This window comes from Pseudoxanthomonas winnipegensis, assembly GCF_004283755.1.
Lineage (GTDB): Bacteria > Pseudomonadota > Gammaproteobacteria > Xanthomonadales > Xanthomonadaceae > Pseudoxanthomonas_A > Pseudoxanthomonas_A winnipegensis.
This window is the reverse complement of sequence record NZ_SHMH01000007.1, coordinates 170124-224525: the sequence shown is the minus strand read 5'-3', so window position 1 is coordinate 224525 and position 54402 is coordinate 170124. Positions and strand designations below refer to the sequence as shown.

At 69.4% G+C, this 54402-nt stretch carries 56 protein-coding genes and 2 pseudogenes (2 of these 58 running past the window's edge); 16 read left to right on the top strand and 42 right to left on the bottom strand.

Annotated features, from left to right (window positions below):
* Together EAT51_RS14935 and EAT51_RS14930 are read right to left on the bottom strand one after the other, a co-directional pair.
* Positions 1–2022, bottom strand: partial view of a carbon starvation CstA family protein gene (locus EAT51_RS14935; RefSeq protein ID WP_130521056.1) — the 5' portion only. It extends 51 nt beyond the left edge of the window; only the first 2022 of its 2073 coding nucleotides appear in the window; it begins with the start codon at positions 2020–2022; its stop codon lies off the left edge, out of view.
* Between the two features lie 121 nt (positions 2023–2143).
* A complete protein-coding gene (locus tag EAT51_RS14930) occupies positions 2144–3184 on the bottom strand; it encodes a magnesium and cobalt transport protein CorA (RefSeq protein ID WP_228257952.1) in 1041 nt (346 codons plus the stop codon).
* Positions 3185–3313: 129 nt separating this feature from the next.
* On the opposite strand from EAT51_RS14930, the gene EAT51_RS14925 reads away from it, so the two are divergent.
* The 3 genes and pseudogenes from EAT51_RS14925 to EAT51_RS20920 all read left to right on the top strand — a co-directional run.
* The gene (locus EAT51_RS14925) at positions 3314–3679 is read left to right on the top strand and encodes a PadR family transcriptional regulator (RefSeq protein WP_130521052.1); all 366 of its coding nucleotides are present in this window, start codon (positions 3314–3316) and stop codon (positions 3677–3679) included.
* Positions 3676–4500: pseudogene (locus EAT51_RS14920) on the top strand (sensor domain-containing protein); the annotation flags it as partial. The gene EAT51_RS14925 and the pseudogene EAT51_RS14920, both read left to right, overlap by 4 nt.
* A pseudogene (locus tag EAT51_RS20920) lies at positions 4477–4581 on the top strand (sensor domain-containing protein); the annotation flags it as partial. The pseudogenes EAT51_RS14920 and EAT51_RS20920, both read left to right, overlap by 24 nt.
* A gap of 83 nt (positions 4582–4664) precedes the next feature.
* On the opposite strand, the gene EAT51_RS14915 reads toward EAT51_RS20920, so the two are convergent.
* Together EAT51_RS14915 and EAT51_RS14910 are read right to left on the bottom strand one after the other, a co-directional pair.
* A complete protein-coding gene (locus tag EAT51_RS14915; protein ID WP_130535915.1) occupies positions 4665–5906 on the bottom strand; it encodes a polyhydroxyalkanoate depolymerase in 1242 nt (413 codons plus the stop codon).
* A gap of 91 nt (positions 5907–5997) precedes the next feature.
* Positions 5998–6591: a class I SAM-dependent DNA methyltransferase gene (locus EAT51_RS14910; RefSeq protein ID WP_130522993.1), complete on the bottom strand. Its 594-nt coding sequence runs from the start codon at positions 6589–6591 to the stop codon at positions 5998–6000.
* A 72-nt stretch (positions 6592–6663) separates the two neighbouring features.
* Here EAT51_RS14910 and EAT51_RS14905 point away from each other — a divergent pair, with 72 nt between their 5' ends.
* Together EAT51_RS14905 and EAT51_RS14900 are read left to right on the top strand one after the other, a co-directional pair.
* A complete protein-coding gene (locus EAT51_RS14905) occupies positions 6664–7116 on the top strand; it encodes a CopD family protein (protein WP_130521047.1) in 453 nt (150 codons plus the stop codon).
* 101 nt (positions 7117–7217) lie between these two features.
* Positions 7218–9212, top strand: a complete 1995-nt coding sequence (locus tag EAT51_RS14900) for a M1 family metallopeptidase (RefSeq protein ID WP_130521045.1) — start codon at positions 7218–7220, stop codon at positions 9210–9212.
* 60 nt (positions 9213–9272) lie between these two features.
* On the opposite strand, the gene EAT51_RS14895 is transcribed toward EAT51_RS14900, so the two are convergent.
* The 4 genes from EAT51_RS14895 to EAT51_RS20325 all read right to left on the bottom strand — a co-directional run bounded on the left by EAT51_RS14895 (position 9273) and on the right by EAT51_RS20325 (position 11792).
* Complete coding sequence (locus EAT51_RS14895; RefSeq protein ID WP_130521043.1) at positions 9273–9683, bottom strand: DUF6326 family protein; 411 nt, start codon at positions 9681–9683, stop codon at positions 9273–9275.
* A complete protein-coding gene (locus tag EAT51_RS14890; protein WP_130554054.1) occupies positions 9680–10387 on the bottom strand; it encodes a DUF4386 domain-containing protein in 708 nt (235 codons plus the stop codon). The genes EAT51_RS14895 and EAT51_RS14890 overlap by 4 nt, the downstream gene beginning before the upstream one ends.
* A 126-nt stretch (positions 10388–10513) precedes the next feature.
* Positions 10514–11149: a hypothetical protein gene (locus EAT51_RS14885; protein ID WP_130521040.1), complete on the bottom strand. Its 636-nt coding sequence runs from the start codon at positions 11147–11149 to the stop codon at positions 10514–10516.
* Positions 11150–11621: 472 nt separating this feature from the next.
* Entirely contained in the window at positions 11622–11792 is a 171-nt protein-coding gene (locus EAT51_RS20325) for a hypothetical protein (protein ID WP_165394473.1), read from the bottom strand.
* 289 nt (positions 11793–12081) lie between these two features.
* Between EAT51_RS20325 and mqo the strand changes: the two genes are divergently transcribed.
* Positions 12082–13791, top strand: coding sequence for a malate dehydrogenase (quinone) (mqo, locus tag EAT51_RS14880; protein WP_130554053.1), 1710 nt, complete (start codon positions 12082–12084; stop codon positions 13789–13791).
* Between the two features lie 100 nt (positions 13792–13891).
* Here mqo and EAT51_RS14875 read toward each other — a convergent pair whose 3' ends face one another.
* The 21 genes from EAT51_RS14875 to EAT51_RS14775 form a co-directional block, all read right to left on the bottom strand.
* A complete protein-coding gene (locus tag EAT51_RS14875) occupies positions 13892–14371 on the bottom strand; it encodes a low molecular weight protein-tyrosine-phosphatase (RefSeq protein ID WP_130554052.1) in 480 nt (159 codons plus the stop codon).
* Between the two features lie 105 nt (positions 14372–14476).
* Entirely contained in the window at positions 14477–14938 is a 462-nt protein-coding gene (locus EAT51_RS14870) for an RES family NAD+ phosphorylase (RefSeq protein WP_130554051.1), read from the bottom strand.
* A complete protein-coding gene (gene parS / locus EAT51_RS14865) occupies positions 14938–15372 on the bottom strand; it encodes a type II RES/Xre toxin-antitoxin system antitoxin (RefSeq protein WP_205953628.1) in 435 nt (144 codons plus the stop codon). Before parS ends, EAT51_RS14870 begins: the two co-directional genes overlap by 1 nt.
* A gap of 157 nt (positions 15373–15529) precedes the next feature.
* Positions 15530–18550: a ligand-binding sensor domain-containing diguanylate cyclase gene (locus EAT51_RS14860; protein ID WP_130521020.1), complete on the bottom strand. Its 3021-nt coding sequence runs from the start codon at positions 18548–18550 to the stop codon at positions 15530–15532.
* A gap of 99 nt (positions 18551–18649) precedes the next feature.
* Positions 18650–19201, bottom strand: coding sequence for a peroxiredoxin (locus EAT51_RS14855; RefSeq protein WP_205953632.1), 552 nt, complete (start codon positions 19199–19201; stop codon positions 18650–18652).
* A gap of 74 nt (positions 19202–19275) precedes the next feature.
* A complete protein-coding gene (locus EAT51_RS14850) occupies positions 19276–20004 on the bottom strand; it encodes a tetratricopeptide repeat protein (protein WP_130521016.1) in 729 nt (242 codons plus the stop codon).
* Between the two features lie 75 nt (positions 20005–20079).
* Positions 20080–20862, bottom strand: a complete 783-nt coding sequence (locus EAT51_RS14845; RefSeq protein WP_130521014.1) for a carboxylesterase family protein — start codon at positions 20860–20862, stop codon at positions 20080–20082.
* A gap of 75 nt (positions 20863–20937) precedes the next feature.
* On the bottom strand, positions 20938–21558 hold the full coding sequence (locus EAT51_RS14840) for a DUF1294 domain-containing protein (protein ID WP_130521012.1): 621 nt from the start codon (positions 21556–21558) through the stop codon (positions 20938–20940).
* Positions 21559–21570: 12 nt separating this feature from the next.
* Positions 21571–22929, bottom strand: a complete 1359-nt coding sequence (gene mgtE / locus EAT51_RS14835) for a magnesium transporter (RefSeq protein ID WP_130521010.1) — start codon at positions 22927–22929, stop codon at positions 21571–21573.
* 145 nt (positions 22930–23074) lie between these two features.
* Positions 23075–24805 carry a phosphoenolpyruvate--protein phosphotransferase gene (gene ptsP / locus EAT51_RS14830; protein WP_130521008.1) on the bottom strand — a complete coding sequence of 577 codons (1731 nt, stop codon included), beginning with the start codon at positions 24803–24805 and terminating at the stop codon, positions 23075–23077.
* Positions 24805–25074: an HPr family phosphocarrier protein gene (locus tag EAT51_RS14825; protein ID WP_130521006.1), complete on the bottom strand. Its 270-nt coding sequence runs from the start codon at positions 25072–25074 to the stop codon at positions 24805–24807. The genes ptsP and EAT51_RS14825 overlap by 1 nt, the downstream gene beginning before the upstream one ends.
* Positions 25067–25459 carry a PTS sugar transporter subunit IIA gene (locus tag EAT51_RS14820; protein ID WP_130521004.1) on the bottom strand — a complete coding sequence of 131 codons (393 nt, stop codon included), beginning with the start codon at positions 25457–25459 and terminating at the stop codon, positions 25067–25069. The genes EAT51_RS14825 and EAT51_RS14820 overlap by 8 nt, the downstream gene beginning before the upstream one ends.
* Before the next feature lie 102 nt (positions 25460–25561).
* Entirely contained in the window at positions 25562–26473 is a 912-nt protein-coding gene (rapZ, locus tag EAT51_RS14815) for an RNase adapter RapZ (RefSeq protein ID WP_130521002.1), read from the bottom strand.
* Positions 26470–27420, bottom strand: a complete 951-nt coding sequence (gene hprK, locus EAT51_RS14810) for an HPr(Ser) kinase/phosphatase (RefSeq protein WP_130521000.1) — start codon at positions 27418–27420, stop codon at positions 26470–26472. The genes rapZ and hprK overlap by 4 nt, the downstream gene beginning before the upstream one ends.
* A 145-nt stretch (positions 27421–27565) precedes the next feature.
* Positions 27566–27880: a ribosome hibernation-promoting factor, HPF/YfiA family gene (hpf, locus tag EAT51_RS14805; protein WP_130520998.1), complete on the bottom strand. Its 315-nt coding sequence runs from the start codon at positions 27878–27880 to the stop codon at positions 27566–27568.
* Between the two features lie 166 nt (positions 27881–28046).
* Entirely contained in the window at positions 28047–29489 is a 1443-nt protein-coding gene (locus EAT51_RS14800; RefSeq protein WP_130520996.1) for an RNA polymerase factor sigma-54, read from the bottom strand.
* Positions 29490–29543: 54 nt separating this feature from the next.
* Positions 29544–30263, bottom strand: a complete 720-nt coding sequence (lptB, locus tag EAT51_RS14795; protein ID WP_130561785.1) for an LPS export ABC transporter ATP-binding protein — start codon at positions 30261–30263, stop codon at positions 29544–29546.
* Positions 30263–30817, bottom strand: a complete 555-nt coding sequence (gene lptA, locus EAT51_RS14790; RefSeq protein ID WP_130520992.1) for a lipopolysaccharide transport periplasmic protein LptA — start codon at positions 30815–30817, stop codon at positions 30263–30265. The genes lptB and lptA overlap by 1 nt, the downstream gene beginning before the upstream one ends.
* Complete coding sequence (lptC, locus tag EAT51_RS14785; RefSeq protein WP_130520990.1) at positions 30795–31355, bottom strand: LPS export ABC transporter periplasmic protein LptC; 561 nt, start codon at positions 31353–31355, stop codon at positions 30795–30797. Before lptC ends, lptA begins: the two co-directional genes overlap by 23 nt.
* On the bottom strand, positions 31352–31903 hold the full coding sequence (locus EAT51_RS14780) for a KdsC family phosphatase (protein WP_228257951.1): 552 nt from the start codon (positions 31901–31903) through the stop codon (positions 31352–31354). Before EAT51_RS14780 ends, lptC begins: the two co-directional genes overlap by 4 nt.
* 42 nt (positions 31904–31945) lie before the next feature.
* Positions 31946–32953 carry a KpsF/GutQ family sugar-phosphate isomerase gene (locus EAT51_RS14775; RefSeq protein WP_130520986.1) on the bottom strand — a complete coding sequence of 336 codons (1008 nt, stop codon included), beginning with the start codon at positions 32951–32953 and terminating at the stop codon, positions 31946–31948.
* A gap of 53 nt (positions 32954–33006) precedes the next feature.
* On the opposite strand from EAT51_RS14775, the gene EAT51_RS14770 reads away from it, so the two are divergent.
* From EAT51_RS14770 to EAT51_RS14760, 3 genes are read left to right on the top strand one after another with little or no spacing between them, the layout of a single operon-like run.
* Positions 33007–33237 carry a BolA family protein gene (locus EAT51_RS14770; protein WP_130520984.1) on the top strand — a complete coding sequence of 77 codons (231 nt, stop codon included), beginning with the start codon at positions 33007–33009 and terminating at the stop codon, positions 33235–33237.
* Between the two features lie 37 nt (positions 33238–33274).
* Entirely contained in the window at positions 33275–34546 is a 1272-nt protein-coding gene (gene murA, locus EAT51_RS14765) for a UDP-N-acetylglucosamine 1-carboxyvinyltransferase (protein WP_130520982.1), read from the top strand.
* The gene (locus EAT51_RS14760) at positions 34543–34881 is read left to right on the top strand and encodes a hypothetical protein (RefSeq protein ID WP_130520979.1); all 339 of its coding nucleotides are present in this window, start codon (positions 34543–34545) and stop codon (positions 34879–34881) included. The genes murA and EAT51_RS14760 overlap by 4 nt, the downstream gene beginning before the upstream one ends.
* Positions 34882–35125: 244 nt before the next feature.
* On the opposite strand, the gene EAT51_RS14755 is transcribed toward EAT51_RS14760, so the two are convergent.
* Genes EAT51_RS14755 through purM form a run of 4 tightly spaced genes read right to left on the bottom strand, consistent with a single transcriptional unit; the run spans position 35126 to position 38378 of the window.
* Positions 35126–35818 carry a DUF3108 domain-containing protein gene (locus EAT51_RS14755; protein ID WP_130520977.1) on the bottom strand — a complete coding sequence of 231 codons (693 nt, stop codon included), beginning with the start codon at positions 35816–35818 and terminating at the stop codon, positions 35126–35128.
* A 1-nt stretch (position 35819) separates the two neighbouring features.
* Complete coding sequence (locus EAT51_RS14750; RefSeq protein WP_130520975.1) at positions 35820–36632, bottom strand: DUF3108 domain-containing protein; 813 nt, start codon at positions 36630–36632, stop codon at positions 35820–35822.
* Positions 36629–37303, bottom strand: a complete 675-nt coding sequence (purN, locus tag EAT51_RS14745) for a phosphoribosylglycinamide formyltransferase (protein ID WP_130520974.1) — start codon at positions 37301–37303, stop codon at positions 36629–36631. The genes EAT51_RS14750 and purN overlap by 4 nt, the downstream gene beginning before the upstream one ends.
* A gap of 40 nt (positions 37304–37343) precedes the next feature.
* The gene (gene purM, locus EAT51_RS14740; RefSeq protein WP_130561803.1) at positions 37344–38378 is read right to left on the bottom strand and encodes a phosphoribosylformylglycinamidine cyclo-ligase; all 1035 of its coding nucleotides are present in this window, start codon (positions 38376–38378) and stop codon (positions 37344–37346) included.
* A 177-nt stretch (positions 38379–38555) separates the two neighbouring features.
* Between purM and EAT51_RS14735 the strand changes: the two genes are divergently transcribed.
* Genes EAT51_RS14735 through hda form a run of 3 tightly spaced genes read left to right on the top strand, consistent with a single transcriptional unit; the run spans position 38556 to position 41516 of the window.
* Entirely contained in the window at positions 38556–39629 is a 1074-nt protein-coding gene (locus EAT51_RS14735; protein ID WP_130520972.1) for a DUF2066 domain-containing protein, read from the top strand.
* A gap of 34 nt (positions 39630–39663) precedes the next feature.
* A complete protein-coding gene (locus tag EAT51_RS14730; protein WP_425599582.1) occupies positions 39664–40824 on the top strand; it encodes an AI-2E family transporter in 1161 nt (386 codons plus the stop codon).
* Entirely contained in the window at positions 40821–41516 is a 696-nt protein-coding gene (gene hda / locus EAT51_RS14725) for a DnaA regulatory inactivator Hda (protein WP_130520968.1), read from the top strand. Before EAT51_RS14730 ends, hda begins: the two co-directional genes overlap by 4 nt.
* A 214-nt stretch (positions 41517–41730) precedes the next feature.
* On the opposite strand, the gene murU is transcribed toward hda, so the two are convergent.
* Positions 41731–42489, bottom strand: a complete 759-nt coding sequence (gene murU, locus EAT51_RS14720) for an N-acetylmuramate alpha-1-phosphate uridylyltransferase MurU (RefSeq protein ID WP_130561783.1) — start codon at positions 42487–42489, stop codon at positions 41731–41733.
* Positions 42486–43511: an aminoglycoside phosphotransferase family protein gene (locus EAT51_RS14715; RefSeq protein WP_130561782.1), complete on the bottom strand. Its 1026-nt coding sequence runs from the start codon at positions 43509–43511 to the stop codon at positions 42486–42488. Before EAT51_RS14715 ends, murU begins: the two co-directional genes overlap by 4 nt.
* A 75-nt stretch (positions 43512–43586) precedes the next feature.
* Between EAT51_RS14715 and EAT51_RS14710 the strand changes: the two genes are divergently transcribed.
* Positions 43587–44990, top strand: coding sequence for a mannose-1-phosphate guanylyltransferase/mannose-6-phosphate isomerase (locus EAT51_RS14710; RefSeq protein WP_130561781.1), 1404 nt, complete (start codon positions 43587–43589; stop codon positions 44988–44990).
* A 179-nt stretch (positions 44991–45169) separates the two neighbouring features.
* Complete coding sequence (locus EAT51_RS14705) at positions 45170–46534, top strand: MFS transporter (protein WP_130520960.1); 1365 nt, start codon at positions 45170–45172, stop codon at positions 46532–46534.
* A gap of 78 nt (positions 46535–46612) precedes the next feature.
* Here EAT51_RS14705 and EAT51_RS14700 read toward each other — a convergent pair whose 3' ends face one another.
* A complete protein-coding gene (locus tag EAT51_RS14700; RefSeq protein WP_130520958.1) occupies positions 46613–46879 on the bottom strand; it encodes a GlsB/YeaQ/YmgE family stress response membrane protein in 267 nt (88 codons plus the stop codon).
* A 109-nt stretch (positions 46880–46988) separates the two neighbouring features.
* Positions 46989–48479 carry a M20 family metallopeptidase gene (locus tag EAT51_RS14695; protein WP_130561780.1) on the bottom strand — a complete coding sequence of 497 codons (1491 nt, stop codon included), beginning with the start codon at positions 48477–48479 and terminating at the stop codon, positions 46989–46991.
* A gap of 231 nt (positions 48480–48710) precedes the next feature.
* Between EAT51_RS14695 and EAT51_RS14690 the strand changes: the two genes are divergently transcribed.
* Positions 48711–49049, top strand: coding sequence for a ComEA family DNA-binding protein (locus tag EAT51_RS14690; protein WP_130522970.1), 339 nt, complete (start codon positions 48711–48713; stop codon positions 49047–49049).
* 285 nt (positions 49050–49334) lie between these two features.
* Positions 49335–49940: a HutD/Ves family protein gene (locus EAT51_RS14685; protein ID WP_130561779.1), complete on the top strand. Its 606-nt coding sequence runs from the start codon at positions 49335–49337 to the stop codon at positions 49938–49940.
* On the opposite strand, the gene EAT51_RS14680 is transcribed toward EAT51_RS14685, so the two are convergent.
* The 5 genes from EAT51_RS14680 to EAT51_RS14660 all read right to left on the bottom strand — a co-directional run.
* A complete protein-coding gene (locus EAT51_RS14680; protein WP_130561778.1) occupies positions 49934–51559 on the bottom strand; it encodes a sulfite reductase subunit alpha in 1626 nt (541 codons plus the stop codon). The genes EAT51_RS14685 and EAT51_RS14680 overlap by 7 nt on opposite strands.
* Positions 51556–52527, bottom strand: coding sequence for an FAD:protein FMN transferase (locus EAT51_RS14675; protein ID WP_130520948.1), 972 nt, complete (start codon positions 52525–52527; stop codon positions 51556–51558). Before EAT51_RS14675 ends, EAT51_RS14680 begins: the two co-directional genes overlap by 4 nt.
* A gap of 63 nt (positions 52528–52590) precedes the next feature.
* Entirely contained in the window at positions 52591–53403 is an 813-nt protein-coding gene (locus EAT51_RS14670) for a DUF4198 domain-containing protein (RefSeq protein ID WP_130520946.1), read from the bottom strand.
* A gap of 47 nt (positions 53404–53450) precedes the next feature.
* On the bottom strand, positions 53451–53978 hold the full coding sequence (locus tag EAT51_RS14665) for a DUF2271 domain-containing protein (RefSeq protein WP_130520944.1): 528 nt from the start codon (positions 53976–53978) through the stop codon (positions 53451–53453).
* Between the two features lie 25 nt (positions 53979–54003).
* On the bottom strand, positions 54004–54402 hold the 3' portion of the coding sequence (locus tag EAT51_RS14660) for a PepSY-associated TM helix domain-containing protein (RefSeq protein ID WP_130520942.1). The gene runs 237 nt beyond the window's last position; only the last 399 of its 636 coding nucleotides appear in the window; its start codon lies beyond the right edge, outside the window; it ends in the stop codon at positions 54004–54006.

The window sequence follows — 54402 nt, the reverse complement described above, 5'->3', positions numbered from 1 at the left end:
ATCGCTGCGCTGCGGGTTGCGGCGCGCAACCAAGATCGCCTTGATCGAATACACCAGCACCATCGCCACCACCAGCAGGAACAGCGTGGTCAGCGCCGTGTTGACGTAGGCGTTGACCACCACCTTGTGCATCTCGGCCATCGACTTGGCCGGCGCCAGCACCTCACCGCGGCCGATCGCATCCTGGAACTTGTGCGCCTGCGCCAGGAAGCCCTGGCCCGGGTTGCTGTCGAACAGCTTGATCAGCCCGGCCGTGGTGGTGCACGCCAGCAGCCACAGCGCCGGGATGCCGCAGACCCAGGCATAGCGGTCGCGCTTGAGCTTGAACAGCACCACCGTGCCGAGCAGCAGCGCGATGCCGGCCAGCATCTGGTTGGAGATGCCGAACAGCGGCCACAGCGTCTTGATGCCGCCGAACGGATCGGTCACGCCCGAATGCAGCAGATAGCCCCACAGCGCCACGCAGCCGGCGGTGGCGATGATGTTGGCGGTCCACGACTCGGTGCGCTTCATCGCCGGGACGAAGTTGCCGATCAGGTCCTGCAGCATGAAGCGGCCCGAGCGCGTGCCCGCGTCGACCGCGGTCAGGATGAACAACGCCTCGAACAGGATCGCGAAGTGGTACCAGAAGCCCATCGAGTCGCCGGTGGGCAGCACCGCGTGCAGGATCTGGGCGATGCCCACCGCCAGCGTCGGCGCGCCGCCGGCGCGGTTGAGGATGGTGCTCTCGCCGATGTCCTTGGCCGTGGCGGTGAGCACGTCGGGGGTGATGACGAAGCCCATCTCGCTGACCTTGGCGGCCACGGCCACCACGTCGGTGCCGACCACGGCCGGCGGCGCGTTCATGGCGAAGTACACGCCCGGGTCGATGATGCAGGCCGCCACCAGCGCCATGATCGCCACGAAGGACTCCATCAGCATGCCGCCGTAGCCGATGTAGGGCATGTGCGCCTCATTGGCCAGCAGCTTGGGCGTGGTGCCCGAGGAGATCAACGCATGGAAGCCCGACACCGCGCCGCAGGCGATGGTGATGAACAGGAACGGGAACAGCCCGCCGGTCCAGACCGGGCCCTTGCCGGTGTGCGCGTACTCGGTCAGCGCCGGCATCTTCAGGTCGGGCATCACGATCAGGATGCCGATGGCCAGGGCGATGATGGTGCCGATCTTGAGGAAGGTGGACAGGTAGTCGCGCGGGGCCAGCAGCAGCCACACCGGCAGCACCGAGGCGACGAAGCCGTAGCCGATCATCATCCAGGTGATCTGCACCTTGGTGAAGGTCAGCGCCGGGCCCCAGCTCGGGTCGGCGGCGACCTTGCCGCCCAGCCAGATCGCCGCCAGCAGCAGCACCAGGCCGACCACCGAGATCTCGCCGATCTTGCCCGGCCGGATGTAGCGCATGTACAGGCCCATCAGGATCGCGATGGGCATGGTGGCGAACACGGTGAAGGTGCCCCACGGGCTCTCGGCCAGGGCGTTGACCACCACCATGGCCAGCACGCCCAGGATGATGATCATGATCAGGAAGGCGCCGAACAGGGCGATGGTGCCGGGAATCTGGCCCATCTCCTCGCGCACCAGATCACCCAGCGAACGTGCGTCGCGCCGGCTGGAAATGAACAGCACCATGAAGTCCTGCACCGCGCCGGCGAAGACCACGCCCAGCACCAGCCACAGCAGGCCGGGCAGGTAGCCCATCTGCGCGGCCAGCACCGGGCCGACCAGCGGGCCGGCGCCGGCGATGGCGGCGAAGTGGTGGCCGAACAGCACATGCTTGTTGGTCGGCACGTAGTCCAGACCATCGTTGCGCAGCACCGCCGGCGTAGCCCGCGTGGGATCCAGCCGCATCACCTTGTTGGCGATGAACAACGCGTAGTAGCGGTAGGCGACCAGATACAGCGAGACGGCCGCCACCACGATCCACAACGCGTTGACGGTTTCCCCGCGCCGCAGCGCCACCGTCCCCAGACAGAACGCGCCCAGGAGCGCGAGCAGCGCCCAGGCGACCTTGGATAGCCCCTTCATGAAATGTCCCCGGCTGTAATGTGGCAGACAGGGTTCAACAAGCCCCGGCGGGGGTCAATCATCCATTGTGCTGGTGACGGCTCCTACTTTGGTCTAGTAGCCGCCCGCGCGGCGGCGCCGCTCAGAGCCAGCGCGCCCGCTTGAACAGCACGTACAGCACGCCGCATGTCACCGCGACCGCGCCGATCAGCACCCAGTAGCCGAAGCGCGCGTGCAGCTCGGGCATGCCTTCGAAGTTCATGCCGTACCAGCTGGTCATCAGGGTCGGGGCCGCCAGCAGCGCGGCCCAGGCGCCCAGCCGCTTGACCGTCTCGCCCTGGCCCAGGGTCACCAGCGACAGGTTGACGCTGAGCGCGGTGCCGAGCATCTCGCGCAGGGTGTCGATGCCGTCGTTGACGCGCAGCGCGTGGTCGTGGACATCGCGCATGTACAGGCGGATCTCCTCGGGCACCAGCGGGTTCTGGGTGCGCACCAACTGGGCCAGGACGTCCTGCAGCGGCCCGACCGCCACGCGCATCAGGGTCAGTTCGCGCTTGAGGTCGTACAGCCGGCGCACCACCGCGCCGCGGTAGGTCTCGGAGAAGATGTCGCGTTCCAGGGTGAACAGCGTGCCGCGCGACTCCTCGATGATCGGCAGGTAGTTGTCGACGATGAAGTCCAGCACGGTGTACAGGCAGTAGGCCGGGCCGAGCTTGAGCAACTCCGGCTCGCGCTCGATGCGCTGGCGCGCCGGGGTGTAGGACAGCGAGGCGCCGTGGCGCACGGTGATCAGATAGCGCTGGCCGAGGAAGGCCTGGGTCTCGCCGTAGCGGATGCGTTCGTCGATGACCTGCACGGTGTGCATGGCCATGAACAGCGAGTGGCCGTAGGTCTCCAGCTTGGGCCGCTGGTGCGCCTTGCCGGCGTCCTCGACGGCCAGCGGGTGCAGGCAGAACTCCTCCTGCAGCTTCAGCAGGACGTGTTCCTCGGGCTCGTACAGGCCGACCCAGACGAACGAGCCGTCGTCGCGGGCCAGCACGTCGCTGATCTCGTCCAGGGTCAGGTTGGTGCGCGTGCCTTGCCGGTCGTAGGCGGCGCAGGTGATCACACAGGCCGGGTTGCCAGGGGCCGAAGGCGGTTGCGGGACGGGGGGCAGGGAGTCGGTATGCGGGAGCAGGGTCATGCGCGGCATCCTGCGCCCGGGCGGCTGAAGGCGGCAACACGATCCGCCGCGGGCATGACCACCGGCACATCCACTAGTCCCAAGTTCACACTAGTGTTGTGTTCAACCTAGTGCCCGCACGCCGCGTCCATGGTCGATGTCGACAGCCAACTGAAGAAGTTCCAGAAGGAGCTCAGCGCCGGCACCGTCTCGCTCGCGCTGCTGGCGGTGCTGGCCCAGGCCGAGGAGCCGCTGTACGGCTATCTGATCGCCAAGCGCATGGAGCAGCTGGGCCAGGGCGTGCTGGCCGGCAAGCAGAGCGCGCTGTATCCGGTGCTGCGCAATCTGGAGGCCGCCGGCCTGCTGGAGAGCGAGGTCGAGCCGTCGGCGTCCGGCCCGCCGCGCCGCTACTACCGCATCACCGCCGCGGGCCGACAGGTCCTGGCGCAATGGGCCGCCGCCTGGCGCGCCACCCGAGATTCCGTTGATCTTGTCCTCAAGGGGACCACCGCATGAACGCACAAGGTTTGCCCACCACCATCCCCGAGTACCTGGACCAGCTGCGTGCGGCACTGAAGGGCGCCGACCCGGCCATGATCCAGGACGCGCTCTACGACGCCGAGGAGTATCTGCGCGCCGAGCTGGCCGAGCAGCCCGGCAGGAGCGAGGCCGAGGTGATCGCCTCGGTCGCCGGCAGCTACGGCGCGCCGGAGGAGGTGGCCGACATCTATCGCCAGACCGAGGTCACGGTGAGCCGCGCGCTGCGCCCGCCGCCGCCGCCGCCGCGTCGCTCCTGGCTGGGGCGCTTCTTCGGCGTGGCCGCCGATCCGCGCACCTACGGCGCGCTGTTCTACATGCTGCTGTCGATGGCCACCGGCGTCTTCTACTTCAGCTGGGTGGTGACCGGCGCCAGCCTGTCGGTCGGTCTGCTGATCCTGATCATCGGCATCCCGATCCTGCTGCTGTTCCTGATGTCGGTGCGCCTGCTGTCGCTGGTCGAGGGACGCATCGTCGAAGTCCTGCTCGGCGTGCGCATGCCGCGGCGCCCGCTCTATACCCAGCGCGACAAGTCCTGGTTCAAGCGTCTGGGGGAGTTGTTCACCGATGCGGGCACCTGGACGGCGATGCTCTACCTGCTGTTGATGCTGCCGCTGGGCATCGCCTACTTCACGCTGATCGTCGCGCTGGGGTCCACCGCGTTCGCCTGCCTGCTCTCGCCGCTGAGCCTGCTGAGCGGCAGCCAGTACGTGGTCTGGGCGAACGGCGAGACCGTGCTGGACACCGGCCCGTGGATCGTGATCGTCGTGTCGGTGGCCGGATTCCTGCTGCTGTTCCTGACCCTGCATCTGGCGCGCTGGATCGGGCGTTTCCACGGCTGGCTCGCCAAGCACCTGCTGGTGCGCACGCCGGTGGTGTGAGAGACGACGAGTGAGCGAAGCGAGGAGTGAGTGGAGAGGCGGTGCTTTTGCTCACTCCTCACTCCTCTCCACTCACTTCTGCCTCAGTTGTACTTGGCGATGAAGGCCTTGACGTCGGGATAGACCGACTCGCGCCAGCGGCGGCCGCTGAAGATGCCGTAATGGCCGGCGCCTTCGACGGTGATGTGCTTGCGCCTGGCCTTGGGAATGCCGGTGCACAGTCCGTGCGCGGCCTTGGTCTGGCCGAGGCCGGCGATGTCGTCCAGTTCGCCCTCGATGCTCAGCAGCGCGGTGCCGGTGATCGCCGACGGATCGACCTTGACGCCGTCGATCGTCCACAGCCCGCGCGGCAGCAGGAACTCCTGGAAGACCACGCGGATGGTGTCCAGGTAGAACTCGGCCGGCATGTCCAGCACCGCGTTGTATTCGTCGTAGAAGCGGCGGTGGGCGTCGGCGTCTTCCAGGTCGCCCTTGACCAGGTCGGCGTAGAAGTCCCAGTGCGACTGGAAGTGGCGGCTGGGATTCATGGCGATGAAGCCGGCGTGCTGCAGGAAGCCCGGATAGACCGCGCGGCCGTGGCCGGGGTAGTTCACCGGCACGGTATGGATGACGTTGTGCTCGAACCAGGACAGCGGGTTGCGCGTGGCCAGGTCGTTGACCTGGGTCGGGCTGACGCGCGCGTCGATCGGCCCGCCCATCATCACCAGCGAGCGCGGCGTGGTCTCGCCCGCGCTGGCCATCAGCGACACCGCGGCCAGCACCGGCACCGTGGGCTGGCACACGCTCATCACGTGCAGCTTGTCGGCGCCGATATGGCGGATGAATTCCTGGATGTAGGCGACATAGTCCTCCAGGCCGAAACCGCCTTGCTCGGCCGGCACCAGGCGCGCGTCGATCCATTCGGTCACATAGACCTTGTGGTCGCGCAGCAGGGTGCGCACGGTGTCGCGCAGCAGCGTGGCGTGGTGGCCGGACAGGGGCGCGACCACCAGCACGGCGGGCTGGGCCTTGAGCCCGGCGATCACCGCCTGATCGTCGGTGAAGCGCTTGAAGCGCAGCAGCCGGCAGAACGGCTTGGCGATGATCTCCTGCTCGATCACCGGCAGGGTGTGGCCATCGACCTCGACCTCGCCGATGTCCCAGTCGGGCTTCTCGTAATCCTTGCCCAGCCGATGCATCAGCTCGTTGTAGGCCGAGATGCGCTCGGCGCCCGGCAGGGCCGAGAGCCAGCTGTTGGGATCGGAAAAAATGCGCGAGCTGGCGTCGGCCAGGTGGACCCATGGGGCCATCCACTGACGGCCCATTTCATGCCACTGGTAAAGCATCATAGGAACAAAACCGTGCTGGATCAGGCGGTTGCCGCGGCGCAGGATAGCCCAACGGCGGGCGCGCCACATGAAAGCGCCGTGGACCGGCTCAGGGGCTGGCTTCCAGCGCCGCCGCCTCGGCGGCCAGAGCCGGGCCGAGCCAGCAGTGCGAGCCGGCCGCGCGCAGCCCGGCGCGCCTGAACTGGCGCCGGTACCACGCTGCCGGCCGCGCCTGGAAGCCGACGTGGTCGCCCTCGAACGCGTCCTCCGCGGCGAAGGTCTCCAGGAACGCCACCCCGCCGCACAGCTCGGCCAGGCCGGGCAGGCCGCGGCGCAGTTCGGCGTCGGGCAGGTAGTGCAGCACGTCCGAACACACCAGCAGATCCACCGGCGCGCACGGGCGCAGCCACTGGAAATCGCCGAAGGCGGCCAGGTGCAGGTTGCGGCGCGCGCCGAAGCGGCGCACGGCGTAGTCGCTGCTGTCGAAGCCCAGGTACTGCGCCTTGGGCCGCAGCTTGCGCAGCGGCGCGCGCCAGGCGCCTTCGCCGCAGCCGATGTCCAGCACGGTGCGGATGGGGCGTTCGAGCCAGTACTCGGCGCAGCTGACCGCCAGGGCGACCTTGCGCGCCAGCCGCGCGCTGCCGCCGATGTCGCCGCCGCGATACCAGTGCTGGAAATAGGCGGCGTCGTAGCGCTTGTCCAAGATGCGGGCCTGGGAAGGGATGAGCGACAATGATCGCCTCTTCGCAGCTGCGCGCGCCACGGAGCCGATTCGATGCAGGCTTATTTCTGGGTCAAGACCCTCCATGTGGTGTTCGTGGTGGCGTGGATGGCGGCGGTGTTCTACCTGCCGCGCATCCTGGTCAACCTGGCCGAAAGCGCCGGCCAGCCCGAGGTGCAGGCGCGGCTGGTGCTGATGGGACGGCGGCTGTATCGCTTCGGGCACATGATGTTCGGCATCGCGCTGGTGCTGGGCCTGGTGCTGTGGCTGGGCTACCGCTTCATCCCGGACTTCCCGACCATGGTCGGTCCGGGCAGCGGCTGGCTGCACGCCAAGCTGGCGCTGGTGGTGCTGGTGCTGGCGCACTACGTGGTGTCCGGGCGCTGGCTCAAGCGCGTGGCGCGCGGCGGCGCGCTGCCCTCGGGTCGGGCGCTGCGCTGGTTCAACGAGCTGCCCGTGCTGGGGCTGGTGGTGATCGTCTACCTGGTGCTGGCCAAACCGTTCTAGACCATCCGCGGCGGGCCGCGCCCAGGACCAATGGCCCATGACCTGACCGGACTGCAAGGTAGGATTCGAAGTCCCCCTCTCCGCCCGGATCCCGCCACGCCATGACCGCGTCCCGTCGCCGTGGGCTGCACGCCCTGGTCCTGCTGTCCTCCCTGCTGGCCTGCGTGGCCGCGCAGGCCGCCGAGCCCGCCGCCCAGGACACCGGCTTCAAGCCGCTGGAGGCTTTCGCCCCGCTGCAGCTGCCCACGCCGGCCACGGCCGTGCGCGGCGGCGCCGGCAAGCCCGGCCCGCTGTTCTGGCAGAACCGCGCCGATTACGCGCTCAAGGCCAGCATCGACCCGGCCAGCCACACGCTGAGCGGCGAGGCGACCATCACCTACAGCAACCACAGCCCCGACGCGCTGGACGTGCTGTGGCTGCAGCTGGACCAGAACATCTACCGCGCCGATTCGCGCGCGGCCAGCACCCGCACCGCGCGTCCCGGCCGCACCTCGCCCGGCAGCGACGGCATGACCATCGCCAGCGTCGAGGTCGAGCAGGGCGGCAAGCGCGTGCCGGTGCGGTATCTGGTCGACGACACGCGCATGCGCGTGGACCTGCCGACCGACCTGGCCGCCAGGACCGGCGTGCTCAAGCTGCATATCGCCTACCGCTACGTGGTGCCGGGCGAGTGGGGTGGACGCACCGCGGTCACCCCGACCAAGAACGGCGACATCTTCGAGATCGCCCAGTGGTATCCGCGCATGGCCGTCTACGACGACCTGCGTGGCTGGGACACGCAGCCGTATCTGGGCTCGGAGTTCTACCTGGAGTACGGCGATTTCGACTACGCCGTGACCGTGCCGTGGAACTACATCGTCGCCGGCTCCGGCGCGCTGACCAATGCCGATGAGGTCCTGACCGCCACCCAGCGCGCGCGGCTCAAGCAGGCGCAGGCCAGCGACAAGACGGTGATGATCCGCACCCCCGAGGAGGTCACCGACCCGGCCAGCCGGCCCGTGCGCAGCGGCACCCAGACCTGGCGCTTCCACATGGACCATACCCGCGACGTGGCCTTCGCCGCCTCGCCGGCGTTCGTCTGGGACGCCGCGCGGATCAACCTGCCGGCCGGCAAGCAGGCGCTGGCCATGTCGGTCTACCCGGTGGAAGGCGCGGCCAACTGGGTGCGTTCGACCGAATACGTCAAGGGCGCCATCGAGCACTTCTCGGACAAGTGGTACGCCTATCCGTGGCCGGTGGCGGTCAACCTGGGCGGCCACGGCGCCGGCATGGAATATCCCGGCATCGTGTTCGACGGCTACGAGGACAAGGACGACAAGCTGTTCTGGATCACCGCGCACGAGCTGGGCCACGGCTGGTTCCCGATGATCGTCGGCTCCAACGAGCGCCGCCATGCCTTCATGGACGAAGGCTTCAACACCTTCATCGACGTCTACGCCTCCGACGCCTTCAACCACGGCGAGTACGCGCCCAAGCGCGACGGCGAATACGCGCCCAAGGGCGGCAACCCGGTCGATGAGATCCTGCCGGTGCTGGCCGACAAGGACGCGCCCACGCTGATGGACCTGGCCGATGCGACCAGCGAGAAGTACCGCCATCCGGTGACCTATTTCAAGGGCGCGCTGGGTCTGGTGCTGCTGCGCGAGCAGATCCTGGGACCGGCGCGCTTCGATCCGGCGTTCCGCAAGTACATCGCCACCTGGGCCTACAAGCACCCCTCGCCGTCGGACTTCTTCCGTTTCATGGAAAGCGAGGCCGGCGAGGACCTGTCGTGGTGGTGGCGCGGCTGGTACTTCAACAACTGGCAGCTGGACCTGGGCATCAGCGCGGCCAGGTACGTCGATGGCGATGCGGCCAAGGGCCTGGCGGTGACGCTGGAGAACCGGCAGAAGCTGGTGATGCCGGCCACGCTGCGCATCGACTACACCGATGGCACGCATGAGGATCGGCGCGTGCCGGTGGAGACCTGGATCCAGCGCGCCGCGCCGCAACTGCTGCTGGCCACGCGCAAGCCGGTGTCCAAGGTGACGATCGACCCCGACCACGTGCTGCCCGACGCCGACCGCGCCAACAACAGCGCCGTCCCCGGCGCCTGAGGCCGCCTGGATCACGGACCGGCCCGGGCGATGCCCGCGCCGGTCCGTGCGGCCGGTTGGTCAGGCCCTCGCGCGCGGCCAGCGCAGGGCGATGACGGCGATGCTCAGCGACAGGACGATCTCGATCCCGCCCAGCACCAGGTAATACGGCCGCGCGCCGGGCAGGGTGAGCAGCATGATCGCGGTGTAGGCCATGCCCAGCAGCACGTTGAGCCAGCGGCACAGGCGCGCCGGCAGCAGCAGCGCGCCGAGCACCATCAGCGCCGGCACCGCCATCATCAGGCAGACCCCGACCAGCGAGCCCTCGCTGTAGGCGCCGACCGGGCCTTCGCCGGCGAGCATGCCCTTGAGCTTGTCCGGCGTGTATAGGCCGAAGTAGTCGCCATACAGATAGCAGAACATCAGCGCGCCCCAGGCCGCCGACAGGCGCTGGCGCACGGGGACGGGCGTGTCTTGCAGAAGGGAGCTCATTCCAGCGTGTCCGTCAGGGTGGAGGCGACCGGTCGCATGCCGAACAGCAGCAGCCACAGGCACAGGCCGATCTCGCCGAACGCCGCCGGCAGGGTCGTGTAGTTCGACAAGGCGCCCTGGTCGTAGCCCGGTACCAGCAGCGCGCCGAACACGTTGCACACATAGCCAAGACCGCCCAGGATCAGCGCGGCGCCCAGCACGCGCGGCAATTGCCGCGAGCGATAGACCAGCAGCCCCAGCGGCAGCAGCCACAGGCCCCAGAACAGGGTCGCCATGAAGATCGCGTTCCGGTAGGCCGTCATCGAATGCAGGGCCAGGGCCTCGCGCAGGTTGCTCGACACCGCGTCCAGGCCCGGATCGGTCAGCGCGGTCAGCGCATCCAGTCGATGGGCGGCGGCGATCAGGGCGATCGGCACCGCGATCACCGCCAGCACCACCATCGCGGCGGCCAGGGTGCGCTGCACGTGGCGCAGCAGGCGGTAGAGCAGGAACGGCAGCGCCAGGAAGGCCAACTGCTCCAGTACGAAGGACGCGATGCCGGCCTGGAACAGCCGCTGCCGCGCCACGATATGTTCGAGCATGCCGCTGGGGTCGCCCACGGCGCGCAGCTGGCCCGGCACATAGGCCAGGCTGAATATGCCGGTGAGTACCACGACCAGGTATACCGCCCCGGTCCAGCGCGCGATCGATCCTTGGGTTGCCACCGGCGGTCCCGCGCCTGCGCGCGCATTGAGAGTGAGTGCAAGCTACCGCCCCTGTCCTGTCGGCAGTGACTGCCGGAAGTCATGCGCGGGCAGGCGGAGGCCTTCGGCGGCGTGCGGCGGTGCGCTTCAGCGGTGCGCGCAGGTGCGCTGGCCGAACATGCCGCTGGCGAAGTAGGCCAGCAGCTCGGCGTCCTGGCTGCCCGGCGCGGCGCTGTCGAACATGGCGCGCGCGGCGTCGGCCAGCTGCGCCGCTTCGTCGGCGCCGACCTTCTCGATGGTGTCCCACAACACGGCCTGCTGCTCGTCCACGGCCGCCGCGGCGCTGAGCAGCAGCGGCGAGGCGTCATCGGGCAGCGGCTGGCGGGTCGGGTCGGGCAGCAGCGCGGTCAGTTCCAGCGCGTAGCGCAGGCTGCGCAGGGCGATGGCGGCCAGCGAGGCGTCGATACATGGCGTCAGCCCGTCCGGTAGCGCGTGCAGCGGCGTCGGGGCGCGGCCCGCCATCAGCGCCAGGCGCACCGGATCGGGCGCGTCTTCGACGGTACCGGCCACGTGCAGCGGCCAGCCGCGCAGCGCGGCGCGCGCCAGGTCCACGCGCTGCGCCTCGGTCAATGCGGCGACCGAGCCGGCCAGGCTGGCCAGATGCAGGTTGGTGCGCGCATGCGCCGCGGCATGCCTGTCGGCGGCGTCGCCCGGTGGCAGCAACTGCTGGGTCTCCCACAGGCTGCGCGCGTAGTGGAGGACGCAATGGGCGAGCTGATTCATCGAGGACTTCGAGCGGACGGCGAACGCCGAGGAACGGCGCAGACGCCGGCAGGGGCGCGCATTCTAGGCGATGACGGCATGCCGCTGGCTGAGTAGGCGAGTTTGGGGATCAGTTGTTGCTGGGGCAGCGCCGTAGGCGGGTAATTGATCGCAGTCGATTGCCCGCACAAGCAGTGACATCCGTGGGAGCCGCCATGGCGCCTTCTGTAGAGCGGAGCTTGCTCCGCTGGAGCTTTCCCCACGAATCGACCGAAGAGCAGCGGAGTTCCCAAAAGGGGATTGCCACAAGCTCCGCTCTACATGCAGGCCTCTGAGATTTAAGGAGACAGTTGCTCCCACCAAGGACGATGAGCTCAGCAGGCCTACAACACATAGCTCAGCAAGCCCACCAAGAGAGATGAGCTCAGCTGGCTTATCGGGAGAGATCAGCTCAGCGGGGAAGAAGCGCTCGATGGTGGTGCAGCTTCGGTAGTCAGCCGCGCTTGCGCAGCGGCGTGTTGCCGAGTTTTTCGACCCGGCCGCCGGCGCGTTCGAAGGCGTCCAGGCGGTCCTGCAGTTGGCGTTGCGCGGCGCGCTTGTCCTCGCGCGGGCGGGAGAATTCGATATCCGGCGGCATGGCCTTGGAGCTACGCAGTGTCGTCATAAGCATCTCGTGGAACGTGCTGCATCAATGACAGCGGCCTCGTCAGCCGTCTGTGAAGGCCGCGCGTCGAGGCCGGTTGCCTTACATGGACGACCCGCGGGCACCCAAAGCGAGGTTCAAGACGGGATCGCATCCCGCCCAACGGGACAGGAAGACCCTTTGACGCAGTATCGTCCCGAGCGCTGTGGTTTGATATCCGCGCGATACAGGATGTGGCGTGCAATGACGTTTTTGCGTCACGCCCTCCCGCTCAGTCGTACTCGTCTCCCCCCGCGATCCCCCATACGTGATGAAAAAATTCCTCAAATTCCTTCTCGGCGCCGTCCTGCTGTTGCTGGTGGTCGGCGTCGTCTTCCTGTTCTGGCCCATCAAGAACGTGGCCGGCCCCAAGCCCGACAGCGACCAGTCGGTCGATGTGGTCCTGGTCGGCGGCGGCATCATGAGCGTCACCCTGGCCACCTATCTGCAGGAACTAGAGCCGGACTGGAACGTGCAGCTGTTCGAACGTCTGGACGGCGTGGCGCTGGAGAGCTCCAACGGCTGGAACAACGCCGGCACCGGACACTCGGCCTTCGCCGAGCTCAACTACACCCCGGAGCTGCCCGACGGCTCCATCGAGACCAAGCGCGCGGTCGGCATCGCCGAGCAGTTCGAGGTCTCGCGCGAGTTCTGGTCGCACCAAGTGCGCGAGGGCCGGCTGGGAACCCCGTCGGACTTCATCAATCCCACCCCGCACATGAGCTTCGTCTGGGGCAATGACCGCATCGAGTACCTGCGCAAGCGCCACGACGCGCTGGTCAAGAATCCGCTGTTCTACGGCATGCAGTACTCGACCGATCCTGCGCAGATCAAGGCCTGGGCACCGCTGGTGATGGAAGGCCGCGATCCGGCGCAGAAGGTGGCCGCCACCTACATGCCGCTGGGCACCGATGTGAACTTCGGCGTGATCACCAACCAGCTCACCGCGGCCCTGCAGAAGAACCCGCACTTCCACCTCAACCTGCAAAACGAGGTGCAGGGCCTGCACCAGAACCAGGACAAGACCTGGAACGTCACCGTGCGGGACCTCAAGTCCGACCAGCTGCGCACGGTCCGCTCGCGCTTCGTGTTCATCGGTGCCGGCGGTGCGGCGCTGAAGCTGCTGCAGATGTCGGGCATCCCCGAGGCGAAGAACTATGCCGGCTTCCCGGTGGGCGGCCAGTTCCTGGCCTTCCAGGCGCCGGCCATCGCCGGCCGCCACGACGTCAAGGTCTATGGCATGGCCGATACCGGCTCGCCGCCGATGTCGGTGCCGCACATCGACGCGCGCAAGCTGGACGGCAAGCCGGTCGTGCTGTTCGGGCCGTTTGCGCTGTACAGCACCAAGTTCCTCAAGGCCGGCTCGCAGTGGGACCTGTATTCCTCGGTCAACCAGCACAACGTGGGCGGCATGCTCAAGGTGGGCGAGGAGAACCTGGACCTGGTCAAGTACCTGCTGCAGCAGGCCGAGCTGACCGACGCCGATCGCCAGGCCGAACTGGTCAAGTACTACCCCAGCGCCAAGCGCGAGGACTGGAAGCTGGTCACCGCCGGCCAGCGCGTGCAAGTGATCAAGCGCGACCCGGCGACCGGCAAGACCAGCCTGCAGTTCGGCACCGAGATCGTCACCGACCAGGACGACACCATCGCCGCGCTGCTGGGCGCCTCGCCGGGCGCGTCCACCTCGCCGCCGATCATGCTCAAGCTGATGGCCCAGGCCTTCCCCAAGCAGATGGAAGCCGGCTGGAAGCAGAAGCTGGAGCAGATCGTGCCCAGCTACGGCCAGGAGCTCAACAAGAGCGCGGCGCTGACCAACCGGATCCGGCGCATGACCAGCGAGACGCTGCACCTGCCCTACATCGAGGTGCCGGACAACGCCGGCCTACAGCCCGCCCCGGCCGCCGAGCCGGCGGTGCAGCCGCAGCCCGAAGTGCCGGTCAAGACCGAGGACAAGACCAACAAGGCGATGCAGGCGCTGTAAGCCTGCGATCCCGATCGCCCCGCCAAGCGGCCGGTCCGCGACGACGCAACGCCAAGCCCGCGGCCCCGTGCCGCGGGCTTTTTGTTGCGAGCGATCCGCCTCAGTCGCGCTCCAGCGTCCAGCTGCGTAGCAGGCCGTCCACGCCGGCCTCGATCATGTCGAAGGCCTTCACGAAATCCTGGGGTCCGCCGTACCAGGGATCGGGGACATCGATCGCGCGCTGGCCTGGCGCGTACTCCATCAGCAGGCCGATCCGGGCGCGCGCATCGGGCGGGGCCAGGCGCTCGATGGCGCGCACATGCTGGGCGGTCATGCCCAGGATCAGGTCGAAATGGCGGTAGTCGCGCGCCTCGATCAGCCGGGCCCGATGCGGCGGCATGGGCACGCCGCGCCGCTGCAGCTCCTGCAGGGCACGGCGGTCGGGCGGATTGCCGACTTCCTCGTCGGTGACCGCCGCGCTGTCGGTGTCCACCTCGATGCCCTGCGCCGCCGCCTTGCGCAGCAGCAGCGCCTGCGCGGTGGGCGAGCGGCAGATGTTGCCGGTGCAGACGAACAGCACCGAGGGGTTGGTCTCTGACATGGCGACGGATTGCCGGAAAGGGGACGACATCCTAGAGCGTGCGATGGGCTTTGCGATGCGACGCATTGGTCGGCGAAGGCAACTTCGGCCTACGACCGCGCCGGCTCAGAACAGCCGGATATCCAATTCGAACGGCTCGATGGAAAGGAGCCTGATCCCCGCCGTCTGCGGATGGCGATGGTTGATCAGCACGTTCCGGTCCGGCGCACCGTCCAGGGGCACGATCGCCGATGGGACGCGCAGCAGCGGTGCCGTCCTGGCCTCATGCCAGCGATCGCCATACTGCTGGGTCAGCGTTTCGTCCAGGCGCCATCCTGGCTGCAGGGAGGTCACCTCGATCGTTTCCATTGCGAGGTCATCTGGAACCTCGTAGCGCACCATGACCTGCGGCGGCATCAGCTCGGGGTCCTGGATGTGGACCAGCTTCTCCAGCACGCACAGGGACGGAGAAGTGGCGCAGTAGGTGAGCGCATGCCCGACGGTATTCCAGCGGCCGTCGTACAGCAGCCCATAACCCCCATCGAAGACCTGGGCGAAGTCCTCGCCGGACAAACGCCACAGCAGCATCAGGCGGCGGCGCCCCAGGCGATCCTGGCCAGCACGGCTTCCACGAGCCGGGCGCCGGCCTCGGTCTGTGCGACATCGAGCGGGGTCTCATGGCTCAGCACCCCCAAGGGCTTGCGCAGCCAGAGATGCGCCTTCTGCGTGTCCTTGAAGGTGTCTTCGGCCAGGGTCTGGACGCGGAGCAGCCGCACCGCGCGGTCCGATTCTTCCACGGTCAGCGGCTGCGCCTTCTCTGCCCGGTGGCGTCGCGTGCGCTGCGGGATGACGAAGCGTTCGATTTCCTGCTCGCTGATCCCGGCCTGCGTCAGCCCGCGCAGCGCGAGCAAGGGCAAGCGATGGCGTACCAGCAGCGCCAGGTCGGCCTGTGAGCGAATATCGCGCCCCAGCACCGACGGTCCGCCGAGCTTTCGTGCGACTTCTTCGATGATGGTGGACAAGATGCACCTCCTGCGGCCTTACGGCAACTTGCCGTCAATGTATGGGGCAGATTGCCGGGGGTCAAGGTGCCGCCTTTGCGGGCCTGGGCGTTTCGAACCCGGCGGCATGTCGACGACCACGCCCTAGCGCATCGGAGGCGGGTTCCAAGATGCGTGCCTACAGCGGACGATGCAGCTGCACCCGGTCGCGGCCCTCGTGCTTGGCCTGGTACAGCGCCAGGTCGGCGTCGTTGAACAGCCGCAGCGTGTCCTCGCGGGTGCGGACCATGGCGATGGCCACGCCGGCGCTGATGGTGATATGCCAGGGCGCGTCCTGGCCGGGCACGCGCAGCTCGCAGGCGGCCACGGCCTTGCGGATGCATTCGGCCACGTCCAGCGCGTGCTGCGCGTCGGTGGTCGGCAGCACACAGGCGAACTCCTCGCCGCCGTGGCGGGCGACGGTGGCCTGTGCGCCGGCGCAGTCGCGCATGGCCGCGGCGACCTGGCGCAGGGCCTCGTCGCCGGCGGGGTGGCCGAAGCGGTCGTTGAAGCGTTTGAAGTGGTCCACGTCCAGCAGGATCAGGGCGCGTGGCAGGGGACCGTCCGGCGAGGGCGAGACCACTTCCAGCAGGCGGCGGCGGTTGTCCAGGCCGGTGAGCTCATCGCGGTAGGACAGGGTGCGCAGGCGTTCGTTGGCTTCGTGCAGTTCGGCGGTGCGCTCGCGCACGCGCTGTTCCAGCACGCGACGCTGTTCGCGCAGGCGGCGCGTGCGCCAGGCCGCCAGCCCGTAGCCGACCAGCAGCACGGCGAACCCCGCGGCCACCCGCGCGCCCGGCGTCTGCCACCACGCGGCCTGGATGTTGATCGGCACTTCCAATGGCGTGCTCGTGTTGCCGGCATGGTCGCGCGCCTCCACGCGCAGGCGGTAGTGGCCTGGCGGCAGCGCGTTGAAGCTGCGGAAATTCTGTTCGGTCCAGTCGCCCGGCGCGGTGTCGTAGCCGAGCAGCTGGGTGCGGAAGCGCGAGTCGGCCTCGCGGAACCAGGACAGCAGCGCGTAGTCGATGCGCAGCTCGCGCTTGCCCGGCGGCACCTCCAGCGCGGGTCCGGCCACCGGGCGGCCGTCGATCCGCAGGCCGGTCACGCGCAGCGGCTTGGGCTGGGTGTCGTGCAGCTCACGCCTTGGGTCGTAGACCGCCAGCCCACCCAGCGTGCCGGTCCAGAAGCGGTCGTGCCGGTCCAGAAACTGCACGTAGTTGCATTCCTGGTGCAGCAGACCGTCGTGGCGCCCGAAGATGCGGCTCTCGTAACCGCGCGCGGTCGGGGTGAGCAACTGCACGCCGTTGTTGGTGCACAGGTAGACCCGGCCCTTGCTGTCGACCTGGGCGTTGTAGACGCTGGGGTCGGGTGGTGGTGGCAGCGGCTCGGGCAGTAGCCGGGGTTGGCGTGGGTCGCTGATGTCCACGCGTGCCACGCCGGCGCTGCTGGTGCCCAGCCACAGGATCTGGCGGTGCCCGGCGTCGGGGATCAGGCTCAGGCCGATGACGTTGGTGTCGGTCAGCCCCAGGTCCGTGCCCAGCGTGTCCCAGCGTGTACCGTCGAAGCGCGCCAGGCCGTGGTTGGTGGCCGCCCACAGCCACGAACGACCCTGCGCATCGACCACGTCCAGCACCCGCAGCGCGCGCCAGGGGGCGTTGCTCACCGGCGGCGGGAAGCGCGTCCAGGCGCCGTCGCGCAGCCGGTACAGGCCGGTCTCGCGGGTGGCGAACCACTGCTCGCGCCGGCCCTCGTAGGTGCGCACCAGGGTGTCGTAGAGCAGTTCGCCCTCGGTGTGCTTCCAGGGCGTGGCGATCGGCGCGAAACGCGACTGGCCCGGCGGCCTGCGCAGCACCACGCCGCCGCGCAGACTGACCCAGTAGGTGCCGCGTCCGGCCTCGTCGTGGGTGGCGATCACCGAGCCGATGTTGGCGTCCGGCGGCACGCCCTCGTCCTGGCCGAAGTGGTGCCACTGGCGGCCCTGGTAGAGCGACAGGCCTTCGCCCGAGGAGCTCACCCACAGCCGCTCGCCGCCCTGGCCGTCGGGTTCGACCAGGAAGCCGAACACGCCCAGCCCGTCCGAGCCCATCAGCGAGGCGATCACCCAGGGGCTGGCGCCGAGCACGGTGCGGGTCACGCCCCAGTCGCTGGCCATCCACAGCACGTCCAGCCCGTCGGGGCTGCGCCAGGCGATCACGTCGCGGATCACGTCCGACCGCAGGCCGTGGCGGCGGTTGAACACTTGCAGGGTGTCCTCGTGCAGGCGCAGCAGGCCGGCGCGGCTGGCGACCCAGATCGCGCGGTTGCCGTCCGGCAGCGCGGTATTGGCCACGTTGTAGATCACGTTGCTGGGCAGGCCGTCGTGGTCGTGGCTCCAGTGGCGCAGGCCGTCGGCGCGCATGCGCCACAGGCCGCCGGTGTAGGTGGAGATCCACAGTTCCTCGCGGCCCTGCTGCATCACCGGCATCAGGTCCTCGACCTGGGCCACGTCGAACTGATGACCTTCCCAGCGCCGCCAGGCGACCTGGCCCGGATCGCGGTACCACAGGCCGCGCGCGTTGGTGCCCAGCCACTGCCGGCCGGGCACGCCCAGCTGCCGGGTCTGGGCCATCGACCGCAGCGGGTCGGCCGGCAGCGAGGCATTCCCAGGATCCAGCTCCCAGCGCCCGTCGCGCAGGCGCATCAGGCCGTGATCCCAGGTCAGCGCCCACAGCACCACCTCGCCGCTGGGGTCGGTGGTCTCGGCGAAATGCTTGATCTGGTTGGAGGGCAGACCGGTGTCGGTGTTGGCCGCCTGCCAGCGCTTGCCGTCATAGACCGCCAGGCCGGTATTGCGGAACGCCGCCCACACCCGCCCGCCGTGGTCGACGAACACATGCGTGGCCGAGTGCCGCAGCGCCGGCTCGTCCACCGCCATCCAGCGGCGCCCGTCGTAGCGGTACACGCCGGCCGGCGTGGCGCCCCAGACGAAGCCATTCTTGTCCACACAGGTCGAAGACACGCCCGCGTCCGGCAGCCCCTCGTCCTGGCCGAAGTTGGTGAAGGCCGGCGCCTCCAGATCGGTGAGGTCGAGCGGACGCACGCTCGCCGCGGCGCCGGCCGCAGCCTGCGTGGCAGGTATGGCGCAGCACAGCAGCATCCACAGGATGGCCCTGGCCTTGGACATGCGACGGTTCTCCCCTTGGCCCGATTATGCAGACTCCCATGCAAGAAAAAGGCCCCGCGCGCGGGCGGGGCCTTCCGGGAACGTGATGCGTTGCAGCATTCAGTGCGCGCTGTGCTCCAGGGCCTTCACCGCATCCAGCGTTTCCTGCACGTGCAGCTTGGGGCTGCGGTCGGAGTAGACGTGGGCGACCTTGCCCTGCGGCGTGATCACATACGAGGTGCGGTCGGACCAGCCGGGCTTCTCGGCCAGGGTGGCGTCGTACTGCGCGGCGATCTTGGCGCCCGCGTCGGCCGCCACCGGGAACTTGCCGCCGCAGGTCTCGGTGTTCTTGGAGAAGTCCGCCAGCTGGTCGGTGTTGCCGGCGGTCACGCCGATCACCGTGGCGCCATGCGCCTTGAACTGGTCCACCGCCTCGGAGAACAGGTGCGCCTCCAGGTTGCAGCCGGCGGTGTTGGCGGCGGGGAAGAAATAAACCACCACCGGGCCCTTCTTCAGCGCATCGGCCAGGGTGAAGGTGAAGGGCTTGCCGGCCAGATAGGCCGGCGCGCTGAAGGCGGGGGCCTCAGCGCCGGTCTTCAGCGCGGCCGAGGCGGTCGCCGCAACGCATAGCGAGACCGCCAGCGCCACGGCACGTGGCAGGAAATTCTTCATGGTCATGCTCCGATTGGGGTGCGGTCGTTATACGCCAGCTTTCGTGTAGGAATGCGCCGGGCCGCCACGGGCGCCTATGGGGTAGCCTGGGCGGGAGCAGGATGCTGTTGCTGGGCGATGTAGTCCAGCTCGTGCAGCGCGGTCGAGTTGCCGGGTTCCAACTGCAGGGACTGTTCATAGGCCGCCCGGGCCCCGTCCAGATCTTTTAGTTCGGTTCTGGAGAACCCGATCCCACGCAGCGCCATTGGTTGGATGTAGGCCGCTTCGGTGTGACTGCGGCCAAGTTCGAGCGCGGTGTTGTACGCGTCCAGGGCCTCGGCGGGCCGCCCTAATTGATTGAGCACAAACCCCTTTTCGGTCCAGGCACTGGGGTAGTAAGGTCCCACCGCGATGGCCGTGTCCAGCAGGCGCAACGCCTCCTCGAACCTGTGCAACTGCGCCAGTCCGTAGCCTGCCTGCTGGTAGGCCATCGCGCAGGCGATATCCAGCCACTCGGTGGGCTCGCCGTTGCCGGCGTCGGCCATGTATTGCGCGTATTCGCGGCGGCTGGAAAAGCTCATTGCCCTGCGTCCAGGCTGGCTGCGCTGCGCATCGCAGTAGGCAAGGGCCGGCTGCAGCAGCGGCATGGCTGTGTCGACATCGCCCTGGAGCATCGTGGTGGTCGCCTTGCCGACGTCCTTGCGATAGGCATGACCGGTACCCGGCTCAGCGCTGTAGTAAAGACGGCTTTCCACAATCTCCGTTTGGGCCCAGGCCACGGCGGGGACCAGCGAAATCAGCAGCAGCGATCGGTTCCAGGACATGTGCAGGCTTCCTTGTTCCGGCAGTGGAGAAAGTGGGCCATCGCCGCGTTGTGCGGTGGGAGACTGCTGTGAGGCTTATTCCCGGCGCTGGGCGAACAGCCAGGCCCACAGCGCCGGGTCGGCGTAGGTGACATCCCAGACGTTGTGATTGCCGTGCGGATACTCGGTGTAGCGCACCGGATGGCCGGCGGCCTCGAAGGCGGCCACCAGCCGGTGGTCGTCTTCTGGCAGGACGATATCGTCCTGCGCGCCATGGAACATCCAGATCGGCGTGCCGCCCAGCCGCGTGGCGATGGCGGCATAGGGATCGGCCAGGCCGTCGACCGGGGTGACGCGCAGGCTCGGCCGCTGCGGGCGCGGCGGATGCACCGCGCCGCACACCGGCGCCAGCGCGGCGAACCGCTCCGGCGCCAGGAGCGCGACTTCCCAGGTGCCGTAGCCGCCCATCGAGATGCCGGTGGCGTAGACGCGCGCGGGATCGGCCTGGAACTCGGCCAGCGTCGCCGCCTGCGCGGCCAGCGCGACGCGTGCGTTGGTGCCGGTCCATTCCTCCTCGTCGGGCACCTGCGGCAGGACCACCAGCGCGGGGAAGTCGCGCCGGTGCCGCTGCAGATACGGGCCGAGCCCGGCGTCGAGCTGCTTGCGATTGTCGCGGCCGCGCTCGCCCGAGCCATGCAGGAACAACACCAGCGCCGGCGCACCCTGATAGGCGGTCGGCGAGGGGACGAACACCTGGTAGCGATGCGTCGCACCATCGACCTGCACGCTGCGTTCGACGAAGCGTCCGGACATGGTCTCAGGCCCGGTGGCGCAGGCGGCGAGCAGGGAACAAAGCAACAACAGGGAGAACCTTTTCATGAAACGCATGATCCTGCGGACACAGCGCGCATCCTAGGTCCCTGGCTCGGCTTACGCATGGCGTGCTGCAGCAGATCATGCCCACGGACGCCAGTAGACCAGCAGCGCCAGGACCGCACAGTGCATCGCCACTAGCGACCAGAACGCGATCTGATAGCTCCGCTTTCGGTTCTTGTGACGCAGACTGCGTTGCGCGATCAGCGCCCCAGGCCAGCCGCCAAGCAATTCCAGCAGATGCAGCGTCTGTTCCGGTGTGCGCCATGCGTTGGATCCGGCTGCACGTTTGTCCAGGGCGTACGCGGTCCAGGTCACGCCGCTCATCGCCAGCACGCCGATCACGCCCCAGTCCGGCACGCGATGGGACCAGGCCAGCCACGCAAGAACCAGCCCGTAGGCGACCAGCATGCACCAGCCCGGCCAGCCTCCATGCCAGGCCTGAGGCGCGTTAGCTGCCGCGCGTTGCCTGGCCGATGCGCTCGGGGGGACGACGCGGCGGACCCTTTTGGCCGCGGGTTGCCCATCGCGGCCCTGGCCCTGCGTATAGCGCAGCCATTCGCCCACCTCCGGCCTGCGCCCCTGCTGCTGGTAGTCGCGGATGTGGAAGAACAGCTTCGGCCCGTCCACTGGCTGGATGAAGCCGTAGCCGCGCGCGTCGTGCCACTCGGTCACCTTGCCCAGCCGCTCGCCGTCGCGCATCCGCCCGCTCCTTCAGAGCAGCACCAGGGTGGCCAGGCCAAGAAAGCTCATGAAGCCCATCACGTCGGTGAGGGTGGTCAGGATCACGCTGCCGGCCAGCGCCGGGTCGAAGCCCATGCGCTTGAGCGCCAGCGGCACGGCCACGCCGCCGGCCGCGGCGGTCAGCAGGTTGAGCGTCAGCGCGGTGCCGATCACCAGCGACAGGCCAGGCTGGCGGAACCACACCAGCACGATCAGCCCCAGCAGCGTGCCCAGCCCCAGCCCGTTGATCAGCGCCACGCCCAGCTCCTTGCGCAGCAGCACGTAAACGTTGGAGGCGCCGATCTGTCCCAGCGCCAGGCCGCGCACCATCAGCGCCAGCACCTGGGTGCCGGCGTTGCCGCCCATGCCGGCCACGATCGGCATCAGCGCGGCCAGCGCGACGATCTTGGCGATGGTGCCTTCGAATTGGCTGACCACCGAGGAGGCGATGAAGGCCGTGCCCAGGTTGATGCCCAGCCACAGCATGCGCCGGCGGAAGGCGCGCCGGATCGGCGAGAACAGGTCCTCGTCCTCGTCCAGGCCGGCCGCGCTCATGGCCTGGTGCTCGGCCTGGTCGCGGATGATGTCGACCACGTCGTCGATGGTGATGCGGCCCATCAGGATGTTGTTGTCGTCCACCACCGGCGCCGAGACCCAGTCGTGGTCGGAGAACTTGCGCGCGACTTCCTCCGAGCGCTCCTCCACGTCGATGGCCGGCTGCTCGTCGTCGATCAGGCGGTTGATCGGCGTAGACGGCTCGTGGGTGACCAGCGCGGCCAGCGGCACGCGGCCCAGGTACTGGTGCTTCTTGCTGACCACGAACAGGTAGTCGGTGTGGTCGGGCAGTTCGCCGCGCAGGCGCAGGTAGCGCAGCACCACCTCGATGTTGACGTCGGCCCGCACCGTGACCACGTCGGGATTCATCAGGCGGCCGGCGCTGTCCTCAGGGTAGGACAGCACCTGCTCCAGGCGCTCGCGGTTCTCGCGGTCCATCGACTTGAGGACCTCGTCGATGACCGTGTCGGGCAGGTCCTCGACCAGATCGGCCAGGTCGTCGATGTCCAGGTCCTCGACCGCCGCGACGATTTCGTCGGGGTCCATCTCGGCCAGCAGGCTTTCGCGCACTTCCTCGCCGACGTGGACCAGCACCTCGCCATCGTCCTCCGGATCGACCAGGCCCCAGACCACCTCGCGCTTGCCCGGTGGCAGCGACTCGAGCAGGTTGCCGATCTCGGCCGGCGAGAGCGTGTTGACCAGGCGCCGCACCGGCCCCAGACGACCGCTGTCCAGCGCATCGGAAAGCAGGCGCAGCTGGCGTGCGGTCTTGTCGTGGCGGACGGCTTCTGCCATGCGCATGGCCCCTGTGCGGTCGGTGGAAGCACCGCCTCGCCGATGGACGATGCGCTGCAGGTCAGGTGTTCATCGCGGCATTATCGCTTTTAAGCCATGAGTGCGTGAAGAGCATGGAGGCAATAGGCGAAGCACCGGCCTGCCCTCACGTCTCGTTGTTCGCTCCTGACTTCGCCAGCCAGCGCTCGATGCCGCTGCGGTCGCGCGCCTTGAGCAGGGCGGGGGCGGCCTTGAGCAGCGCGCCGCGGTCGTGGCCGCGGATGGTGCGGCGCAGTTCGAGCATGTGCGAGGGATGCAGGCTGAAGTGTTCCAGCCCCAGGGCCAGCAGGATCGGCGCCATCGCCGGGTCGCCGGCGATCTCGCCGCACACCGCGACCTGCTTGCCGTGGCGGCGGCCGGCGCGCAGCACGCCGTCGAGCAGATGCAGCAGCGCCGGGCGCAGCGGCGAATACAGCTCGCCCAGCGCCTCGTTGTTGCGGTCGGCCGCCAGCAGGTACTGCACCAGGTCGTTGGTGCCGATGGAGAGGAAATCGACCAGGTCGATGAAGTGCTCCACGCAGATCGCCGCCGACGGCACCTCGATCATCGCGCCGATCTGCACCTGCGCCGCGATCTCGTGGCCTTCCTTGACCAGCTGCCGGGCCAGGCGCTTGAGGCGCTTGCGCACGTCGAGCAGTTCCTCGCGGATGGCCACCATCGGCACCAGCACGCGCACCGGGCCGTAGCCGGAGGCGCGCAGGATGGCGCGCAGCTGGGTGTCGAACACCTCGCCATGCGCACGCGAGAGGCGCACGCCGCGCAGGCCCAGCGCCGGGTTGGCCTCGCCGCGCAGGGCCAGGCCGGTGCGATCGGCCTTGTCCGCGCCCAGGTCCAGGGTGCGGATGGTCACCGGCCGCCCGCTCATGCCCAGCACCACGTCGCGATAGGTGTGGAACTGTTCTTCCTCGCTGGGCAGCTCGGCGCGCTGCAGGAACAGGAACTCGGTGCGGTACAGCCCGATCCCGGCCGCGCCCAGCGCATGGGCCTGGGCCACGTCCTCGCGCGATTCGGCGTTGGCGTGCAGCGCGATGTCCACGCCGTCGCGCGTGCGGGTGGGCTTGCTGCGCAGGCGGCCGAGCTCGCGTTGTTCGCGCTTGAGATCCTTCAGGCGCTGGCGGAACTCGCGTAGGTCTGCGGCGGAGGGTTCGACCACCACCTCGCCGGTCTCGCCATCGACGATCAGCGCATCGCCGTCGTTGATCTTGGCAAGCGCCGCGCTGCAGCCCACCACCAGCGGCATGTGCAGGCTGCGCGCCAGGATGGCGCTGTGCGAGAGCGGGCTGCCGGTGGAGGTGACCACCGCCACCACGCCCTGCGCCTGCAGCTGCGCCAGTTCGGAAGGGGCGACCGTATCGCTGACCAGGATCTCGCCGGCCAGGCCTTCCGGATCGATGGCGCGGCTGTGCAGATGAGCATGGATGCGCCCGATCACATGGTCCAGATCGTCCATGCGGCTTTTCAGGTAGGCGTCGTCCATGTCGCGGAACACGGCCGCCAGGCGGTCGCGCTGCAGGCGCAGGGCGTAGTCGGCGCCGTAGCGGCCCTTGCGGATCAGGTCGTCCAGGCCCTGCAGCAGTTCCGGATCGTCCAGCAGCAGGGCGTGCAGGTCGAGGAACTCGCCGACCTCGCGCGCCAGCGCGCCGTGCAGGCGCGTGCGCAGCTCGCGCATTTCCGCCCGCGCCGCGTCGATGGCGCCGTGCAGGCGGGCCAGCTCCTCATCGACCTCGCGCGCGCGGATGCGCTGCTCGGCCACGTCCAGCGCGTGCGGCAGGCGCACGCGCGCGCGACCCAGGGCACTGCCGCGCGAAGCCCCGTGGCCCGGCAGCAGTTTCCTCATCAGGCGTCCTCGTCGAAGCGCCGTTCGAACAGGTCGACGATGGCCTGCATGCACGCGGCCTCGTCCTCGCCGTCGGTGCGCACGGTGACCTGGGTGCCCTTGCCGGCGGCCAGCAGCATCACGCCCATGATGCTCTTGGCGTTGACCTGGCGCCCCTTGGCGGCCAGGGTCACGTGGCTGCGGAAGGGCGAGACCACCTGGACCAGCTTGGCGGTGGCGCGCGCATGCAGCCCTAAGGCGTTGGAGACGGTGAGTTCGCGCTCAAGCATCGTCGAGGATGGCTCCATTTCGTGAGCCGGCCGCCGCGGTGGCCGGGAGTTCGTCCAGTCCCTGTTCGGGGTAATTCATCACCCGCAGCAGCATCGGCAGGCTCAGCGCCGAAACGCGCCGCACCGGCGTGCCCAGGCGCGCCACCCGGGCGGCCAGGTTGCTGGGCGAGCCGCCGTAGACGTCGGTCAGCACCAGCACGCCTTCGCCGCCGTCCACGCGCCGCAGCGCGGCCGAGGCCTGCGGCAGCAGCGCGTCCAGGTCCGCGTCGAAGGGCACCTCGAAGGCCTCGGCCTTCAACGGCAGGTTGCGCAGCATGCCGCCGGCCACCGCCAGGAGCGAGGGGCCGATGCCGGGATGGGTGATGAGCAGGACGCCACAGGTCATGGTGACAACATTAACAGGCTGATGCCGCGCGCATCGACCTGGGATCACGGTTTTCTCCGTCCCGCGATGCGCCGCAGCACGCGTTGGCGCACGCTTAGCGCGTCAGTCCAGTTCGCGGTGGAAGGTGGCGACCTGGTCCCAGCCCTGGGTGCGGGCGTGTTCGGCCAGTCGCTCGGTGAGGAAGACCGAGCGGTGCTTGCCGCCGGTGCAGCCGAAGGCCACGGTCACGTAGCTGCGCGTCTCCCCGCGCAGGCGCGGCAGCCAGGTATCCAGGAATTCGCTGACCTGCCGCACATAGCGCTGCACGTCGTCCTGCGCCTCGAGGTATTCGCGCACCGGGGCGTCGCGGCCGGTCAGCGGGCGCAGCTCGGGCTGCCAGTGCGGGTTGGGCAGCACGCGCGCGTCGAACACGAAGTCCGCATCGGCCGGCACGCCACGGCGGTAGGCGAAGGATTCGAACAGCAGCGAGGGCGCGTCGCGGCTGTCGAAGGCGAACTCGCCGACCACGCGGCGGCGCAGCTGGTGCACGTTGAGCTGGCTGGTGTCGATCACCAGGTCCGCCTCCAGCCGCAGCGGCTGGGTGACCTGGCGCTCGCGCGCGATCGCTTCGGGCAGCGACAGGCCGGTATGGCTCAGCGGGTGGCGCCGGCGCGTGTCCGAGTAGCGGCGCAGCAGCACCGCGTCTTCCGAGTCGAAGAACACCAGCTTGGCGTCCAGCCCCAGCCGCCCCACCGCCGCGCGCCACAGCGAGAGCCTGGACAGATCGCTGTGGCGGTTGCGCACGTCGATGCCCACGGCGACCTTCTGCGGCAGCACGTCCTCGCGCATCAGGCTGCGGATGAAGTCCGGCAGCAGCTCGATGGGCAGGTTGTCCACGCAGTAGTAGTCCAGGTCCTCCAGCGTCTTGAGCGCCACCGACTTGCCCGAGCCGGACAGGCCGCTGACGATCAGCACGAACGGCGCCTGCGCCGGTTCGGCGGGCTTGGCGCCCTCGTCGGTCGGGGCCTGACTCATGGCGTGCTGCGCTCCAGCAGGTTGCTGTGGCGGGCGATGAACATCGCCGCCGGGTCGATGCCCTTGGTGCGCAGGATATGCAGGCGCGTGGCCGCCTCGGTCAGCACCGCCAGGTTGCGGCCGGGCATCACCGGCAGGGTGATCAGCGGCACGTCCAGGTCCAGCACGTGGCGCGCGCCCGAGTCGCCGGTCAGGCGGTCGTAGCCGTGCACGCCGGGCTCGGTCATCGGCCGGGTCAGGTGCACGATCAGGCGCAGGTACTTGTTCTTCTTCACCGAGGTGTCGCCGAACATGTCGCGCACGTTGAGCACGCCCAGCCCGCGTACCTCCAGCAGGTCCTGCAGCAGTTCCGGACAGGTGCCGTCGAGCACGTCCGGCGCGATCTGGGTGAACTCGGGCGCGTCGTCGGCCACCAGGCGATGGCCGCGGGTCAGCAGTTCCAGCGCCAGCTCGCTCTTGCCCGAACCGGCCTCGCCGGTGATCAGCACGCCGATGGAATAGATCTCCATGAACACGCCGTGCAGCGTCACCCGCGGCGCCAGCGTGCGCGCCATGTGGTAGGACAGGAAGTTGAGCAGCTCGTGGCCGCGGCGCGGCGAGACCCACAGCGGGGTCTCGGTCTCTTCGGCGGTGGCGCGCAGGTCCTCGGGGCAGGACTGGTTCTTGCTGATCACCAGCGCCAGCGGCCGGTCGGCCATCATCTTCTCGATGGTCTCCCACCGCTGGCGCGAATCCAGCCCGTCAAGCCAGGCCAGCTCCTCGGTGCCCAGGATCTGCACCTTGTTGGGATAGATCGCATTGAGGTAGCCGGCCAGCGAGGGCCGGCGCTTGACCTTGCCGGCGGTGTCGATCTGGCGCTTGCCGCCGGCCCGCCCGGCGATCCAGCGCAGGCCCAGCTTGTCCTTCATCTGCTCGAACAGCTCGCTGGCGGTGATGCTGGAATTCATGGCGTCGGGGAAAGCGGCATCGAAGCGCGATGATACGACGTGCCGGTGACACATCCACGCGCGCGGCCGCGCGGCGCGGCGCCATAACGCAGACGGCGGCCGAAGGGCCGCCGTCTGGTGAGGATGCATCGTGGCCGGGACAGGCTCAGTCGGCGTTCTCGCCGCGGCCGCGCTGGCGGTCGATCTGCTTGCGCTTGTGCTTGAGCACCAGCCGGTCCAGCTTGTCGGCCAGGATGTCGATGGCCGCGTACATGGTTTCGGCGCCGGCGTCGGCGTGCAGCGTGCGGCCGGAGAAGTTGATCGTGGCTTCGGCCACGTAGTCGGGCTTGGAGAACCCCAGTTGCGTGCGGCATTCGAGCGGCTGGTCGAAATGTCGTTCAAGGCGCTTGAGTTTCGTCTCGACGTAGTCACGCAGTGCGGGGGTGACTTCCATCGACTGGCCGTATGTCTCGATTCGCATCGCATTGTCTCCTGCAGTGGTTGTTGCGTCGGTTGTTGGGACAAACCGGGCGGGTGTGGGGTTCCTTGCTGCTCCTGTGGTTGGCGGGGTTGGGTTCAAGTTCGCACCGGTCGGCCCGGTGTTCAAGCTGGCAGGTGGCAGGTGAACCTGCCGCCAATCGCAAGGATCAGCCCATCCGCACGCGCTCGTGCGAGGACAGGATGTCCATGGCCTCACGATACTTGGCCACCGTGCGCCTGGCCACCGGCACGCCTGACGATTTCAACAGGTCGGCCAGCTTCGCGTCGGACAGCGGCTTGCGCGGGTTTTCGGACTCGATCAGCTTGCGGATCATCGACTGGATGGCGGTGCTGGAGGCTTCCCCGCCCCCCTCGGTGCTCACCCCCGAGGCGAAGAACGCGCGCAGGGGCAAGGTGCCGCGCGGGGTGCGCACGTACTTGCGGGCGATGGCGCGCGAGACGGTGGACTCGTGCAGGCCGACCTCGCCGGCGACCTCGCGCAGGGTCAGCGGGCGCAGGGCGGCCTCGCCGAATTCCAGGAAGCCGGCCTGCTGATGGATCAGGCAGCGGGTGACCTTGAGCAGGGTATCGCCGCGGGCCTCCAGGCTCTTGAGCAGCCAGCGCGCCTCCTGCAGGTGGCCGCGCAGGTAGCCGGCGTCCGACTCGCTGCACTGGCGGATCATCGACTCGTAGCCGCGGTGGATGGACACCCGCGGCAGATGCTGGCTGGCCAGGGCCGCGCGCCAGATGCCCTTCTGGCGCCAGACCACGCAGTCGGGCACCACATAAGTGTCCTGGCTGAGTTCGCCGATCTGCACGCCCGGCTTGGGATCCAGCGAGCGCAGCAGCGCCACGGCGTCCTCGACCTCGGCCTGGGGGCGCTTGAGCTCGCTGGCCAGGCCGGCCACGCCGCTGCGCGGCAGCTTCTCCAGCAGGGCGCCCTGGGCGATGGTCAGCGCCAGCGCACGGCCGGGCGTGTCGGCCGAGAGCACGTCCAGCTGCAGGCACAGGCACTCGCCCAGCGAGCGCGCGCCGACCCCGACCGGATCGAAGCGCTGCAGCTGGCACAGCACCGCCTGGATCTCGTCCTCGCCGGCCACGACCTCCGGCCGCAGGGTCTGGGCGATCTCGGCCAGCTCGGTGCGCAGATAGCCGTCGTCGTCGATGGCGTCGATCACCGCCGCGCCGATGCGCCGGTCGCGCAGGGACAGCTGCGACAGATGCAGCTGCCACAGCAGATGGTCCTGCAGGCTGTCGGTCTGGGCCACCCGCTCGGCCGCGCTGCCGGGGTTGTCGTCGTCGTCGAACGAGCCGCCGGACCCGCCGCCGCCCTCGTTGCTCCAGGGATTCTCGTCGGCCTGCCAGTCCTCGCGCTCGGGCTGGCGCTCTTCGGGCGGCTCGTCGGCCGGGGCGTGGTCGGCGTGTTCGACGCCGCCGGCCTGGGCATCGGGGCCGTCCTCGGCCCAGTCCAACAGGGGGTTGGTCTCCACCGCCTCGGTGATCTCGGCCTCCAATTCGGCCGCGGACATCTGCAACAGACGGATCGCCTGACGCAGTTGCGGCGTCATGACCAGTTGCTGGCCCAGCGATGTCTGGAGGCGTGGCTTCATTCGCGAACCGTCAGGATAGCGGACCGAACGCCTACCGCGTCCGCCACGCGCGCCTTACAGCCGGAAGGTCTCTCCCAGGTAGACGCGACGGACGTCCGCGTTGGCCAGCAGTTCGTCCGGAGCCCCCTGCGCCAGCACGCTGCCTTCGGCGAGGATATACGCCCGGTCGCAGATTCCCAAGGTTTCGCGGACGTTGTGGTCGGTGATCAGCACGCCGATGCCGCGGTCCTTGAGGTGGGTGATGATGCGTTGGATCTCGCCGACCGAGATCGGGTCCACGCCGGCGAAGGGCTCGTCCAGCAGCATCAGACGCGGCCTGGCGGCCAGGGCGCGGGCGATTTCCACGCGGCGGCGCTCGCCGCCGGACAGGCTGGCGCCGAACTGGTCGGCGACATGGCTGATCTGCAGCTCTTCCAGCAGCGAGGCCAGCTCGCGCTCGGCGCCGTCGCTGTCCAGGTCCTCGCGCAGCTCCAGCACCAGGCGGATGTTGTCGGCCACGGTCAGCTTGCGGAACACGGAGGGTTCCTGCGGCAGATAGCCCACGCCGAGCTTGGCGCGGCGGTACATCGGCTCGCTGGTGATGTCCTGGCCGTCCAGCACGATGTTGCCGGCGTCGGCCGAGACCAGTCCCACGATCATGTAGAAGCAGGTCGTCTTGCCGGCGCCGTTGGGGCCGAGCAGGCCGACCACCTCGCCCTGGTCGAGGGTCAGGCCGAATTCGCGCACCACCTCGCGCTGCTTGTAGCGCTTGCGCAGTCCCTGGGCCGACAGCATTACTTGGTCCCCGGCTTGGCGGGAGCGGGCGCGGCGCCCGCGGCGGGGGCCTTGTTCTTGGGCTGGATCACGGTGCGCACGCGGTTGCCGTCGCCGCCGCTCTGCATGTTGCCGGTCACGGTGTTGTAGACCATCTTCTCGCCCGCATTGGTGCCGCGGGGGGAGGTGATCTTGTAGTTGCCGGTCAGGGTGACTGTATTGTTGAGCACGTCGTAGTCGATGCGGTCGGCGGTGGCGTCGATCGGCGTGCCGTCGTCGTTGATCTGCTTCATGCGCGCCTGCTTGCCGGTGAAGATGCCGCGCGATATCTCGCCATTCTTGCGGAAGATCTGGCCGTTGTCGGCATGCACCTCCAGCGTGCCCTGGATGATCACCACATTGCCCGACAGATTGGTCACGCCATCGTCGGCGAAGGTGCCGTCGCTGCTGGCCGATTCGATGCTCATCGGCTCGTTGCGGTCGGACTTCTTCGCCAGCGCGCCCCCCGCCACAGCCAGCAGGCAGGCGGCCACCAGTGCGGCCAGACCGGTCTTATTGCGCGGATTTGGGGACATAGCGGGATTTCACCTTGGACTTGAATTTGTATTGTTGGGTCTGCGTATTGATTTCGAAACCCGTGCCCTGCAGGGTGCTTCCGGGCTGGGTCAGGGTGACCGGCTGGTCGGTGCTGGCCACGTGCTGGTCGGGGAAGACGTCCAGCCGGCTGGTGGCGAAGGTCGAGCGCGTGGCCGCCTCGGGCGGGCTGTTGCCGACCACATCCCCGGTCAGCACCGCCTTCTCGCCCTTGGCCGCCACCCAGGCGCTCTTGCTGCGCATCTCCCAGTGGTGCCCGTCCTTGTCGGGCATCAGGAACAGCGGGGTGGTGATGCTGAAGGTCTCATCGCTGGCGGTGCGGTGCATCTCCGGCGCGCGCAGGGTCACGCCCTCGGTCCCGTCCTTGTTGAGGGTGACCATCTCGAAGTCGTGCATGATGTAGTCCGACTGCGCGGCCGGGCCACTGGTGTGCGACTTCTTGCGATTGTTCCAGGCCGACCAGCCGAACAGCAGCAGCGCCACCAGCAGCGCCAGTCCCAGCCCCATGCGCCAGTTCATGCGGCGCCCTCCTGCAGCAGCCGCTCGACATGCCCTTGCGCGGCCAGCACCAGGTCGCAGGCCTGGCGCGCGGCGCCATGGCCGCCGCCGGCCGGGGTCGTCCAGTGCGCCAGCGGCGCCACCCAGGGATGGGCATTGGCCGGCGCCACCGCCAGCCCGACGCGGCGCAGCGTGGTCAGGTCGGCCAGGTCGTCGCCCATGAACAGGACCTGCTCCAGCGCCAGGCCGCGCTCGGCGCACAGCCGCTCGACCAGGCCCAGCTTGTCCTTGACGCCCTGGTGCACGCCGATGCCCAGTTCGCGCGCGCGGTGCTCGACCACCTGGCCGCTGCGCGCGGTGACCAGCATCACCTCGATGCCATGCCGGCGCAGCAGCACCAGGCCCAGCCCGTCCTGCACATGGAAGGTCTTGCCTTCACGGCCCTCGGCATCCAGGAACAGCCCGCCGTCGGTCAGCGTGCCGTCGACGTCGAAGCAGGCCAGGCGCACGCGCGCGGCGCGTTGCAGCAGGGCGTCGGTGACGTCGGGCAGGTGGGCATGGGCGGTCAAAACGGGGCGGTCCTTCATGAATAGGCGCAGGTGGCGTGGTTCTTACACCACGCGTGCACGCAACAGGTCGTGAACATTGAGCGCGCCGATCACGCGCTGGTCGGCGTCGACCACGATCAGGCCGCTGCCGATGTTGCGGGTTTCCAGCAGGCGCGCGGCCTCGGTGGCCAGCGCCTGCGGCCCGATGGTGACGGGGTGATGGGTCATCAGGCTGGCGATGGGCGTGGTGTGGATGTCCAGCCCGGCATTGTCCAGGGCGCGGCGCAGGTCGCCGTCGGTGAAGATGCCGCGCAGCACGCGCTGGTCGTCCACCACGGCGGTCATGCCCAGCCGCTTGCGGCTCATCTCCACCAGCGCCTGGGCCAGGGTGGCGTGCTGGGACACGGTCGGCACGTCCTCGCCGGTGTGCATGACATCGCTGATGTGCACCAGCAGGCGCCGGCCCAGGCTGCCGGCCGGATGCGAGCGGGCGAAGTCCTCCGAGGTGAAGCCGCGCGCCTCCAGCAGGGCCACGGCCAGCGCGTCGCCCATGGCCAGGGTGGCGGTGGTGCTGGAGGTCGGTGCCAGGTGCAGCGGGCAGGCCTCGGCCGGGACGCTGACGTCCAGGTGCAGGTCGGCCTGGCGGGCCAGGGTCGAGGCCGGGCGCCCGGTCATGGCGATCACCAGGTTGCCCTGGCGGCGCAGCACCGGCAGCAGCATCAGGATCTCGTCGGACTCGCCGGAGTAGGAAATGGCCAGCACGATGTCCGCGTCGGTGATCATCCCCAGGTCGCCGTGACCGGCCTCGCTGGGGTGGACGAAGAAGGCCGGCGTGCCGGTGGAGGCCAGGGTCGCGGCGATCTTGCGCGCGATATGCCCCGACTTGCCCATGCCCATGGCCACCACGCGCCCGGCGCCGGCCAGCACCATCCGGCAGGCGGCCGAGAACGGGCCGTCGATGCGCTGGGCCAGCGCGGTCAGCGCGTCGGCCTCGATCTGCACCGCGCGACGGCCACTGGCGGCCAGGGCGGCATCGTCGACGGGAACGCTGTGCTGCGCGGTGGAAGGCATCGGGGGCGATGGCCTGGGCTTAGAATGGTCGGCCATTTTAGGAGGAAAGGCCGTTGGACGCCGAAACCATCCGTGAACTCATCCAGACGGGCCTGCCCGGCGCCCAGGCGCGCGTGCAGGGCGATGACGGCGTGCATTTCGAGGCCACCGTGGTCTGCGAGGCGTTCAAGGGCAAGCTGCCGCTGGCGCGCCACCGCATGGTCTACGCCACCCTGGGCGACCTGATGGGCGGCGCGATCCACGCCCTGCAACTCAAGACCGTCACCCCCGACGAAGCCGCCTAAGCGCGGTCGCGTTCCCTTTCGGACATCCCCAAGCTCCATGCAGAAGATCATCGTCACCGGTGGCGCGCCGCTCAACGGCGAAGTCACCATCTCCGGCGCCAAGAACGCCGTGCTGCCCATCCTGTGCGCCACGCTGCTGGCCGACGCGCCGGTGGAGATCACCAACGTCCCCAACCTGCACGATGTGGCCACCACGGTGAAGCTGCTGAGCGGCATCGGCGCCGGGGTCGAGATCGACGAGGGCGGCGACGGCGCGGGGCGCCGCATCACCATCGACCCGAGCACCGTGGACCGCTTCGTGGCTCCTTACGAACTGGTGCGCACCATGCGCGCCTCGATCCTGGTGCTGGGCCCGCTGGTGGCGCGCCACGGCGCGGCGGTGGTGTCGCTGCCGGGCGGCTGCGCCATCGGTTCGCGTCCGGTTGATCAGCACATCAAGGGCCTGCAGGCGCTCGGCGCGCACATCACCGTCGAGAACGGCTACATCAAGGCGCGCGCGGCGCGGCTGAAGGGCACGCGCTTCGTGTTCGACATGGTCACCGTCACCGGCACCGAGAACGTCATGGCCGCCGCAACGCTGGCCGAAGGCACCACGGTGCTGGAGAACGCGGCGATGGAGCCGGAGGTCACCGACCTGGCCGACTGCCTCAACGCGCTGGGCGCGCGGATCGAAGGCGCGGGCACCTCGCGCATCGTCATCCATGGTGTCGAGCGCCTCGGCGGCGGCCGCCACGCGGTGGTGCCGGACCGCATCGAGACCGGCACCTTCCTGGTGGCCGCGGCGATGACCGGCGGCAGGATCACCGCGCGCAGCGCGCGTCCGGACACGCTGGAGGCGGTGCTGGACAAGCTCACCGAGGCCGGGGCGCACATCGAGACCACGGCCGACACGATCACCCTGGACATGCAGGGCAAGCGGCCCAAGGCGGTCGATCTGACCACCGCGCCGTACCCGGCGTTCCCGACCGATATGCAGGCGCAATTCATGGCGCTCAACTGCGTGGCCGAGGGCGTGGGCGTGATCAACGAGACGATCTTCGAAAACCGCTTCATGCACGTCAACGAGCTGCTGCGCCTGGGCGCGGACATCCGCGTGGAGGGTCATACCGCCATCGTGCGCGGCGCCGCCCAGCTGTCCGGTGCTCCGGTCATGGCCACCGACCTGCGCGCCTCGGCCTCGCTGATCCTGGCCGGCCTGGTGGCCAGCGGCGAGACCACGATCGACCGCATCTACCACCTGGACCGCGGCTACGAGAACATCGAAGGCAAGCTCGGCGCGCTGGGCGCCACCATCAGGCGCGCGTCATGACGATGATCAAGCGCCGCACCGGAACGCCGGTGTTCTCGCGTCGGCGCCGTGCGCTGCTGACGCTGGTGGGGATCGCGCTGCTGGCGGTGGCGTGGATGGCCTGGATCGGCGCGGCCGGTCTGAGCGGCATCTCCAGCAAGGACATGGACTGGGACGGCAACGGCCAGGTCACCGGCCAGGAGATCGCCCAGTCCTATTACGCGGTCGTCGCGGAGAAGACCACCGAAGGCAATCGCACCTGCACCACCTACAAGTGGCGCAGCAGCGGCACGCAGATCCGCGTCGAATGCCGCACCGAGCTGCATCCGGCGCAAGCGGGCGAGGCGAAGAAGTAGGCGGCATGCGCGGCATCGCGCAGATGCCGCCGGCTTGAGTCGTTCCAAAAAAATGCGGGCGCCGCCACAAGGGCGGCTCCCACTTGTAGAGCGGAGCTTGCTCCGCTGCCTTTCGGCCGGATCGTCGGGAAGCCCTAGCGGAGTCCCCCAAAGGGGATTGCCACAAGCTCCGCTCTACAAGGAGGCTGCGCTCGATCTGAGAGACAGCTGCTCCCACGGGTTCGCTAGGAACCCGCGCCGCGGATCAGTTGAACGAGGTCAGGGTCAGGTCGTAGGAGTCCTGACCGTTCTCCCGCTGCAGCATGCGCACCGGCACCGGCATGTCCGGCACCACCCACACGATCATCTGCTTCTTGCCCTCGGTCTGGCTGACCTTGGTTGCGGTGACCTGCTTGCCGGCGATGGTGATGGTGTCCTTGCCGGTGACCTGGTAGCTCATCGGCGTGGCCTTGCCGTTCTCCAGCATTCGGTAGTTGAGCGTCTGCTTGCCGGCGTGCACGTCGCGCACGATGGCCAGGTTCACCAGCAGCGCGTCCATGTCGCCGGGCTCCAGCGCGACCGGGCCGCGGCGGTTGTCCTTGATGTCGCCGCTCCAGGTGGCCTGCTTGCTGGCCCAGTCGTAGGCGGTCTTCACCTGCTTGCTTTTGACCAGCACCAGCGAGGCATCGCTGGAGGACAGCGGACGGAACTGGCCGTCCTTCTCCTCGAAGGTGGTGGACTGGGTCAGGTTGACCAACTGGTTGCGCACGTTCAGGTCGTACTTCCACTTGCCGGCGCCCTGGGCGGCCAGGGTCATCTGGCCGTTGCCCTGCATGCCCATCGCGCTGGCCTGGTAGGTGGCGTTGAACGGCTGCAGGGCCAGGGCCGGCGCCGCGGCCAGGGCGAGCACGGCGATGGCGGCCAGCGCCTTGAGCGGGCGGATCGGGTTGGATGTCATGTCATTGCACTCCCTGGTAATCGATGAGGCGCAGGTCGATGGCGTCCTCGCCATCGTCGCGTTGCAGCATGCGCACGGGGGTGGGCACGCCCGAGGCGACCCAGAAGATCTGTTCGCGGTCGCCGCCGTTGGTGCGGGCCACGCGCATGGCGTCGTAGCTGAGTTCGCCGACCTGCACGATCTCGGTCTGCGGGGCGACCGCGTACTGGTACTGGCGCGCGCGGCCGTTGTCGACCACGCGGTAGTCCAGCGCCGCGCCCGGCTTGGCGTCGCGCATGATCGCCAAGTCCAGCAGCAGCGAGCTCATGTCGCCGGCCTTCAGCGGGACCGGCGCGCGCCGGTCCTTGTCGACCTTGCCTTCCCACTGCGCGGTATTGCTGCGCCAGTCGTAGCTGCCGGTCTGCTGCTTGTCGCCGAACACGGCCTTGCGCACCGTGCTCTGGCTCAGCGGCCGCAGCAGGATGCCGGCACCGGTGTCGGTGACGTCGAACACCGTGCTCTGCTGGATGTTCAGGCGCAGCAGGCTGGCCACGCCGCGCTCGCCGCGGATCTCCAGGTCCAGCCGCCACTGGTTGCCCTCGCGGTGCACCACCTGCAAGGTGGCATCGCCGGCGCGCTTGCCCTTGTACCAGGCCTCGTAGGTGGCGGTGAACGGCGCCAGCGTCCAGGGCTGGGGAGCGTCCGGCGCGGCGCTGTCGGCGGCCGTTGGGGCGGCGGGCGGTGTTGCGTTGGGCGTAGCCGGCGCCTGCTGGGCCTGGGTTGCGGGCACGGCACAGGCGAGCAGCAGGATGCCGGTCAGCAGGATGGTCTTCACGGGGTCGCTTCGGGGTGGGGCATGCGCCGTTCGAGGGAATCTAGTGTCAGCGGCGTAAATCGCGGCTGACCATCGACGTAGGTCGTGCCATCACGTTCAGACAGCCGCCCGGCCACGGCCAGGCGCAGCACCGCGGGCAGCAGGCGGTGTTCGAGTGCCAGCACGCGCGAGGCGAGGGTCTCGGGCGTTTCGCCGGCCTCGACGGGCAGGCGCGCCTGGGCGATCAGGCTGCCGGCATCCAGCTCGGGAATGACGAAATGCACGCTGCAGCCATGTTCTGTGTCGCCGGCGGCCAGCGCTGCGGCATGGGTGTGCAGGCCGCGGTGGCGCGGCAGCAGGGAGGGGTGGATGTTGAGCATGCGCCCGGCGAAGCGCGCGATCAGCGCCTCGCCCAGGATGCGCATATAGCCTGCGCATACGATCCAGTCGGCGCCGGAGGCGGCCAGGGCGTCGGCCAGCGCCCGTTCGTAGGCCTGGCGGCTCTCGAAACTGGACGGCCTGGCCGACCAGCGCAGTTCCGGCGGCACGCGCATCAGCGCGCCGGCCTGCGGGCGGTCGGAGAAGACGCCGACCAGGCGCGCGTCCAGCCGATCTTGCGCGATCGCGTCGAGGATCGCCTGCAGGTTGCTGCCGCGCCCGGAGGCCAGCACCGCGATGCGTGGCAGGGTCATGCGCGGCGCCCGGAGCGGGGGCAGGGCAAGCGCCGGGCCGTCAGCCGATCCGCACGCGCTCGCCGGCGCCGGCGGCCACCACCTGGCCGATGCGCCAGTGGCCGATGCCGGCCTGGTCCAGGCTGGTCTCCAGCGCCGCGGCGCTGGCCGCGTCGGCGATCAGCACGAAGCCGATGCCGCAGTTGAAGGTGCGCCACATCTCCTCGTCGGCCACCGCGCCGGCCTGCTGCAGCCACTGGAACAGCGGCGGCAGCGGCCAGGCGCTCGCGTCGATGTCCAGGCCCAGGCCGTCGGGCACGACGCGGATGATGTTCTCGGTCAGGCCGCCGCCGGTGATGTGGGCCATGGCGTGGATGGGCTTGCCCGCGCCCGCGCCGTGGCTGCGCAGCAGCGCCAGCACCGGCTTGACGTACAGGGTGGTCGGCGCCATCAGCGCATCGATCAGCGGCACGCCGCCGATGTCCAGCTCGGCGGGGCGACCGGCGCGGTCGTAGATGCGGCGGATCAGCGAATAGCCGTTGGAGTGCGCGCCCGAGGACGCCAGGCCTATAAGCACGTCGCCTTCGCCTACGGCGCTGCCGTCGAGCATCTCGGCCTTCTCGACCGCGCCGACAGTGAAGCCGGCCAGGTCGTATTCGCCCGGGGCGTACATGTCGGGCATCTCCGCGGTCTCACCGCCGATCAGCGCGCAACCGGACAGTTCGCAGCCCTTGGCGATGCCGCCGACCACGGCCACGGTCGTGTCCACGTCCAGCTTGCCGGTGGCGAAGTAGTCCAGGAAGAACAGCGGCTCGGCGCCCTGCACCAGCACGTCGTTGACGCACATGCCGACCAGGTCGATGCCGATGGTGTCGTGGCGGCCGAGCTCCTGGGCCAGCTTGAGCTTGGTGCCGACGCCGTCGGTGCCCGAGACCAGCACCGGCTTGCGGTACTTGCCGGACAGGTCGAACAGGGCGCCGAAGCCGCCCAGGCCGCCCATCACCTCGGGCCGGAAGCTGCGCTTGACCAGCGGCTTGATCCGTTCGACCACGGCGTTGCCGGCGTCGATGTCCACCCCCGCGTCGCGGTAGGTCATGGGCGTGGCGGCGGGCGGGTTGGGCTGGGTCACAAGGCGGCCGGATCTGAGGGAGGCGGGGGCGCATTTTAAGGGAAGTGCGTCCCTCGGCGTGCGCGGCGTGAACGGGGCGTGCTGGCGGTGGCGGGCCGTTCGGGCAACAATCCGCACGATTCGCTGTTGACTTTAGGACGCTCGATGCGCCGTTTGCACGCCCTGGCCGCTGCTGCCGCCCTCCTCCTTTTCTGCGCACTTCCTGCCGTGGCGCAGGACGCGCTGCGCACCGAGGGCGACGTCGCCAAGGCCCAGGGCCTCTACGAGGCCGAGGTCACGGTGCCCAGCCAGAGCGAGGGCGACCGCAACGGCGGTCTGGCGCGCGCGCTCGGGCAGGTACTGGGCAAGGTTAGCGGCGATCGCAACGCCGCCACGCGCCCCGGCGTGGCCGCCGAGCTGCGCAACGCCAAGAATTATCTGGACAGCTACGACTACCGGCAGGACCAGGGCACCTCGGCCACCGGCGCGCCGTCCTTCCGCACCACCCTGATCGCCCGCTTCGACCCGCAGAAGGTCGACGTGCTGGCCAGCGTGCTCGGCCTGCCGGTCTGGCCGCAGCCGCGCGCCAAGCCGGTGCTGTGGCTGGCCATCGACGACGGCTCGGGCCCGCGTCTGGTCGGTGTGCAGCAGTCCGGCGCGGCGCGCTCGGTGCTGGACCGCGCCGTGGACCGCGGCTACCGCCTGGGCCTGCCGCAGGGCACCGCGGCCGAGGCCGCGCTGGCCGCGGCGATCTGGCGCGGCGACACGGCGGCGGTGGCGAGCGCCTCGGCCCGCTATGCCCCGCCGATGCAGCTGATCGGCAAGCTCTACCGCGGCAAGTCCGGCTGGGTCGCCGACTGGACCTTCGTGGACAGCGGCAAGGTGCTGGCGACCTCGTCCAGCGACAACGCCGACGCCCGCCAGGCCATGGCCACCGGCGCCGACGTGGCCGCCGATGCGCTGGTCAAGCGTTATGCCAAGCAGGCCGTCGGCGGTCAGCCGGGCACCTACCGGATCCTCGTCAGCGGCATCCGCAGCGCCGAGGACTACGTGCGCCTGTCGGCGGCGCTGCAGCAGACCGCCGTGGTGCGCCGGATCGCGCCGGTGCGCGCACAGGGCGATGTGCTTGAGCTGGACCTGGATCTGCTCAGTGGCGTCGAAGGCCTGCAGCGCATGCTCGGACAGGATGGCCCGCTGGTCGGCGGCGACGGCAATCCGCCGCAGTTCTACCTCAAGTGACCCGCGCGCTGACGCCCAGGACGGTGCACCCATGATCATCGAGGACCCGCTGCAGGTCATCGCCCAGTTCCTGCGCCGGCTGCAGTGGGCGGCGCTGGCGGCCGCCCTGGTGTGGCTGCTGTGGATTCTCTCGCCGGTGCTGACCCCGTTCGCCTGCGCGGCGATCCTGGGCTGGATGGGCGATCCGCTGGTGGACCGGCTGGAGGCGCGCGGCTGGTCGCGCGGGATCTCGGTCACGGTGGTGTTCTTCGTGATGCTGCTGGCCATCACCGTGGTGCTGTTGCTGCTGGTGCCGACGATCCAGGACCAGATCTCGATCCTGGTGCGGTCGCTGCCGCGCTATCAGCAGTGGTTCTACCAGGTGGCCCTGCCGTGGATCGAGGGCCGCTTCAACGTGCGCGTGGCCGAGTACCTGGACTTCACCCACATCTGGGGGCTGCTGCGCAGCAACTGGGAGCGGGCCGGCGGGGTGGCCTACACCCTGTGGGGCTATGTGTCCCGCTCGGGCTTCGCGCTGTTCGGCTGGATGGCCAACTTGGTGCTGATCCCGGTCATCGCCTTCTTCTTCCTGCGCGACTGGGACCTGATCGTCGGCCGCGTGGCGGCGATGGTGCCGCGCAACCAGATCGGCGTGGTCAGCCGGCTGGCGGGCGAGTCCAGCGAGGTGCTGGGCGGCTTCCTCAAGGGCCAGCTGCTGGTGATGATCATCCTGGGCGTGCTCTACGGCGCCGGGCTGTGGGCGGTGGGCCTGGACCTTGGCATCCTGATCGGCCTGATCGCCGGCCTGCTGACCTTCGTGCCGTATCTGGGGCCGACCAGCGGCGTGGCGATGGGCCTGATCGCCGCGCTGATGCAGTACGGCGACGTCAAGCACCTGGTGCTGGTGTCGGTGGTATTCGCGGTGGGGCAGGTGATCGAGAGCTATGTGCTGACGCCCAAGCTGGTCGGCGATCGCATCGGCCTGCATCCGGTGGCGGTGATCTTCGCCGTGCTGGCCTGCGGCCAGCTGTTCGGCTTCCTGGGCATGCTGCTGGCGTTGCCGATCGCCGCGGTGGCCAATGTGCTGCTGCGCTATGCGCACGAGCGCTATACCCACAGCCAGCTCTATGCCGGCGGGCAGCCGACCATCCTGCTCGATCCACAGCGCACGCCGGTCGAAGGCCTGCATCCGCCGCAGGATCCCTCCTCGCCATGAGCGTGCCGCAGTTGCCGCTGGCGCTGCGGACCCCGTCTGATCAGCGCTTCGAAAGCTTCATCGGCGCGCCGGCCGGCGCGCTGGCGCAGCTGCAGGCCTTGGCGCGCGCGCCGGAGGCCGACTGGCTGTACGTCGCGGCCGCGCACGGCGCCGGCAAGACCCACCTGGCCCTGGCGGCCTGCGCGGCGGCCGGCGAGAGCGGGCGCGAGGCCGCTTATCTGCCACTGAAGGCGGCGGCCGGCCACCTGCAGCAGGCGCTCGACGGCCTGGAACGCCATGCCCTGGTGGCGCTGGACGGCCTGGAGGCCATCGCCGGCGATCGCGCCGATGAGATCGCGCTGTTCGACTTCCACAATCGCGCGCGTGCGGCCGGCATCGGCCTGCTCTACACCGCCGCCGATGTGCCCGATGCGATCGGCCTGGTCCTGCCCGACCTGCGCTCGCGCCTGGCGCAATGCGCGCGCATCGTGCTGCGCCCGCTGGATGACGCCGGGCGCGCGGCGCTGCTGCGCGATCGCGCTGCCCGGCGCGGGCTGGTGCTGGAAGACGCGGCGGTGGACTGGATGCTGACCCGCACCGTGCGCGAACCGGCGCAGCTGGTCGATCTGATCGAACGCCTGGATCGTGCCTCGCTGGCGGCCAAGCGGCGGGTGACCGTGCCCTTCCTGCGGCAGGTGCTGGCGGAGGAGTAGGGCCTGCGGTCGCGCTTGGCCTGCGCCACATCTGTGGGCGCAACTGTCTGCTCCGATCACGTCGCGGTCTCCTTGTAGAGCGGAGCTTGTGGCAATCCCCTTTTGGGGACTCCGCTGCGTTTCGTTTAGACCATCGGGAAAGCCCTAGCGGAGCAAGCTCCGCTCTACAGGTGGGGCCGCCGTTGTGGCCATTGGCCAATGGCGGCGATGGGCGCTACTTCGAAAGCTCCATCGCCGTTGTGGCGGCTCCCACGCCCCCGGCGCGCAGCTGCGCGTCCAGTTCGGCCAGACGCTGCGGTGTGCCCACGTCGGTCCAGCGTCCGGCATGGTGCTGGCCGGTGACCGCGTCGCGCGCCATCGCCGCGCGCAGCAGGGGCGCCAGCGGGAAGCGGGGCGGCTGTGCGTCCAGTCCGGGATTGGGGTCAGCCGCTTCGAACGCCGCGCGCCAGTCGCGCAGGATCTCGGGGCGATACACGCCGATGCCCGAATAGGTGAAGTTCTGCGCATCGTCGCGGCGCGGCTGCAGGCGATGCCCGTCGCTGAAACAGAAATCGCCGCGCGGATGGTGCGGCGGGTTGTCGATCATCACCAGATGCGCGTCGCCGGCCGGCGCGCGCGGCAGCGTGGCGAAGTCCAGATCGGTCCACACATCGCCGTTGACCGCCAGGAACGGCGCCTCTCCCAGCAGCGGCAGCGCGTGCAGCATGCCGCCGCCGGTCTCCAGCGGGACCGGGCCCTCGTGCGAGAAGGCGATGCGGACGCCGAAGGCGCTGCCATCGCCTAGCGCGCGCGGGAACTGGTCGGCCAGCCAGCTGAGGTTGATGACGACGTCGGTCACGCCGATCGCGGCCAGCTTGCGCAGATGCCAGACGACCAGCGGCGCGCCGCCCACCTCGAGCAGCGGTTTGGGCGTGTGGTCGGTCAGCGGCCGCATGCGCTCACCCAGCCCGGCGCAGAAGATCAGCGCCTTCATGCGCTGCGCGCCGCCAGGGCCGGGCGGATGCGCTGGTCCAACAGCTGCTGCAGCGGCTGCAGCTGCGGATGGCGCGGCAGCACCTGGTCCAGATAGGCGATGAAGCGCGGCAGGTCCGGCAGGTACTGCGACTTGCCATCGCGGTAGTGCAGGCGGCAGAAGATGCCGAGGATCTTGAGGTGGCGCTGGATGCCCATCCAGTCGGCATCGCGCAGGAAGGTCTGCGCCGAGGCCGGCACCGGCACGCCGGCCTGCAGCGCCCGCGCGTGGTAGCGCAGCAGCCAGCCGTCCACGCGTTCGAGCGGCCAGCTCAGGAAGGCGTCCTTGAACAGGCTCACCGCGTCGTAGGCGACCGGTCCGCGCACGCAGTCCTGGAAATCCAGCACCGCCGGGCCCGGCAGTACCGGCATCAGATTGCGCGGCATGAAGTCGCGATGGGTCAGCACCTTGTGCTGGCCCAGGGCGTTGTCCATCAGGCGGCGCTGGACCAGCTCCAGGCCGTCGCTGGCGTCGCAGTCCAGTTCGATGCCCAGATGCCGGCGCAGGAACCATTCCTCGAACAGCCCGGCATCGCGCTGCAGCAGCGCCTCGCCGAACACGCCCGTGCCTTCCGGCGGTGCGATCGCCTGCAGCATCAGCAGCTGGTCAAAGGCGGCGTCGAACCAGGCATCGGCCTGCGCCGGATCGCGCGACAGCAACTGCGCCAGGGTCGGCTGGCCGAGGTCTTCCAGCAGCAGGAAGCCGGCGTCCACATCGCGCGCCAGGATCCTCGGCACGCGCACGCCGCCGTCTTCCAGCAGCGCGTGCCAGGACAGCCACGGGCGCACGTCCTCCAGCCCGGGTGGGGAGTCCATCACGATCAGCGATTCGGCCGCGCCCTGGGTGCGCCAATAGCTGCGCTGGCCGGCGTCCACACTGGCCCGCTGCAGTGACAGAGCGGGCGCATTCAGTGTGATGCGCGCCCAGGAAAGTCGCTGGTCCGCGCGTGCGTGTGGGCTCGAAGGCGAGGACGCCTCGTTCATGGAACGTGCCGCATTCAGGTCGGGGTGCGCAGGGTACACTGAGCCCGATATCCCCACGGAAGAGACTCTGACACCATGAGCAAACTGCAACCCGTCCTGTTGTCGGGCGGCTCCGGCACACGCCTGTGGCCCCTGTCGCGCGAAGCCTATCCCAAGCAGTTCCTGCCGCTGGGAGACGAAAAGACGATGGTGCAGGCGACCTGGCTGCGGGTCGAACCGTTGACCTCGCTGCCGCCGCTGGTGGTGGCCAACGAAGGGCACCGATTCCTGGTGGCCGAACAGCTGCGCGAGATCCGCGCGCCGCAGCCGCGCATCCTGCTCGAGCCGGTCGCGCGCAATACCGCGCCGGCCATCGCCGCCGCGGCGCTGTGCGCGCTGGAGGACGGGCAGGACCCGCTGCTGCTGGTGCTGCCCTCCGATCATGTGATCACCAACCCCGAAGCCTTCCGCAACGCGGTCGAGCAGGCCAGCCCGGCCGCCCAGGCCGGGGCGCTGGTGACCTTCGGCGTGGTGCCCAGCCATGCCGAGACCGGCTTCGGCTATATCCAGGCAGGCGGCGGTCAGGGCGTGCAGCCGGTGCTGCGCTTCGTCGAGAAGCCCGACGCGGACACCGCGGCCCAGTATCTGGCCGAGGGCGGCTACTACTGGAACAGCGGCATGTTCCTGTTCAAGGCCAGCCGCTATGTCGAAGAGCTGGAGAAGTTCAACCCGCAGATGGTCTCGGCGGTGCGCGAGTCGCTGGCCAAGGCCAAGCGCGACGGCGACTTCATCCGCCTGGACAAGGACGCCTTTACGGCCTCGCCGTCCGATTCGATCGACTACGCGGTGATGGAGAAGACCGCCGACGCCAAGGTGCTGCCGCTGGACGTGGGCTGGAACGACGTCGGCTCGTGGTCGGCGCTGTGGGACGTGACCGAGAAGGACGCCAACGGCAACGCGGTCGAGGGCGACGTGATCACCGTGGACACGCGCAACAGCTACGTCTACGCCGAAAGCCTGGTCGCGCTGGTCGGCCTGGACGATGTGGTGGTGGTGGAGACCGACGATTCGATCCTGGTGGCCAAGAAGGACCGCGTGCAAGACGTCAAGAAAGTCGTGGCCCAGCTCAAGCACGACGAGCGCAGCCAGGCGGTCCTGCATCGCAAGGTCTACCGCCCCTGGGGTGCGTACGACTCGATCGACATGGGCGCGCGCTTCCAGGTCAAGCGCATCACCGTTAACCCGGGCGCGACGCTGAGCCTGCAGATGCATCACCACCGCGCCGAGCACTGGATCGTGGTGAGCGGCACGGCCGAGGTCACGCGTGGGGACGAGGTGATCCTGCTCACCGAGAACCAGAGCACCTATATCCCGCTGGGCGTGACCCACCGGCTGAAGAATCCCGGCCGCCTGCCGCTGGAGCTGATCGAGGTCCAGTCCGGCAGCTACCTGGGCGAGGACGACATCGTCCGCTTCGAGGACCAGTACGGCCGCACCTGAGCCGCCGCTGCGGCATAGCCAATAAGTCGAAGGCCCGCCCCACAGGCGGGCCTTCGGCGTTTATAACGTTCGACTGCCCTCGCGCTGCGCTCACGGCCCAGGCCGTCAGCATGGCCCAAGCCGTCCGGCGCCAAGGCGCGAAGGCGATCCATTCCCCCCCTCATCACAGCGAGGACCGCATGAGCGTACCGACCGCCACCACCGCCGATCCGATGGCGCAGAGCCACCACAGCCTCAAACGCTCGATCTCCAACACGCTCAAAGGCTCGGCCGGCAACCTGGTCGAGTGGTACGACGTCTACGTCTATTCGGTCTTCGCGACCTACTTCGAATCCAAGTTCTTCTCCGCCGGCGACAAGAACGCCACGCTGTACGTGTGGGCGATCTTCGCGGTGACCTTCCTGATGCGTCCGATCGGCGCCTGGTTCTTCGGTCGCTTCGCCGACCGCCACGGCCGCCGCGCCTCGCTGACGCTGTCGGTGACGCTGATGGCGATCTGTTCGTTCGGCATCGCCATCGTGCCGACCGCCGCGACCATCGGCGTGTGGGCGGCGGTGTTCCTGGTGCTGGCGCGCCTGCTGCAGGGCTTCGCCACCGGTGGTGAATACGGGGCCAGCGCCACCTACATGTCCGAGGCCGCCGTGCCGGGGCATCGCGGCCTGTTGTCCTCGTTCCATTACGTCACCCTGGTGGGCGGCCATGTGCTGGCCCAGCTGACGCTGTTCCTGCTGCTGACCTTCTTCACCCGCGAGCACGTGGTGGAGTGGGGCTGGCGCGTGGGCTTCGCCATCGGTGGCGTGTCGGCGATCGTGGTGTTCTGGCTGCGCCGCACGATGGACGAATCGCTGTCCAGCGCCGCCATCGAGGACGCCAAGTCCGGCGCGGCGCGCAAGTCCGGCTCGCTGCGCGAACTGTTCGTCAACCAGTGGCGCCCGCTGCTGCTGTGCTTCCTGATCACGGCGGGCGGCACGCTGGCCTTCTACACCTATTCGGTGACCGGCCCGAAGATGATCCAGACCGCCTTCGCCGGCGACGACATCATGAAGGGCACCACGCTCAACCTGGCGGCGCTGACGGTGCTGATGCTGCTGCAGCCGCTCGGCGGCTGGCTGTCCGACCGCATCGGCCGCAAGAGCCTGCTGGTGTTCTTCGGCGTGGGCAGCGTCTGCTACACCTGGTACCTGATCACCGCGCTGCCGCAGCAGACCACGTTCGGCGCGGCCTTCGCCATCCTGGTGATCGGCTTCGTGATCCTCACCGGCTATACCTCGATCAACGCGGTGGTCAAGGCCGAACTGTTCCCGACCTACATCCGCGCCCTGGGCGTGGGCCTGGGCTACGCGCTGGCCAACTCGGTCTTCGGCGGCACCGCGCCGATGCTGTACCAGTGGGCCAAGGGCGCCAAGCAGATGGACGCCTTCATCATCTACGCCACGGTGGTGATGTTCATCTCGCTGTTGGTGTACATCTTCTTCCTGAAGAACAAGGGCGAGAACTGGCTCGACCACGAGCACGCGATGCACGCGCGCCACGGCAAGCGCTGATCGCGACAGACTGAGAAAAAAAGGAAGGCCATCCGCGAGGATGGCCTTCCTGGTTTTCAGGACTGCCGTGCCGTGGACTCAGCGGCGGGTGAACAGACTGGTCAGCCCCAGGATCACTACCGCGCCGAGCAGGGCGCCGAAGAAGCCGGCGGGTTCGCCGGCCGCATACCAGCCCATCTGCCGGCCGAACCAGCCGGCCAGCACCGCGCCGACGATGCCGAGGCCAATGGTCAGCAGGCAGCCCATGCGCGCGCTGTGGGGCGTGATTAGCCGTGCCAGCAGGCCGACCACGAAGCCGACCAGGATGATGTAGAGCCAGCTCTCGCTGCCGAACAGTCCGCTCATGCGCATGCCCTCGGGGATGATCGGCGCAGCCTAGCACCGCCACTTGGGGCGAAAAATGGCGGCGGAGGGCAGGCCGCCGACGCGCGTTCCTCTGCGTTCATGCCTTGCCTCAGCAGCAGCCGTGCTCGCCGTGCGCCTTGCCGCCGGCCACCGCCGCGGTGCCGCTGGTCAGGCCGGCCACGCTGGCGGCGTGGTGCGCGGCCAGCACATGCGACACGCAGGCCGTCACCCGCTTGCCCATCGGGATGTGCAGGAACTCGTTGGGCCCGTGCGCGTTGGAATGCGGCCCCAGCACGCCGGTGATCATGAATTGCGCGCCGGGGAACTTCTCGCCCAGCATGCCCATGAACGGGATGGTGCCGCCTTCGCCCATGTACATCGCCGGCTTGCCGAAGGCCGCCTGCGAGGCGTCCTCGATGGCCTGGGTCAGCCACGGCGACTGCGGCGGCGCGTTCCAGCCGGTGGAAGACTTCTCCAGCTTCAGCTCGACGTGGGCGCCATTGGGCGGATCGCGCAACAGCACCTCGTCCAGGATCTCGCCGGCGCGCTTGCCGTCCAACGTGGGCGGCAGGCGCAGGGAGATCTTCACCGAGGTCTGCGGGCGCAGCACGTTGCCGGCCGAGGCCAGCGGCGGCAGGCCGTCGGCACCGGTGATCGACAGCGCCGGGCGCCAGGTGCGGTTGAGCACCAACTCGGTCAGGTCGTCGGACATCGGCGTCATGCCGTCCAGGAACGGGAACTTGTCGTAGACCTCATCGCCCAGTACCTGGGCCACCTTGCCGGCCTGCTCCAGACGCTCGGGCGGGATCTCCACGAACAGTTCCTCCACGCGGATCCTGCCGGTGGTCTCGTCCTCCAGGCGCGAGAGCAGCTGGCGCAGCAGGCGGAAGCTGGACGGCACGATGCCCGAGGCATCGCCCGAGTGCACGCCTTCGCTGAGCACCTCGACGGTGAAGTTGCCGCCGGCCATGCCGCGCAGCGAGGTCGTGCACCACAGCTGCTCGTAGTTGCCGCAGCCCGAATCCAGGCACACCACCAGCGAGGGCCGGCCGATGCGCTCGGCCAGGTGGTCGACGTAGGCGGGCAGGTCGTAGCTGCCCGACTCCTCGCAGGCCTCGATCAGGATCACGCAGCGCGCATGCGGCAGGCCTTGTTCCTGCAGCGCCATGATCGCCGCCAGCGAGCCGTAGATCGCGTAGCCGTCGTCGGCGCCGCCGCGGCCGAAGAGCTTGTCGCCCTTGAGCACCGGCTTCCAGGGCCCCAGGTCCTCGTCCCAGCCGGTCATCTCCGGCTGCTTGTCCAGGTGGCCGTACAGCAGCACGCAGTCTTCGCCGGTCCCCGCGCCGCTGGCCGGGATGTCCAGGAAGATCAGCGGCGTGCGGCCTTCCAGCTGGATCACCTCCACCTGCAGGCCGGCGATGGGCTGCGCGCGCGCCCACGTCTCCATCAGCGTCACGGCCTTGGCCATGTGGCCGTTGGCGACCCAGTCGGCATCGAACATCGGCGACTTGTTGGGGATGCGGATGTATTCGACCAGCTGCGGGACGATCTGTGCGTCCCACAGCTGCCCGACGAAACGGTCAAGGCGTGCGGTATCCATGGCGCTCAAGCTTTGAAATGAACGCCTATGGTACCCCCGCCGCTTCCGGTACCCGATCGGGCCGGCCTGGGGGGTAGGACTTTTCCTACACGCCGACGGGGTGTTGCCCGGCAGCCGTGGAGGCGCTGCGCCGATATCGTGGCGGTGCGAGGAGGGAGGAGACTGGCTGCACCGGTAAGGCGTAGGGAACCGCCCCGGCACAACCATCCTCATCGCACAAGGAGTGTCGCCATGAAACCCGTTTCGATCCTGATCAAATCGCTGATCCTGTCGCTGGCCTTGTCGGCCGGCGCCTTCGCCGCCGAAAGCCGCGTCAACATCAACACGGCCGATGCGGCCGCCCTGGACGCCACGCTGTTGAACGTGGGCGCCAGCAAGGCGCAGGCCATCGTCGACTACCGCAAGGCCAACGGCCCGTTCAAGAGCGCCGAGGAGCTGGCGATGGTCAAGGGCATCGGCCTGAAGACGGTGGAGAAGAATCGCGATCGGATCGAGGTGGGTCGCTCGGCGGCCGCACCGAAGAGGCCTTCCGCCGCGGCTGCACCGGCCAAGCCGGTCACCCGCCGCTAGAAGGCAAGCATGGTCACGGGGCGAAGCGGTGCCGGATGCATCGCTTCGGTCTGACGGGCAGGACGCTGCGTGGCAGGCATGGACGCCGACAAGGACGTAGCCCGTTGACGAGGGCAGGGCAGGACGCCAGCAAGCTGGGCACGATGCCGACAGGGATGTACCGCCGCCCGGGTGCGCCGCACGCACCCGGGCGGTTTCCTTTTCTGCGTGCCGAAAAGGCCAGTGCCTGCAATCCCAAGGCAGCGCACGCTCTAGACTGGCGCCCCGTCCACGCTCCCTGCGGCCATGCCGACCAGTCGCGTCATCCCCGCCAACGAGTACCGCCGCGAACGCTGGCGCAATCAGCTCGGCTGGACGCGCCAGATCGCCACCGGCGGGCGCGACGATCAGGACTGGGACTGGCGCCTGTCCATCGCCGAGATCGAGCGCGACGCGCCGTTCTCGCCGTTTCCCGGCATCGAACGCGAGCTGGTGCTGCTGCGTGGTCAGGGGCTGCGGCTGTGCTTCGAGGACGGTGAGCAGGTCACCCTGCATCCGCCGCACGACCGGCTGCGCTTCAGCGGCGCACGCGGCGTGCGTGGCGAGCTGCTCGACGGGCCCACGCACGACTTCAACCTGATGTGGCGCCCGGAGGCGCTGCAGGCCGAGCTGCTGCTGCGGCCGCTGGTCGGGCCGATGCTGTTCTTCGCCGATGCGCGAACGCATTGGGCGATCCACCTGATCGGCGGGCAGGCGCGTTTCGATGCGGCCAGCGGCCTTCCGCCGCTGTGGAGCGGCGACAGCGCGCTGCTGTATGGCGCGCCGGGCCGCACGCGCTATGCGCTGGAGGGCGGCGGCGAGCTGATCGCGGTGAAGTTCACCACGCGCGACGCCTCCGACGATTCTCAGTAGACGTCGCGGCGATAGCGTCCCTGCAGGCGCAGCGACTCGAACGTCTCATCGCCCAACACCTCGCGCAGCACCGCGTCCACGCCCGGGGCCATGCCGTCCAGGCTGCCGCAGATGTAGAGCGCCGCGCCGTCGCGCACCCAGGCCTGCAGGGGCTCCCCCGCGGCCCGCAGCGCGTCCTGCACGTAATGGTGTCCGCCCGGGTCGCGCGAGAACGCTAGGTCCATCCGCTCGAGCCAGCCATCGTCCTGCCAGACCACCAGATCCTCGCGGTAATGCAGGTCGTGGTCGCGCTGGCGCTCGCCGAACAGCAGCCAGTTGCGGCGCGCGCCCTGCGCGATGCGGGCCTTGAGCAGCGCGCGCAGGCCGGCGATGCCGGTGCCGTTGCCGATCAGGATCAGCGGCACGTCCGCCGCGGGTGGATGGAAGTTGGGATTGGCGCGCAGCCGCAGCGCGATCGGTGCGCCGATCGGGGCGTGATCGCATAGCCAGCCGCTGGCCAGGCCCGGGCTGCCGTCGGGGCGCTGCATGCGGCGCAGCAGCAGGTGCAGCGCGCCGTCGGTGGGCAGCGAGGCGATGGAGTACTCGCGGTGCGGCAGCGGCGCCAGCGTCTCGATCAGCGCCTGCGGGCCGGTCCCGGCCTGCACGCTGTCGGGCAGCTGGCGCGAGGCGAGCACGTCGGCCAAGGCGGTGTCCTGATCGTCCACGCGCACCTTCGTGCCGCCGTCCACGCCGTGCGCCTGCAGCCAGGCCGCGACCGTCGCCGGTGCATGGCGGGGGCCGATCTCGACCAGGTCGCCGGCCTGCCAGTCCGGCATCGCCTCTGGCGGCGTCAGGGCCAGGTGATAGACCGGACCGCCGACGCTGCCGGGGTTGCGCAACGCGCGCTCGGTCAGGGTCCAGGCCTGGTAACGCGGCGCGCTCCAGTCGCGCAGGTCCGCATCGCCGGTCAGCAGCGAGAGGTGATGCTGCCAGTGGCGCAGCGACGCCTGGTCGGCGTTGTCGACCTCGACCCGGTCGAACAGCGGCCGTGCGCCATGCGTGCGCAGCCACGCATCCAGCTGCCGGCCGAAGGCGCAGAACTGCGCATAGGTCGCATCGCCCAAAGCCAGCACGGCGTACTGCAGGTCTGCCAGGGCGGCCGGCCGCGCCAGCACGTCGCGCACGAAGCCCAGCGCCGGCTCCGGCGGATCGCCTTCGCCGGTGGTGCTGACCACGAACAGCGCGCGCCGGTAGCGGGCCAGCCGCGCGCCATCCAGCGCGGCCAGGTCGAGCAGGTGCACCGGCGTGCCGGCCTGCTCCAGCGACTGCGCGGTGCGCTGCGCCAACTGCAGCGCGAAGCCTGTCTGACTCGCATATGCGACGAGCACCGTGTCGGTGCCGATGGCGCTGGCCGGCGTGGCCGGCGTGCGCCGCGTGCGCCACAGGATCCAGCCGGTGAAGCCGGCATACGCGGCCAGGCTGGCACCGGCCCAGAGCCAGCGCGACGGACGCGGCGCGCCCGGCCACCAGGTGCCCGGCTGCCAGGCGAACAGCGCCGCCGCCAGCGCCGCCAGAGCTGCGAGCACCAGAGCATTGCCCCAGGCGGCGCGCGGGATCGCAGGACGCGGCAGTGCGCTCATGCCGCCAGCGCGGCCTCGAACTGCGGCGTCGTGTGCTCGCTGGCGCCCTGCGCGCCGCGCACCACGAAGCGCGCCGCCAACCCATGCGCACGCGCGAACGCCAGTCCTGCCTCCCATCCCATCACCGTCAGCGCGGTGGCCCAGGCGTCGGCCTCCATCGCCGTGGCGGCCAGCACGCTGACCGCGGCCGCGGCCTGTTCGACCGGACGGCCGCGGCGCGGGTCGAGGGTGTGCGAATAGCGCGTGCCGTCCTGTTCGAAGCGGTGCCAGCGATCGCCCGAGGTCGCCACCGCACAGGCCTTGAGCGCCAGCACGCGCGGCGGCAGGCCGCCGTCCTCGTCGGCACCGGTCTCGACCAGCACGCGCCAGGGCGTGCCATCGGGCTTGCGACCGCGGCCGGCGAGCTCGCCGCCGACTTCCACCAGCGCATCGCGCAGGCCGCGCGCGTGCAGCGTGTCCAGCAGCAGATCGACCGCATAGCCCTTGGCGATGGCCGACAGGTCCAGCTGCGCGCCGCCGGGCTGCAGCAGCTGCGCCCCCTGCGCGCGCCATTCCAGGTCGCGCCAGCCGGGGCGCTGGCGCACCTGCTGCAGGGCGCGATCGGCGGGGCGGCCAGGCAGGCCTGCTCCGGCGCCGAATCCCCAGGCCTGGACCAGCGCGCCGCAGGCCGGATCGAAGGCGCCATCGCTGGCGCGTGCGATGCGCAGCGCCGCCTCCATCACCGTGGCGAAATCGGCCGGCAGCGTATGCCAGGTCCCGGCCGCGGCGCGGTTGAAGCGGCTCAGGTCCGAGCCCGTCTCCCAGGTACTCATCTGCGCGACCACGCGGTCCAGCTGCGCCTGCAGCGCATCGTGCAGGCGATGCAGGTCGGCGCCGGCCGCGACCACCACGCGCGCCGACCAGGTCGTGCCCATGGTCTGTCCACCCAGGCGGGCCAGTTCGAGGGGAGTGGCGACGACGGCAACCATGCGAAGGCGGGAGCTCGGGACAGACAGGGCGCAGGCGCATCCGCGCCATGCGCCCATCGCGGCTTACTGCGGCATCACTTCCAGCGTGGCCACGTAGTTGAGGCGGCGCTGCTTGGCCTGCGGCAGCGAGGTCTTGTCGTCCTCGCTGCTGGCGTTGAGCCAGTACATGCCCGCGTCCGGCCAGGTCACGGAGAAGGCGCCCTGCGCGTCGGTCCTGGCCTTGATCTCTTCCTGCGCATTGCGATAGCGGGTGCCGCCGCGGATCACGGTGACCTCCACGTTCGGCGCCGGCTTGCCGTCCAGCACCAGCTTGAAGCTGGCCGCCTCGCCGGCGACCAAGTCGCTGGGCGCGGTCACCGGCACCAGTTCCAGGCCCACGCCGCTGGGCTTGAGCGCGGTGGCGGTGGGGGCGCCATGGGTGACGAAGGTCTCCACGCGCGAGGCCATCTGCGAGACCTGCAGGTTCTTGGCGTTCTTCGGCACCTCGGCGGCGAACTTGGCCGCGTCGCCGCGCCAGCGCTTGCGCTCGCCATCGGCGGTCTCGTAGCTGGCGAACAGCCCGCTGCTGACCGAGGCGATGCGATAGGTGCCCTCCTGCTTGAGCTCCACGTCGAACACGCTGCGGTACTTGCCGGTGGAGGCGTTCTCCGGCTTGACGGTCGAGCCGTCCGGCGCGGTGATCACTAGATCGTCCAGGCGCATCGGCACGTGTTCGAAATAGAACAGGTCGTTGGACACCGCCGCATCCACGCTCACCCACGGATCGCTGCCCGAGAAGGTCGTGCCCGAGGGCAGCAGCCACTGCTTGTGCGCGGCGGCGGAGAAGGAGGTGACGGCGGCGGCCAGGGCCAGCGCCAGGGTCAGGGAACGCTTCATGCGGGATGCTCCGGTTGCGTGTGCGAAGAACGACGGCGGATCGGGGGTCAGGGCTTGATCGTCAGCGACACCGCGCCCAGTTCGGAGGCGCCCTGCGCCTTGCCCGACTGCGCGGCGGTGGCCGGCCAGGTGAAAGGGATCTTGAGCAGCTCGCGGCCGCCGACTTCGCGTGCGGCCTCGACCACCAGCGTGTAGCTGCCCGGAGCGAGGCCGGACAGCTGCGGGCTGCCGCCGGCGAAGTCCAGCGTCTGCACGCCGGCCGGGCGGGTCGGGCCGGTCACGCCGTCGATCGGCAGGTCCAGGCTGCGGCCGGACTTGCGCCACCACTGGCGCAGGTCGGGCAGCCACTTGGTGCCGTGGCCTTCCTTGGTGTCGGTGTTCTGGTACCAGACCGCCAGGTTGGTCGCGGCCTTGCCGTCGGCGCCTTCCACGTACACCGCCACGTAGGGGCGGTGGTACTCGGCGACGTTGAGCTTGGGGATCTCGACCTTGACCTGCATGGTGGCGGCGGACGCCGGCACGGTCAGCAGGCCGCTGAGCGCGAAGGTCAGGGTGATCGGGACGGTCTTGGTCATGGCACGCAAGTCCTGTGGGGAAAGGTCAGTGAATGAAGATCAGCGCCAGCAGCAGCGGCACCACCAGCCCTAAGCCGACCATCGGCCAGGTCATGCGGCGCTGGCCGGCATGCAGCTGCAGCAACAGCAGGCCGGTGATGCAGAACACCAGACAGGCCACCGCGAACAGATCCAGGAACCAGCTCCAGGCCGTGCCCGCGTTGCGGCCCTTGTGCAGGTCGTTGAACAGCGAGATCCAGCCGCGGCGCGTGGATTCGTATTCGATCGCGCCGCTGGCGCGGTCCAGGCTGAGCCAGGCATCGCCGCCGGGGCGCGGCAGGGAGACATAGACCTCATCGGCCGACCACTCGCCCTGGCGCCCGGACAGGCTGATGTCCAGCTCGCCTTCGATCCAGTCGCCGACCACGCGCGGCAGCGGCGCATT

Bases quoted from the DNA above. Each gene is read 5' to 3' on its own strand.
- lptC (WP_130520990.1), bottom strand. From the start codon at position 31,355: ATGAACTGGCGCATGGGGCTGGGACTGGCGCTGCTGGTGGCGCTGCTG.
- hprK (WP_130521000.1), bottom strand. From the start codon at position 27,420: ATGAATTCCAGCATCACCGCCAGCGAGCTGTTCGAGCAGATGAAGGAC.
- mgtE (WP_130521010.1), bottom strand. From the start codon at position 22,929: ATGGCAGAAGCCGTCCGCCACGACAAGACCGCACGCCAGCTGCGCCTG.
- EAT51_RS14870 (WP_130554051.1), bottom strand. From the start codon at position 14,938: ATGCTGCTGTGGCGTTTGTCCGGCGAGGACTTCGCCCAGGTCTTCGAT.
- EAT51_RS14885 (WP_130521040.1), bottom strand. From the start codon at position 11,149: ATGAATCAGCTCGCCCATTGCGTCCTCCACTACGCGCGCAGCCTGTGG.
- EAT51_RS14755 (WP_130520977.1), bottom strand. From the start codon at position 35,818: ATGACATCCAACCCGATCCGCCCGCTCAAGGCGCTGGCCGCCATCGCC.
- EAT51_RS14775 (WP_130520986.1), bottom strand. From the start codon at position 32,953: ATGCCTTCCACCGCGCAGCACAGCGTTCCCGTCGACGATGCCGCCCTG.
- murA (WP_130520982.1), top strand. From the start codon at position 33,275: ATGCAGAAGATCATCGTCACCGGTGGCGCGCCGCTCAACGGCGAAGTC.
- ptsP (WP_130521008.1), bottom strand. From the start codon at position 24,805: ATGAGGAAACTGCTGCCGGGCCACGGGGCTTCGCGCGGCAGTGCCCTG.
- EAT51_RS14850 (WP_130521016.1), bottom strand. From the start codon at position 20,004: ATGTCCTGGAACCGATCGCTGCTGCTGATTTCGCTGGTCCCCGCCGTG.
- lptB (WP_130561785.1), bottom strand. From the start codon at position 30,263: ATGCTGTCGGCCCAGGGACTGCGCAAGCGCTACAAGCAGCGCGAGGTG.
- EAT51_RS14675 (WP_130520948.1), bottom strand. From the start codon at position 52,527: ATGGTTGCCGTCGTCGCCACTCCCCTCGAACTGGCCCGCCTGGGTGGA.
- rapZ (WP_130521002.1), bottom strand. From the start codon at position 26,473: ATGAGTCAGGCCCCGACCGACGAGGGCGCCAAGCCCGCCGAACCGGCG.
- EAT51_RS14760 (WP_130520979.1), top strand. From the start codon at position 34,543: ATGACGATGATCAAGCGCCGCACCGGAACGCCGGTGTTCTCGCGTCGG.
- EAT51_RS20325 (WP_165394473.1), bottom strand. From the start codon at position 11,792: ATGACGACACTGCGTAGCTCCAAGGCCATGCCGCCGGATATCGAATTC.
- purM (WP_130561803.1), bottom strand. From the start codon at position 38,378: ATGACCTACCGCGACGCGGGGGTGGACATCGACGCCGGCAACGCCGTG.
- mqo (WP_130554053.1), top strand. From the start codon at position 12,082: ATGAAAAAATTCCTCAAATTCCTTCTCGGCGCCGTCCTGCTGTTGCTG.
- EAT51_RS14875 (WP_130554052.1), bottom strand. From the start codon at position 14,371: ATGTCAGAGACCAACCCCTCGGTGCTGTTCGTCTGCACCGGCAACATC.
- EAT51_RS14905 (WP_130521047.1), top strand. From the start codon at position 6,664: ATGCAGGCTTATTTCTGGGTCAAGACCCTCCATGTGGTGTTCGTGGTG.
- EAT51_RS14855 (WP_205953632.1), bottom strand. From the start codon at position 19,201: ATGAAGAATTTCCTGCCACGTGCCGTGGCGCTGGCGGTCTCGCTATGC.
- murU (WP_130561783.1), bottom strand. From the start codon at position 42,489: ATGAAGGCGCTGATCTTCTGCGCCGGGCTGGGTGAGCGCATGCGGCCG.
- EAT51_RS14820 (WP_130521004.1), bottom strand. From the start codon at position 25,459: ATGACCTGTGGCGTCCTGCTCATCACCCATCCCGGCATCGGCCCCTCG.
- EAT51_RS14825 (WP_130521006.1), bottom strand. From the start codon at position 25,074: ATGCTTGAGCGCGAACTCACCGTCTCCAACGCCTTAGGGCTGCATGCG.
- hda (WP_130520968.1), top strand. From the start codon at position 40,821: ATGAGCGTGCCGCAGTTGCCGCTGGCGCTGCGGACCCCGTCTGATCAG.
- EAT51_RS14930 (WP_228257952.1), bottom strand. From the start codon at position 3,184: ATGACCCTGCTCCCGCATACCGACTCCCTGCCCCCCGTCCCGCAACCG.
- EAT51_RS14665 (WP_130520944.1), bottom strand. From the start codon at position 53,978: ATGACCAAGACCGTCCCGATCACCCTGACCTTCGCGCTCAGCGGCCTG.
- EAT51_RS14680 (WP_130561778.1), bottom strand. From the start codon at position 51,559: ATGAGCGCACTGCCGCGTCCTGCGATCCCGCGCGCCGCCTGGGGCAAT.
- hpf (WP_130520998.1), bottom strand. From the start codon at position 27,880: ATGCGAATCGAGACATACGGCCAGTCGATGGAAGTCACCCCCGCACTG.
- EAT51_RS14735 (WP_130520972.1), top strand. From the start codon at position 38,556: ATGCGCCGTTTGCACGCCCTGGCCGCTGCTGCCGCCCTCCTCCTTTTC.
- EAT51_RS14705 (WP_130520960.1), top strand. From the start codon at position 45,170: ATGAGCGTACCGACCGCCACCACCGCCGATCCGATGGCGCAGAGCCAC.
- EAT51_RS14700 (WP_130520958.1), bottom strand. From the start codon at position 46,879: ATGAGCGGACTGTTCGGCAGCGAGAGCTGGCTCTACATCATCCTGGTC.
- EAT51_RS14900 (WP_130521045.1), top strand. From the start codon at position 7,218: ATGACCGCGTCCCGTCGCCGTGGGCTGCACGCCCTGGTCCTGCTGTCC.
- EAT51_RS14845 (WP_130521014.1), bottom strand. From the start codon at position 20,862: ATGAAAAGGTTCTCCCTGTTGTTGCTTTGTTCCCTGCTCGCCGCCTGC.
- lptA (WP_130520992.1), bottom strand. From the start codon at position 30,817: ATGTCCCCAAATCCGCGCAATAAGACCGGTCTGGCCGCACTGGTGGCC.
- EAT51_RS14690 (WP_130522970.1), top strand. From the start codon at position 48,711: ATGAAACCCGTTTCGATCCTGATCAAATCGCTGATCCTGTCGCTGGCC.
- EAT51_RS14715 (WP_130561782.1), bottom strand. From the start codon at position 43,511: ATGAACGAGGCGTCCTCGCCTTCGAGCCCACACGCACGCGCGGACCAG.
- EAT51_RS14695 (WP_130561780.1), bottom strand. From the start codon at position 48,479: ATGGATACCGCACGCCTTGACCGTTTCGTCGGGCAGCTGTGGGACGCA.
- EAT51_RS14800 (WP_130520996.1), bottom strand. From the start codon at position 29,489: ATGAAGCCACGCCTCCAGACATCGCTGGGCCAGCAACTGGTCATGACG.
- EAT51_RS14670 (WP_130520946.1), bottom strand. From the start codon at position 53,403: ATGAAGCGTTCCCTGACCCTGGCGCTGGCCCTGGCCGCCGCCGTCACC.
- purN (WP_130520974.1), bottom strand. From the start codon at position 37,303: ATGACCCTGCCACGCATCGCGGTGCTGGCCTCCGGGCGCGGCAGCAAC.
- EAT51_RS14925 (WP_130521052.1), top strand. From the start codon at position 3,314: ATGGTCGATGTCGACAGCCAACTGAAGAAGTTCCAGAAGGAGCTCAGC.
- EAT51_RS14710 (WP_130561781.1), top strand. From the start codon at position 43,587: ATGAGCAAACTGCAACCCGTCCTGTTGTCGGGCGGCTCCGGCACACGC.
- EAT51_RS14895 (WP_130521043.1), bottom strand. From the start codon at position 9,683: ATGAGCTCCCTTCTGCAAGACACGCCCGTCCCCGTGCGCCAGCGCCTG.
- EAT51_RS14685 (WP_130561779.1), top strand. From the start codon at position 49,335: ATGCCGACCAGTCGCGTCATCCCCGCCAACGAGTACCGCCGCGAACGC.
- EAT51_RS14915 (WP_130535915.1), bottom strand. From the start codon at position 5,906: ATGCTTTACCAGTGGCATGAAATGGGCCGTCAGTGGATGGCCCCATGG.
- EAT51_RS14840 (WP_130521012.1), bottom strand. From the start codon at position 21,558: ATGCGCGACGGCGAGCGGCTGGGCAAGGTGACCGAGTGGCACGACGCG.
- EAT51_RS14860 (WP_130521020.1), bottom strand. From the start codon at position 18,550: ATGTCCAAGGCCAGGGCCATCCTGTGGATGCTGCTGTGCTGCGCCATA.